46 protein-coding genes and 2 pseudogenes (2 of these 48 only partly in view) are annotated in these 57,671 nt (G+C 69.9%); 31 read left to right on the forward strand and 17 right to left on the reverse strand.

Annotated features, from left to right (window positions below):
* From rpsB to AN215_RS26265, 5 genes are all read left to right on the forward strand, one after another.
* Positions 1 to 854 carry the 3' portion of a 30S ribosomal protein S2 gene (gene rpsB / locus AN215_RS26245; RefSeq protein ID WP_070010706.1) on the forward strand. The gene continues 70 nt to the left of window position 1, outside the view, so only the last 854 of its 924 coding nucleotides appear in the window; its start codon lies off the left edge, out of view; its stop codon occupies positions 852 to 854.
* A gap of 245 nt (positions 855 to 1,099) precedes the next feature.
* Complete coding sequence (tsf, locus tag AN215_RS26250; RefSeq protein ID WP_070010705.1) at positions 1,100 to 1,936, forward strand: translation elongation factor Ts; 837 nt, start codon at positions 1,100 to 1,102, stop codon at positions 1,934 to 1,936.
* Positions 1,937 to 2,118: 182 nt separating this feature from the next.
* Entirely contained in the window at positions 2,119 to 2,886 is a 768-nt protein-coding gene (pyrH, locus tag AN215_RS26255) for a UMP kinase (protein ID WP_070010704.1), read from the forward strand.
* Positions 2,887 to 3,047: 161 nt separating this feature from the next.
* A complete protein-coding gene (frr, locus tag AN215_RS26260; RefSeq protein ID WP_070011316.1) occupies positions 3,048 to 3,605 on the forward strand; it encodes a ribosome recycling factor in 558 nt (185 codons plus the stop codon).
* A gap of 78 nt (positions 3,606 to 3,683) precedes the next feature.
* The gene (locus AN215_RS26265; protein WP_070010703.1) at positions 3,684 to 4,874 is read left to right on the forward strand and encodes a phosphatidate cytidylyltransferase; all 1,191 of its coding nucleotides are present in this window, start codon (positions 3,684 to 3,686) and stop codon (positions 4,872 to 4,874) included.
* 52 nt (positions 4,875 to 4,926) lie between these two features.
* On the opposite strand, the gene AN215_RS29975 is transcribed toward AN215_RS26265, so the two are convergent.
* Positions 4,927 to 5,067 (reverse strand): hypothetical protein, encoded by a 141-nt coding sequence (locus tag AN215_RS29975; RefSeq protein ID WP_171904285.1) that lies wholly within the window; start codon positions 5,065 to 5,067, stop codon positions 4,927 to 4,929.
* Positions 5,068 to 5,096: 29 nt separating this feature from the next.
* Positions 5,097 to 5,699, reverse strand: coding sequence for a DJ-1/PfpI family protein (locus tag AN215_RS26270; RefSeq protein WP_216093826.1), 603 nt, complete (start codon positions 5,697 to 5,699; stop codon positions 5,097 to 5,099).
* A gap of 263 nt (positions 5,700 to 5,962) precedes the next feature.
* Between AN215_RS26270 and AN215_RS26275 the strand changes: the two genes are divergently transcribed.
* Entirely contained in the window at positions 5,963 to 6,403 is a 441-nt protein-coding gene (locus AN215_RS26275) for a VOC family protein (protein WP_070010702.1), read from the forward strand.
* 339 nt (positions 6,404 to 6,742) lie between these two features.
* On the opposite strand, the gene AN215_RS26280 is transcribed toward AN215_RS26275, so the two are convergent.
* The 5 genes and pseudogenes from AN215_RS26280 to AN215_RS28940 all read right to left on the reverse strand — a co-directional run bounded on the left by AN215_RS26280 (position 6,743) and on the right by AN215_RS28940 (position 11,290).
* Positions 6,743 to 6,928, reverse strand: a complete 186-nt coding sequence (locus AN215_RS26280; protein WP_070010701.1) for a hypothetical protein — start codon at positions 6,926 to 6,928, stop codon at positions 6,743 to 6,745.
* A 255-nt stretch (positions 6,929 to 7,183) separates the two neighbouring features.
* Positions 7,184 to 8,404: pseudogene (locus tag AN215_RS30965) on the reverse strand (tyrosine-type recombinase/integrase).
* Entirely contained in the window at positions 8,404 to 8,601 is a 198-nt protein-coding gene (locus AN215_RS26290) for a helix-turn-helix transcriptional regulator (protein ID WP_245694727.1), read from the reverse strand. The pseudogene AN215_RS30965 and the gene AN215_RS26290 overlap by 1 nt, the downstream one beginning before the upstream one ends.
* A 60-nt stretch (positions 8,602 to 8,661) precedes the next feature.
* Entirely contained in the window at positions 8,662 to 9,213 is a 552-nt protein-coding gene (locus AN215_RS26295) for a hypothetical protein (protein ID WP_070010699.1), read from the reverse strand.
* A 520-nt stretch (positions 9,214 to 9,733) separates the two neighbouring features.
* The gene (locus AN215_RS28940; protein ID WP_171904286.1) at positions 9,734 to 11,290 is read right to left on the reverse strand and encodes a restriction endonuclease FokI C-terminal domain-containing protein; all 1,557 of its coding nucleotides are present in this window, start codon (positions 11,288 to 11,290) and stop codon (positions 9,734 to 9,736) included.
* Between the two features lie 703 nt (positions 11,291 to 11,993).
* Here AN215_RS28940 and rlmN point away from each other — a divergent pair.
* The 4 genes from rlmN (at position 11,994) to AN215_RS26315 (ending at position 17,319) form a co-directional block, all read left to right on the forward strand.
* Positions 11,994 to 13,112: a dual-specificity RNA methyltransferase RlmN gene (rlmN, locus tag AN215_RS26300; RefSeq protein ID WP_070010698.1), complete on the forward strand. Its 1,119-nt coding sequence runs from the start codon at positions 11,994 to 11,996 to the stop codon at positions 13,110 to 13,112.
* Positions 13,113 to 13,405: 293 nt separating this feature from the next.
* A complete protein-coding gene (locus tag AN215_RS26305) occupies positions 13,406 to 14,488 on the forward strand; it encodes a thiamine ABC transporter substrate-binding protein (protein ID WP_070010697.1) in 1,083 nt (360 codons plus the stop codon).
* 170 nt (positions 14,489 to 14,658) lie between these two features.
* Positions 14,659 to 16,287 (forward strand): ABC transporter permease, encoded by a 1,629-nt coding sequence (locus AN215_RS26310; RefSeq protein ID WP_070011314.1) that lies wholly within the window; start codon positions 14,659 to 14,661, stop codon positions 16,285 to 16,287.
* Positions 16,288 to 17,319 carry an ABC transporter ATP-binding protein gene (locus tag AN215_RS26315; RefSeq protein ID WP_070010696.1) on the forward strand — a complete coding sequence of 344 codons (1,032 nt, stop codon included), beginning with the start codon at positions 16,288 to 16,290 and terminating at the stop codon, positions 17,317 to 17,319.
* Between the two features lie 29 nt (positions 17,320 to 17,348).
* Here AN215_RS26315 and AN215_RS26320 read toward each other — a convergent pair whose 3' ends face one another.
* The 5 genes from AN215_RS26320 to AN215_RS26340 all read right to left on the reverse strand — a co-directional run bounded on the left by AN215_RS26320 (position 17,349) and on the right by AN215_RS26340 (position 24,196).
* Entirely contained in the window at positions 17,349 to 18,440 is a 1,092-nt protein-coding gene (locus AN215_RS26320) for an LOG family protein (protein WP_070010695.1), read from the reverse strand.
* 105 nt (positions 18,441 to 18,545) lie between these two features.
* Positions 18,546 to 19,823, reverse strand: a complete 1,278-nt coding sequence (locus tag AN215_RS26325) for a hypothetical protein (protein WP_070010694.1) — start codon at positions 19,821 to 19,823, stop codon at positions 18,546 to 18,548.
* Positions 19,805 to 20,674, reverse strand: coding sequence for an ABC transporter ATP-binding protein (locus tag AN215_RS26330; RefSeq protein ID WP_070010693.1), 870 nt, complete (start codon positions 20,672 to 20,674; stop codon positions 19,805 to 19,807). Before AN215_RS26330 ends, AN215_RS26325 begins: the two co-directional genes overlap by 19 nt.
* Positions 20,675 to 20,947: 273 nt before the next feature.
* Positions 20,948 to 22,606 (reverse strand): thiamine pyrophosphate-binding protein, encoded by a 1,659-nt coding sequence (locus tag AN215_RS26335; protein WP_070010692.1) that lies wholly within the window; start codon positions 22,604 to 22,606, stop codon positions 20,948 to 20,950.
* Positions 22,607 to 22,702: 96 nt separating this feature from the next.
* Positions 22,703 to 24,196 (reverse strand): sodium:solute symporter family protein, encoded by a 1,494-nt coding sequence (locus AN215_RS26340; RefSeq protein WP_070010691.1) that lies wholly within the window; start codon positions 24,194 to 24,196, stop codon positions 22,703 to 22,705.
* Positions 24,197 to 24,392: 196 nt separating this feature from the next.
* Here AN215_RS26340 and AN215_RS26345 point away from each other — a divergent pair, with 196 nt between their 5' ends.
* Complete coding sequence (locus AN215_RS26345; protein ID WP_070031281.1) at positions 24,393 to 25,943, forward strand: PucR family transcriptional regulator; 1,551 nt, start codon at positions 24,393 to 24,395, stop codon at positions 25,941 to 25,943.
* A gap of 148 nt (positions 25,944 to 26,091) precedes the next feature.
* On the opposite strand, the gene AN215_RS26350 is transcribed toward AN215_RS26345, so the two are convergent.
* Positions 26,092 to 27,471 (reverse strand): aspartate aminotransferase family protein, encoded by a 1,380-nt coding sequence (locus AN215_RS26350; RefSeq protein WP_079123424.1) that lies wholly within the window; start codon positions 27,469 to 27,471, stop codon positions 26,092 to 26,094.
* Positions 27,456 to 27,944, reverse strand: a complete 489-nt coding sequence (locus tag AN215_RS26355; protein WP_420856145.1) for an Lrp/AsnC family transcriptional regulator — start codon at positions 27,942 to 27,944, stop codon at positions 27,456 to 27,458. Before AN215_RS26355 ends, AN215_RS26350 begins: the two co-directional genes overlap by 16 nt.
* A 171-nt stretch (positions 27,945 to 28,115) precedes the next feature.
* On the opposite strand from AN215_RS26355, the gene AN215_RS26360 reads away from it, so the two are divergent.
* Positions 28,116 to 29,549 carry a gamma-aminobutyraldehyde dehydrogenase gene (locus AN215_RS26360; protein ID WP_070010687.1) on the forward strand — a complete coding sequence of 478 codons (1,434 nt, stop codon included), beginning with the start codon at positions 28,116 to 28,118 and terminating at the stop codon, positions 29,547 to 29,549.
* Positions 29,550 to 29,753: 204 nt separating this feature from the next.
* Positions 29,754 to 30,101, forward strand: coding sequence for a zinc-ribbon domain-containing protein (locus tag AN215_RS26365; RefSeq protein WP_070010686.1), 348 nt, complete (start codon positions 29,754 to 29,756; stop codon positions 30,099 to 30,101).
* Between the two features lie 36 nt (positions 30,102 to 30,137).
* Here the strand turns inward: AN215_RS26365 and AN215_RS26370 are convergent, their stop codons facing one another.
* Positions 30,138 to 31,166, reverse strand: a complete 1,029-nt coding sequence (locus tag AN215_RS26370; RefSeq protein WP_070010685.1) for an adenosine deaminase — start codon at positions 31,164 to 31,166, stop codon at positions 30,138 to 30,140.
* Between the two features lie 124 nt (positions 31,167 to 31,290).
* Between AN215_RS26370 and AN215_RS26375 the strand changes: the two genes are divergently transcribed.
* The 8 genes from AN215_RS26375 to AN215_RS26410 all read left to right on the forward strand — a co-directional run bounded on the left by AN215_RS26375 (position 31,291) and on the right by AN215_RS26410 (position 40,579).
* Positions 31,291 to 32,073, forward strand: a complete 783-nt coding sequence (locus AN215_RS26375) for a DUF4190 domain-containing protein (protein ID WP_171904287.1) — start codon at positions 31,291 to 31,293, stop codon at positions 32,071 to 32,073.
* Between the two features lie 127 nt (positions 32,074 to 32,200).
* Positions 32,201 to 33,715, forward strand: coding sequence for a gamma-aminobutyraldehyde dehydrogenase (locus AN215_RS26380; protein WP_070010684.1), 1,515 nt, complete (start codon positions 32,201 to 32,203; stop codon positions 33,713 to 33,715).
* Positions 33,716 to 33,784: 69 nt separating this feature from the next.
* The gene (locus AN215_RS26385; RefSeq protein WP_070010683.1) at positions 33,785 to 35,038 is read left to right on the forward strand and encodes an ABC transporter substrate-binding protein; all 1,254 of its coding nucleotides are present in this window, start codon (positions 33,785 to 33,787) and stop codon (positions 35,036 to 35,038) included.
* A gap of 12 nt (positions 35,039 to 35,050) precedes the next feature.
* Positions 35,051 to 36,193 (forward strand): ABC transporter ATP-binding protein, encoded by a 1,143-nt coding sequence (locus AN215_RS26390; protein ID WP_070010682.1) that lies wholly within the window; start codon positions 35,051 to 35,053, stop codon positions 36,191 to 36,193.
* A complete protein-coding gene (locus tag AN215_RS26395; protein WP_079123427.1) occupies positions 36,190 to 37,170 on the forward strand; it encodes an ABC transporter permease in 981 nt (326 codons plus the stop codon). Before AN215_RS26390 ends, AN215_RS26395 begins: the two co-directional genes overlap by 4 nt.
* Positions 37,170 to 38,039, forward strand: a complete 870-nt coding sequence (locus AN215_RS26400; protein WP_079123428.1) for an ABC transporter permease subunit — start codon at positions 37,170 to 37,172, stop codon at positions 38,037 to 38,039. Before AN215_RS26395 ends, AN215_RS26400 begins: the two co-directional genes overlap by 1 nt.
* Before the next feature lie 80 nt (positions 38,040 to 38,119).
* A complete protein-coding gene (locus AN215_RS26405) occupies positions 38,120 to 39,505 on the forward strand; it encodes an NAD(P)/FAD-dependent oxidoreductase (protein WP_070011312.1) in 1,386 nt (461 codons plus the stop codon).
* Between the two features lie 348 nt (positions 39,506 to 39,853).
* Positions 39,854 to 40,579 carry a C39 family peptidase gene (locus AN215_RS26410; protein WP_070010680.1) on the forward strand — a complete coding sequence of 242 codons (726 nt, stop codon included), beginning with the start codon at positions 39,854 to 39,856 and terminating at the stop codon, positions 40,577 to 40,579.
* A gap of 155 nt (positions 40,580 to 40,734) precedes the next feature.
* On the opposite strand, the gene AN215_RS26415 is transcribed toward AN215_RS26410, so the two are convergent.
* Entirely contained in the window at positions 40,735 to 41,331 is a 597-nt protein-coding gene (locus tag AN215_RS26415; RefSeq protein ID WP_107374469.1) for a phosphatase PAP2 family protein, read from the reverse strand.
* A gap of 324 nt (positions 41,332 to 41,655) precedes the next feature.
* Positions 41,656 to 43,005 (reverse strand): 4-aminobutyrate--2-oxoglutarate transaminase, encoded by a 1,350-nt coding sequence (gene gabT / locus AN215_RS26420; RefSeq protein ID WP_070011310.1) that lies wholly within the window; start codon positions 43,003 to 43,005, stop codon positions 41,656 to 41,658.
* A gap of 306 nt (positions 43,006 to 43,311) precedes the next feature.
* On the opposite strand from gabT, the gene AN215_RS26425 reads away from it, so the two are divergent.
* The 10 genes and pseudogenes from AN215_RS26425 to AN215_RS26470 form a co-directional block, all read left to right on the forward strand.
* The gene (locus AN215_RS26425) at positions 43,312 to 45,576 is read left to right on the forward strand and encodes a type IV secretory system conjugative DNA transfer family protein (RefSeq protein ID WP_070010679.1); all 2,265 of its coding nucleotides are present in this window, start codon (positions 43,312 to 43,314) and stop codon (positions 45,574 to 45,576) included.
* A 61-nt stretch (positions 45,577 to 45,637) separates the two neighbouring features.
* Positions 45,638 to 47,443 (forward strand): PucR family transcriptional regulator, encoded by a 1,806-nt coding sequence (locus AN215_RS26430; RefSeq protein WP_070031260.1) that lies wholly within the window; start codon positions 45,638 to 45,640, stop codon positions 47,441 to 47,443.
* Between the two features lie 241 nt (positions 47,444 to 47,684).
* Positions 47,685 to 49,139: an aldehyde dehydrogenase family protein gene (locus AN215_RS26435; RefSeq protein ID WP_070010678.1), complete on the forward strand. Its 1,455-nt coding sequence runs from the start codon at positions 47,685 to 47,687 to the stop codon at positions 49,137 to 49,139.
* Between the two features lie 215 nt (positions 49,140 to 49,354).
* Positions 49,355 to 50,120 (forward strand): annotated as a pseudogene (locus AN215_RS30920) (metallophosphoesterase).
* A 213-nt stretch (positions 50,121 to 50,333) separates the two neighbouring features.
* On the forward strand, positions 50,334 to 52,247 hold the full coding sequence (locus AN215_RS26445) for an acyl-CoA dehydrogenase family protein (protein ID WP_070010677.1): 1,914 nt from the start codon (positions 50,334 to 50,336) through the stop codon (positions 52,245 to 52,247).
* A 177-nt stretch (positions 52,248 to 52,424) separates the two neighbouring features.
* Positions 52,425 to 53,675 (forward strand): 1-deoxy-D-xylulose-5-phosphate reductoisomerase, encoded by a 1,251-nt coding sequence (gene dxr, locus AN215_RS26450; RefSeq protein ID WP_171904288.1) that lies wholly within the window; start codon positions 52,425 to 52,427, stop codon positions 53,673 to 53,675.
* Positions 53,672 to 54,976, forward strand: a complete 1,305-nt coding sequence (locus AN215_RS26455) for a M50 family metallopeptidase (protein WP_070010676.1) — start codon at positions 53,672 to 53,674, stop codon at positions 54,974 to 54,976. The genes dxr and AN215_RS26455 overlap by 4 nt, the downstream gene beginning before the upstream one ends.
* A 207-nt stretch (positions 54,977 to 55,183) precedes the next feature.
* Positions 55,184 to 56,347 carry a flavodoxin-dependent (E)-4-hydroxy-3-methylbut-2-enyl-diphosphate synthase gene (gene ispG, locus AN215_RS26460; RefSeq protein ID WP_070010675.1) on the forward strand — a complete coding sequence of 388 codons (1,164 nt, stop codon included), beginning with the start codon at positions 55,184 to 55,186 and terminating at the stop codon, positions 56,345 to 56,347.
* 167 nt (positions 56,348 to 56,514) lie between these two features.
* Positions 56,515 to 57,360 carry a GNAT family N-acetyltransferase gene (locus tag AN215_RS26465; protein ID WP_070010674.1) on the forward strand — a complete coding sequence of 282 codons (846 nt, stop codon included), beginning with the start codon at positions 56,515 to 56,517 and terminating at the stop codon, positions 57,358 to 57,360.
* Positions 57,361 to 57,427: 67 nt separating this feature from the next.
* Positions 57,428 to 57,671, forward strand: partial view of a GNAT family N-acetyltransferase gene (locus AN215_RS26470; RefSeq protein ID WP_070010673.1) — the beginning only. It continues 326 nt past the right edge of the window; only the first 244 of its 570 coding nucleotides appear in the window; its start codon is at positions 57,428 to 57,430; the stop codon falls past the right edge of the window.

Below are 57,671 nucleotides of genomic sequence, written 5' to 3' on the forward strand. Positions count from 1 at the left end.
ACCCGAAGATGAAGCGCTTCATCTTCACCGAGCGCAACGGCATTTACATCATCGACCTGCTCCAGTCGCTGTCGTACATCGACCGCGCCTACGAGTTCGTCAAGGAGACCGTCGCGCACGGCGGCTCCATCATGTTCGTCGGCACCAAGAAGCAGGCCCAGGAGGCCATCGCCGAGCAGGCCACGCGCGTGGGCATGCCCTTCGTGAACCAGCGCTGGCTCGGCGGCATGCTGACGAACTTCTCGACCGTCTACAAGCGCCTCCAGCGCCTGAAGGAGCTCGAGCAGATCGACTTCGAGGACGTGGCAGCCTCCGGCCTCACCAAGAAGGAACTGCTCGTCCTCTCCCGTGAGAAGGCGAAGCTGGAGAAGACCCTCGGCGGTATCCGCGAGATGCAGAAGGTGCCCAGCGCCGTGTGGATCGTGGACACCAAGAAGGAGCACATCGCCGTAGGCGAGGCGCGGAAGCTCAACATCCCGGTCGTCGCGATCCTGGACACCAACTGCGACCCGGACGAGGTCGACTACAAGATCCCGGGCAACGACGACGCGATCCGCTCCGTCACGCTCCTCACCCGCGTGATCGCCGACGCCGCGGCCGAGGGCCTGATCGCCCGTTCCGGCGCCGCCGAGGCCGCCAAGGGCGGCGACAAGGCCGCCGAACCGCTCGCCGAGTGGGAGCGGGAGCTCCTGGAGGGCGAGAAGAGCGAGGGCGCAGCGGCCAAGGCCACCGAGGCGGCTCCCGCCGAGGCTGACAAGGCCGAGGAGAAGGCCACTGACGCCAAGGCCGAGGAAAAGGCCGAGGAGAAGCCGGCTGACGAGGCCGCCGAGGCGAAGCCCTCCGAGGAAGCCTGACGTTCACCGGGGCGCGGCGCACATGCATCAGCCGCATTCAGCCGTGCCCCGGTGACCATCCCGGCGGCCGTACGGGAAGAGACGCGGACGCACAGACCTGACTCCGCCCGAACCGCACCACGGTGCGGGGGAGCCTCCCGGCCGGCCGCAAACAGACCTCAAGAAGGACGAGTTCCGCCCCGGCGCACCGCGCCCCCGGCGCGCCCGAGCGCGAGGCGGGGCCTGGTCACAGAAGGAAACCAAGCATGGCGAACTACACCGCCGCCGACGTCAAGAAGCTCCGCGAGCTCACCGGCGCCGGCATGATGGACTGCAAGAAGGCCCTGGAGGAGTCCGGTGGCGAAGTCGACAAGGCCGTAGAGGTTCTGCGCGTCAAGGGGCAGAAGGGCGTCGCCAAGCGCGAGAGCCGCACCGCCTCGAACGGCGCTCTGGTCGCCCGCATCGCCGACGACAACACCTCGGGTGTGCTCGTCGAGCTCAAGTGCGAGACGGACTTCGTCGCCAAGGGCGAGAAGTTCCTCGCAGCCGCTGACGCCATCGCCGCACACGTCGCGGCCACTTCCCCCGCCGACACCGGCGCCCTGCTCGCCTCCGAGATCGAGCCGGGCAAGACCGTGCAGGCGTACGTGGACGAGGCCAACGCCAACCTCGGCGAGAAGATCGTCCTGGACCGCTTCGCCCAGTTCTCCGGCGCGTACGTCGCCTCCTACCTGCACCGCACGAGCCCGGACCTGCCGCCGCAGGTCGGTGTGCTCGTCGAGCTGGACAAGGAGAACGCGGAGGTCGCCAAGGACGTCGCGCAGCACATCGCCGCCTTCGCGCCGAGGTTCCTCACCCGTGAGGAGATCCCGGCCGAGACGGTCGAGAACGAGCGCCGCATCGCCGAGGAGACCGCGCGCGAGGAGGGCAAGCCCGAGCAGGCGCTGCCCAAGATCGTCGAGGGCCGGGTCACGGGCTTCTTCAAGGAGAACACCCTGCTCGACCAGCCCTTCGCCAAGGACAACAAGAAGAGCGTCCAGAAGGTTCTGGAAGAGGCGGGCGTCACGCTGAAGCACTTCGCGCGCTTCCGCGTGGGGGCCTGACTCCCGCAGAACCTCCGGCCCGGGCGGTGCCCCGGGCGCGACGCCGCCGCGTGGAGCACGCGAACGGTACGCGCCCGATAGGGTCGGGGACAGAGCAGTTGTGACGAGGAGGCCATTGCCGCATCTGGGATTGCGAGGATCCGACGGCAGTGGCCTCCTTCGTATGCACGCGAGGAGAGTTCATGGGTAAGGACAGCGATACATCCGACACAGGCAGGGGCCGCAGCGGCCGTAAACGCTTCCTGCTCAAGCTCTCCGGTGAGGCGTTCGCCGGCGGTGGGGGGCTCGGTGTCGATCCCGACGTCGTGCACAAGATGGCGCACGAGATCGCGTCCGTCGTACGTGACGGGGCGGAGCTCGCCGTGGTGATCGGCGGCGGCAACTTCTTCCGCGGCGCCGAGCTGCAGGTGCGCGGCATGGACCGCGCACGCTCCGACTACATGGGGATGCTGGGCACGGTCATGAACTGCCTGGCCCTGCAGGACTTCCTGGAGAAGGAAGGCATCGACTCCCGCGTCCAGACGGCCATCACCATGGGGCAGGTCGCCGAACCGTACATTCCGCTGCGCGCCGTACGGCACCTGGAGAAGGGCCGGGTCGTGATCTTCGGCGCGGGCATGGGCATGCCGTACTTCTCCACCGACACCACCGCCGCGCAGCGTGCCCTGGAGATTCACGCGGAAGCGCTGCTGATGGGCAAGAACGGGGTCGACGGCGTGTACGACTCGGACCCGGCGAAGAACCCGGACGCCGTGAAGTTCGACGCCCTCGAGTACGGCGAGGTCATCACGCGCGATCTGAAGGTCGCCGACGCCACCGCCGTCACTCTCTGCCGGGACAACAAACTGCCGATCCTCGTCTTCGAGTTGCTCGCCGAGGGCAATATCGCGCGGGCCGTGAAGGGTGAGAAGATCGGCACCCTGGTGAGCAACCAGGGCACGAGAGGCTGACGTTCGGCGTTCGGCGGCGGTCCGGGGCGCACGGCGCCCACGGGGTGACTCGCCGTCGTACGAACGGCTCGACACGGGGTGGACAACCGCCTGCCGGTCGGACACCGTGCAGGAATCAGGGCTTATCCGCAAAGCTCATTCAAGGAAACCAGGAGCACGTGGTGATCGAAGAGACCCTCCTCGAAGCCGAGGAGAAGATGGAGAAGGCGGTCGTGGTCGCCAAGGAGGACTTCGCCGCGATCCGCACTGGCCGTGCGCACCCGGCGATGTTCAACAAGATCGTGGCCGAGTACTACGGCACGATGACGCCGATCAACCAGTTGGCCTCGTTCTCGGTTCCGGAGCCGCGGATGGCGGTGGTGACTCCGTTCGACAAGAGCTCGCTGCGCAACATCGAGCAGGCGATCCGCGACTCCGACCTGGGAGTCAACCCGTCGAACGACGGCAATATCATCCGGGTGACTTTCCCCGAGCTGACCGAGGAGCGCCGCAAGGAGTTCATCAAGGTCGCCAAGGGCAAGGCCGAGGACGCGAAGATCTCGATCCGCAGCGTCCGCCGCAAGGCCAAGGAGACCTTCGAGGCCGCCATCAAGGACGGCGACGTAGGTGAGGACGAGGGCCGCCGGGCTGAGAAGGAGCTCGACGACACCACCTCGAAGTACCAGGGCCAGATCGACGAGCTGCTCAAGCACAAGGAAGCCGAGCTGCTCGAGGTCTGAGCCCCGGAGCGCGGGGGCTTCCCCGAGCGGGGGGCTGTACGAGATCCGTCCGAGGTCCGAAGTCTGAGGCTGCAATCTGTGAACGACTCATCGTGGGGAGCCCCACGGCCCCGTGCCGGCTTCCCGGGCGCACCCGGCCAGGGAGGCGCTGCGCCGCGCGGCGAATTCCGCTCCGGCGCGGGTGAAGCTCCCGCGCACGAGGCCGGTGGTGTGCCGCAGACTCGGGACATGCCCATCGTCTCCGACCCGGGCGGCTCCGACGGCGGCCACGGCAGATCCGGTCCGGGGGGCCCTCACGGCCTCCACGGCTCCGGCGACTCCCGGCGCTCCGGCGGACCCGGTGGCCCCGGCGGCTCCGGCAGCCGGGAGAGCGGCCCCGCCCCCGACTCCGGTCCCGCCCGCCGGCCCGGTTCCGGTGCGTCCGACCCGGGCCCGGCCCCCTTGAGCGGCAAGAAACGGGCCGGACGCGACCTGCGTGCCGCCATAGGAGTCGGTGTCGGCCTCGGTGCCGTCATCCTCGCCTCCCTCTTCTTCTACAAGCCGGTCTTCCTCGGCGTGATCGTCGTGGCCGTCGTCGTCGGCCTGTGGGAGCTGACCTCACGGCTCAGCGAGCGCAAGGAGATCCAGGCACCGCTGGTCCCGCTCGCCGTGGGTGGCGCGGCGATGGTGATCGCGGGTTATCTGCGCGGGCCTGAGGGCGCGTGGGTGGTCATGGCACTGACCGCGCTCGCCGTACTCGTATGGCGGATGACGGAATCGCCGGAGGACTACCTGCGCGACGTCACCGCGGCCGTGTTCGCCACCTTCTACGTGCCGTTCCTGGCCACGTTCGTCGCGCTCATGCTCGCCGCCGACGACGGCCCCTGGCGGGTCCTGACGTTTCTGCTGCTCACGGTCGTCAGCGACACCGGCGCGTACGCGGTGGGCTGGCGCTTCGGCAAGCACAAGCTCGCCCCGGCCATCAGCCCCGCCAAGACGCGTGAGGGGCTGGGTGGCGCGATCGCCTTCTCCATGGCGGCCGGGGCGCTGTGCACGCAGTTCCTGATCGACGGCGGCAGCTGGTGGCAGGGGCTGCTCCTCGGCCTTGCGGTCGCGGTCACCGCCACCCTGGGTGACCTGGGCGAATCCATGATGAAGCGCGACCTCGGCATCAAGGACATGGGGACGCTCCTCCCCGGCCACGGCGGCATCATGGACCGCTTGGACTCGCTGCTCCCCACGGCTCCGGTCGTATGGCTGCTCTTCGTCGCGTTCGTGGGCGGCGGCTGACCAGGCGGGCCGCCCCGCCAGCCCACGCGAGCAGGACCGGACCCGGTTTCCCTCAGCCGGCCCCGTGCGCCCCACCGTGCCCCGAGCCGTCGAGACCGGTCACGAGCCCGTCGTAGTAGCCCTTCATCGCGGGGCAGTAGTCGTGACGCAGGGCAAGCGGCCTACGGCGTACCTCCGTGGAGCGGGCCCCCAAACAGCCGGGGTCTCCTCCCCGGTCCGGGATCATTCCGGTGGTTGTGGGTCGTACTGAATGCCTCGGCGCACCTGCCGCGCACGCTCCGGCGACGCCAGGCGGGCTACCAGGTGGAGTGCCATGTCAATCCCGGCCGAGACCCCTGCAGCGGTGATCGTGTCGCCGTCGTCGACGAACCGGTCGTCGGGTCGCACCCCGATCGTCGGGTCGATTTCCTTGAGTTTCTCCAGCGAATCCCAGTGCGTCGTGGCAGGGCGCCCGTTGAGCAGGCCGGCCGCTGCGAAGACCAGCGAGCCGGTGCACACGCTCGTCATGAGCGGAACCGAAGGGCGCTGGGAGCGAACCCACTCCAGGTGCCGGTCGTCGGTGAGCTGGGGACGGGTCCCCCGGCCGCCGGGGTGCAGCAGCACGTCCAGTGCGGGCGCGTCGGCCATCGAGTAGTGCGGCTCGATCGTGAGCCCCTTCGCGCAGGTCACGGGTTCTCCATCAGCGGAGAGGCAGAAGACCCGCCAGCCATCACCGGCGAAGACCCGTGTCCAGTACGCCAGGACCTCCCAAGGTCCGATGGCATCCAGCTCTTCAACGTCCGGGAACAGCAGGATCCCGATGTACCGCACGTCTTCGTCGCCCATGCAGAGATCCAATCAGAGCCGCTGTTCGCCGGCCCGCCACGACCCTCTCCGTCCAGCCACCTGGTACTACCGCAACCGCCGCTACCGCAGACCAGCACTCGTGGCTTCAGGCTGCCCTCAGAGGGTTCTCCGTGCTCTGCTCTCGAAAGGGGCGTCAGAGTCTCGGAGTCCGGCGGTCTGCGGATGTCGAGAACGTGCCACCGGCTCCGTCCCAGGGACATCAGCGGCCACCACCGGCCGTACGGAAAGAAGGAGAGACCAGCATGGCGATTCAGCGGATGGACAACGTCGGCATCGTCGTCGAGGACATGGATGCCGCCATCGCGTTCTTCGTGGAACTCGGCATGGAGCTGGAAGGCAGGGCGCAGGTCAAGGGCCCCGTCGCCGACCAGTGCACCGGACTCGACGGCGTCCGCTGTGACATCGCGATGGTCCGGACCCCGGACGGTCACAGCCGGCTCGAACTGGCGAAGTACCGCAGCCCCGCGGTGATCAGCGCCGGGCCGCGCAACCGCCCGCACAACGTTCTGGGCACTCATCGCGTCATGTTCGCCGTCGACGACATCGAGGACACCGTTGCCCGCCTGCGCCCTCATGGTGCCGAACTCGTCGGCGAGATCGCCCGGTTCGAGGACAGCTGTCTGCTCTGCTACGTACGCGGCCCGGAGGGCATCATCGTGGGGCTTGCCGAGCAACTGGCCTGAGCAGAAGGACCTCAGCTCGTCCCCACTTGAATGATCACGGCGATGAGCGGGCCAGCGGTCGGCGTGGACCATTCGTGGACGGGCCGAAGGCGTTCGCAACGAGGGTCTGCTGTTCCCATACGCCGTACAGCCTGTGCCTCTGCCTGTTCGACCTGCGCACGTGACCGTCCCCACCCCGCTCCGGCCCGGGGGCACCGTCATCCGTCTGCGACACTGGTACAGCTATGCCGAAGCCCGGAGAACTCAGCGTTCCGGAGCATCAGAAAGCCCCCTACCAGCGCTTTTTGTGCCAGTAGGGGGCCGCCTTGTGGGCGGTGGGCCGTCCTCGGGCCGTGAGGGCTACGAGGGCCGGCCGAACACCCGCTCATAGATGACGAGGAACGGCGTCACGTATCCGACGGCTTCCATGGGGGTGGCAGCTCTGAGGCCGATGAGGATCGCCCCCGCCAAGAGAGCACTGATGTACGCGAGGCTCGTCGCCCATGGAGGCATCTGACGGTGGCTTCGCTGTGAGTGATCGTGCATTGTGGTGATGGCACCTGCTTTCAGAGGAAGTTGGAGCCTGCCGCCCGCCTGGTTGCCTGCCTGCGGGCGGCACCACACTAGTGGGTAGATTGCGACTGATACCTCTGATTCATTTGACCAATGACCCCTATCTGCGTAAATTCCACTATTATTGCGGGCTCATTGCCTTGGATTCGAAGGGTGTCGTTTCAACTTCGACTGTCGATCGCGCGCTAGCTTCAATTGCCGGGAAGTAATCAAAGGCAGTGTGCGGAACTATGAGTTGTGCCACATACGGTCAATGGCGTGACGAGCACGCGCAGCGCTGCTGGGCATTAGATGTGCGTACACACGCAGCGTCATCGCGGGGTCGGCGTGCCCCAGGTACTCACTGACCGCCTTCACGCTCTCGCCCGCGTCCAGCAGCACCGAGGCGTAGAAGTGTCGCAACGCGTGCATGCCGTGCTGACGAGCGAAGCATGCCGCTGCCCTTTCTCCGGCGTCGGGATGAGGCCGACCGCTGCGAGCGCTCGCTTCCATTCCAGGGCATTGAAGTTGCTGCGCCAGACGATGCCTCCAGCCGAGTTGGTAAAGATGAGGTCCCGACCGACGATCGGCCCGTCCGGCGTCTTCCATGGCAGCTCGATCGCAACAGGAGGATGCGTCTCGATGTGCTGCCTGAGCGCTGTGCCACCGTGACGGGGCGTGGTACATCCCGGTCCTTGTTCCCCTTCGGAGGGGCGAAGACCACTTGTCCGCGTAGCGGCTTGATCTGAGTGTCGATGCGAAGTGTGTCGCGGTCGAAGTTCACCGCGGGCAGGGCGAGTCCCGTGATTTCTCCCTGGCGAAGCCCGCAGCCACTGCCCACGTCAACGATGGCCTGATAGTGGGCGGGAAGGCTTCCCGCACTGCGCGGACATCGGTGGTCCGCCACGGCACTACCCGGCGAACTGCCGCTGCAGGTGGACGGACCGAACCTCGCGCTGCACGGATTCCGGGCCAGGTACCGTCGACGGCGGCCGACAGCACCGCTCGTACGTCGGCACAACGTTGCGCGCGTAGCCACCTGAGATCGGGGAGTTCTCCAGATCTCGCACGAACGTCCCGGATGTGCACGGGACGGAAGGAGCCGAGAGGTCGCGTACCGAGCCGCGGAAGTGCATGCCGCCGCAGATGACGCTCCACCAGGATCCGGGTGGCAATGTCTGTCGTCAGCCCCGCGAGCCATCGTTCGGCGTATTGCTGGAACGTGACGCGGCCGGCTTTCGGATCGACGTACTGTCCCCACAGCATGTCGGCCTCGATCTCTGCCAACCACTCTTCGGCACGACGCTTCTGTCGGTCAGGGAAGGACTTGCTCTTCTCCGTGCCATGGGGGCCGACGTAGCGTGCGCGATACCGCATCCCGTTGCCGTGGCGAGAGGTCTTGGCCTTGGTCGACGAGCCGTCGGCGGCCCGCTCGACCTTGTACCAGCGGTCTTGGATGTGTCCGGCCATCAGGCAGAGTCCTCTATCTGCGAGGAGACCCAGGCCCGTACATCTTCGGGGTCGTAGCGCAGGTGTCGGCCGACGCGGAAGCCGCGGGGACCGGTGTGCTTGCGGCGCCACTGGTAGACGGTCTCGACCGGGACGCCCAGGAGGTCGGCCAGGTCGACGGGTGTCAGGTAGCGCTCAGGGAGGCGACGGACGCTCACCGAACAGCACATCTAGATGGTTCAAGGACTGCGAGCGGAGGTTCATGGTCATGACGGTCGTCAGGCTTGGCCGTTCCGCATGCGCTCCTCATGGTCCTCCATCTCCTCGATGTACAACCCGACACCTTCTCTCGCGCTCAAGTAGTCTTCGCTGCCGACGGGGACCTTCCCGGTACGGCGGTACGTGCCGAGGACCTCAACCAGATGGTCCATCGTCCCGATGAGCAGCCGAACGCGGTTCGAGTTGTCCGATTCCGTGTGAGTTACCTTCTTCCAGTACTGGAGCGTCTGGGCGGCTTCCTCTAGGCGCGTCCTCAGACCTGAAGAGGGGAAGTTGAGGGCAGATAGCCGCAGACGGTCCAACTCAGCGAAGACCTGATGCTCCCAGTCATCCGGGGCATCTCCTCGCCAGTGCCGTCGGAAGAGATCCTTCACCGCGAAGACAGCGTGAACAGCCACCTCGAAGGCGGCATCGTGCTGATCAGCCTTTCGCGCTTCCTTTGCGCTCTTCGCCTCGTGCCTGATCTGAAGCCTGGCACCAAAGAGGGCACCTACTGCACCGACGGCAGCACCTCCGAAACCGATAAGCCCGGAGGCGACTTGTGGGTCCATGTCGGATACGCTCCTCCGCCGTGTGCGCAGCGTCAACTCCTAGGCAGGGTCGGCCACTTGCAGCCGCGCTACGTGCAGTACCAGTCGACGCAGCCCGAGGGGTCCACGGTGCACCAGCGACTGTCGTCGCTCAGCAGCCGAACAAGCTCTCCCCTGGAACCACCTTGAGTTACGCGGTAAGAGTTTCCCTACGCCATCAAGAGCTCGCTCCGCTCGCCGCGCGGCCCGGCTTGCCGCAGGGCCGACGCTCATGTCTCCGCCCCGCTCCGGTCCGGCCGTCGGCCCGCGCGCGAACTCGAGCCACAAGAAGAGGGCGCCATCGTGGCTGGGACGGCCGGCTCGGTGGCTTTACGGAGCCAGTTTGGAGCGAGCCTCTACGATCATGGCCCAGATCGGGCTATTGCGGGCAGGCGAGGAGTCAGCCCCATTCGCGGAAGCGTAAGGGCCATGATCTCTCGCCCCAAACCAGCTCCACCCCAAAGCCGCTACACCGACCTATGATGGACGCTTCCCAGGAATGCTATTCGTCGTCACTTATGGTGAAGTTGTCGGCGAGAACCCTAAGTCGCATAGCCGTGGTGCGTGGGATTTCAAGCAGTACATACTTGGAACCAATTTTTCTGACGGCATGTACCAGCGAAGAGGAGAGGAAGGACAGTACCGATTCAATTTCTTCCGGTGTCGGGGCCTCTTCAACTTCGGAGCGCAGGATCAGATAGAGGTCGTGAGGAGAAAGAGCTCCCGTTGTGACCACATCGGCAGTTCTTGCCTCGACCTCTAGAAGTCGGACGACTCTATCGCATAGCCTATAAAGTCGCTTCTCCCGGGTCCAAGGCTTCTCAATTTTTGAGAGGCTTACCAGTCCGGACTCTTCTACGAGTTCGCGTAGGCTTGAGAGAGAAAATGGCGCTGTTCTGTGTCGATGGATGAGCTCTACCAGTTCATCCACTTCAAGCAGCCCGACTTTGTGGGATTTGGCGCGCTCGGCAATCCTCGAACTGGGGAAACTAGGCCCGACAACAATGGCGTACTCGGCAGTGTTGTCTGACCTGTGTTCCTTAAGGGTGTCGAAGTTGATTTGAGTCTCGGCGATCTTCCCGGAAGTCGAAGACTTGGCATCGACAATGGCGCTGTATCTCATGTCTCCCGAAAGGTTCGCAGAGATCAGAACATCAGTTTGCCCCGAACCACCTAGCAACTGACTTTCGAATCCAAGAGAAGAAAATGCCTCCGCAACGGATTTCTCGAATCGCTCAGGCCTCGACGAGTCCAGTGCCGCCTCTTTCAATTCTGTAATTAGCTCATTGAATGTCACTGGCATTTCTTCAGAGGATGCATCAGTGTTGTCGGTTTCCTGTGTATCAATAGGGCTAGCTATAGGCAACTCCACGCGCAAGGCCCGACCGAGTGGTACGAGCTGGTAGCGCCCCCAGGCAACCTCTTCCACCAAGCCGCACTTACGCAGCATCTGTAGTCGAGTCCGCACCTCGGCGATATCTTCCCGTGGCATGCCGTAACGGGTTCTACCGATTACGGCTAGCTCACGCGGAGTGTCGGTCTCTTCAAGTGCTTCGAGTATCTCGCCAACGAAGGAAAATTTTGCGTGAATCACACGCAACAGATCCATATCATTGGGAGATTCTGTGCAGGCTTTTCCGAGTTCGGTTGATTGATAAAGACTGAATCCGACTTGTTCTACGAGACCTGCATTCTTGAGCGCGCTGAGCGCGGAAGCAGTGGATGAAGGGCGCAGTCCAAATTCGGAGGAGGCGAACTCATCAAGCACTTCTCGGGTGATGCGTGCATCCATGGCGGAGACAAACTTGCGCATTGACGCGAAAGTGTCACCTTCGCTTCGAGGCACATATCCAATGTTGTTCTTGCGTTCTGCGAGATCCACCTCTTCAAGCAGTTCCGCAACTAGTGGATGAGTATCTGTTGTTGCGATGGACCTCGTTCCACTATGAGTGGGTATCCTATTTCTAAAATTCCCGGGCTGGGCCAGCTCAAGTCGTTCGAGTAGTTCTAGGCCAGCGGCGGTGGGCTCAATCTTATGGTTGAAGTCAAGTTCGGCCATTCCGCTAGAGCGAAGCCAAGCGGTTCGCCTTCTGATCTGGTCGAGAGAATCCCAAGAGCAACCGTATTCTTCCGCGGCAATCTGCAGGAGATCAGACTGGGTGACTCCACTTTGTGCCTCATGTAGCAATTCACCAAGGAATCGAATGTGTGCATGCAGTACGGCGATAAGATAGCTGTCGTCCTCGTTTTGGAGCCATTGTTCAGCAGCGGAGGTGAGAATCCATGAGCGGGTTCCAGTTCGGGTTACGAGGCCACAAGGCTGGAGCCTCTGTCCTATCTCTGCGAAAGGGATTTGAACTCCGGAATCTCCAGGAATGTCTACCGGAGCCTCGACGCCTACACCTTTCGAATGTGACAGCAGTAAGGCGCGCAATACAGAAACCTGGTTTTCACTCCCCCCTTTCAGTGCAGGCATGGAGAATGCGCGACTTCCCCATGGACGCGGGGAGGGGAGGGTGGTCACTGACATGGGTTCTTCTCACCGTCACATAGAGTACCGTTGCAAGACCATTGTGCTACGAATCCTTCAGTGTGTACCTATTCGTTCGCAAGATTCCGAAATGTTACTGGTGCAACGGACCCCCGGGCCGTCCCTGGGCCGTGCGACGTTGGCCAACATCGACAGTCGGCGACGGAGGCCGACGGCCCCGGACCCCGCTGACCAGGGGGCACCCAAGTCCGTCTGCGACACTGGTACAGCTATGCCGAAGCCCGGAGAACTCACCTTTGCCGCGCCGCGTGGGGCCGTCAGGCCGCCGCGGCATCTTGCCGATCTCACGCCCGACGAGCGTCGTGAGGTGGTGGCCGGGGCGGGTGAGAAGCCCTTCCGTGCCAAGCAGCTTTCGCAGCACTACTTCTCCCGGCTCGCGCACGAGCCCGAGCAGTGGACGGACATCCCTGCGGCGGCCCGCGGGAAGCTCGCCGAGGCGCTGCTGCCGGACCTGATGAGCGTGGTGCGGCACATCAGCTGTGACGACGACACGACCCGCAAGACGCTGTGGAAGCTGCACGACGGGACCCTCGTGGAGTCGGTGCTGATGCGGTACCCGGACCGGGTCACGATGTGCATCAGCTCGCAGGCGGGCTGCGGCATGAACTGCCCGTTCTGTGCGACCGGTCAGGCAGGTCTCGACCGGAACCTGTCGACCGCGGAGATCGTCCACCAGATCGTCGAAGGGGTACGGGCGCTGCGCGACGGAGAGGTGCCCGGGGGGACCGGGGAAGGGGCCGCCCGGCTGTCGAACATCGTCTTCATGGGCATGGGCGAGCCCCTCGCCAACTACAAGCGCGTCGTGGGTGCGATCCGCCGCCTGACCGACCCGGAGCCCGACGGCCTCGGGCTCTCACAGCGCGGCATCACGGTCTCGACGGTGGGGCTCGTCCCGGCGATGCTGCGGTTCGCCGACGAGGGCTTCAAGTGCCGCCTGGCCGTATCGCTGCATGCCCCGGACGACGAACTGCGCGACACCCTCGTCCCCGTCAACACCCGCTGGAAGGTGCGCGAGGTGCTGGACGCCGCGTGGGAGTACGCGGCGAAGTCCGCACGCCGCGTCTCCGTCGAGTATGCGCTCATCAGGGACATCAACGACCAGGCCTGGCGCGCCGACCGGCTCGGGCGGCTGCTCAAGGGCAAGCCCGTGCACGTCAATCTGATCCCGCTCAACCCGACTCCGGGCTCCAAGTGGACGGCGTCGCGGCCCGAGGACGAGGCCGCGTTCGTGCAGGCGCTGGAGTTGCACGGGGTGCCGGTGACGGTACGGGACACACGGGGCCAGGAAATCGACGGCGCCTGCGGGCAGTTGGCCGCGACGGAACGCTGAGGGCAGTGTCCGGCACACGTCGGACGCCCGCCCGTTCCCGGACCGGAGCAGCGCGCCCGGCCCGCGCGGGGAGAGCGCCCCGAGGCTCTCGGCGGAGTGACTGATAGCCTGCGCTGAACGGAGTCTTGTCGCAGGCACATCAACCGGCGGCGGGCTCCTGCCAGAGAGAACGGACCGACAGGGGAGCGCACACAGCGCTGAGAGTGCGGCCGTACGCACGCCCGCGTGCACGTACGGCCCGCAGACCCTCGAACCTCGCCCGGGTCATGCCGGGTAGGAAGTCGATGTGCCATATGAGCAAGTACGTGCTGCGCGCGGCAGCCGCCACAACCACCGTCCTCGCCCTGACCGGCGCACTCGCCGCTTGCGGCGGATCCGGTGCGGGCGGCGGCGGGGACGACAAGACCGTCACCCTCGTCACCCATGACTCCTTCGCCGTCTCCAAGCCCGTGCTGAAGGAGTTCACGAAGCGCACCGGCTTCAAGGTCAAGGTGCTGAGGGGCGGCGACGCCGGCGCCGCGGTGAACCAGGCGGTGCTCAACAAGGGCAATCCGCAGGGCGACGTCTTCTTCGGCGTCGACAACACCCTTCTCTCAAGGGCCCTGGGCAAGGGCGTCTTCACGCCGTACAAGGCCGAGGGACTGGGCCACGTACCCGCGAAGCTGCAACTGGACAAGGAGCGGCACCGGGTCACGCCCGTCGACTCCGGTGAGATATGCGTGAACTACGACCGCGGCTGGTTCGAGAAGCGTGACCAGGCACCGCCCGAGTCGCTCGACGATCTCGCGGACCCCGAGTACAAGAACCTCCTGGTCACCCCGAACGCCGCAACGTCCTCGCCCGGCCTGGGATTTCTGCTGGCCTCGGTCGAGAAGTACGGCGACGGCGGCTGGAAGGACTACTGGAAGAAGCTGCGCGGCAACGGCGTCGAGGTCGTCGACGGCTGGGAGCAGGCGTACAACGACCGGTTCAGCGGCTCGAACGGCGGCAAGGGCAAGGGCGACCGGCCCCTCGTCGTCTCCTACGCCTCCAGCCCTCCCGCCGAGGTGCTGGGCCAGAAGCCGCTTCCCGCGAAGGCGCCCACGGGCATCGCCGAGCGGACCTGCTTCCAGCAGACGGAGTTCGCAGGGCTGCTGGACGGCGCACGCAACACCGAAGGCGGCAAGGCCCTGCTGGACTTCATGCTCAGCCGTGAGTTCCAGGAGGATCTGCCGCTGCAGATGTTCGTCGAACCCGCCCGCGAGGACGCCGAGTTGCCCGAGGTGTTCACCAAGTACGGGGGGACCGCCCAGGACGCGGCCACCATGGAACCGGCGAAGATCGACGCGCACCGCGAAGAGTGGATCAAGTCGTGGACGTCGCTCGTCGTGAAGTAGCCCGCGAACGGAGCGGTACGGAAGGGGAGTTCACCGCCGCGGGCCAGTCGTCCGAGGGCCCCGGGGAGTCCCCGCCCCGGCCGGACGCCGTGGAACGGGCACGCCGCGGCACCCACCGCACCGGTCACCCGCGCCGCGCCCGCGACGGCAGCGGAGCGCGCCTCGCGCTGATGGCGCTGCCCGTCGCCTTCTTCGGGCTGTTCTTCGCCTTTCCCGTGGCCGCGATCGTCGGCCGCGGGCTGCGCACGCCCGCCGGCGCATGGCAACTCCAGCGCTTCACGCAGGTCGTCACCGACCCGGACACGCTGCACGTGCTGTGGTTCACCGTGTGGCAGGCCGCCGCTTCGACCGCGTGCACGCTCGCGCTCGCACTGCCCTGCTGCTTCGTCTTCGCCCGGTTCGACTTCCCGGGCAAGCAGGTGCTGCGCGCCGTCGTCACCGTCCCGTTCGTGCTGCCGACGGTCGTCGTGGGCTCGGCGTTCCTTGCGTTGCTGGGACGGGGCGGGCTGCTGGAGGAGTGGGCGGGGCTGCGCCTCGACACGAGCGTGTGGGCGATCGTCCTCGCGCATGTCTTCATCAACTACGCGGTCGTCGTACGGACGGTGGGCGGGCTGTGGTCGCAACTCGATCCGCGGCAGGAGGAGGCGGCGCGGGTGCTCGGCGCGGGCCGCTTCGCCGCCTGGCGCCGCGTCACACTGCCGGCGCTCGCGCCCTCCGTCGGCGCGGCCGCACTGATCGTCTTCCTGTTCACCTTCACCTCCTTCGGCGTCATACAGGTGCTGGGCGGCCCGCGTTACGCCACGCTGGAGGTCGAGATCTACCGGCAGACCGCCGCGCTGCTCGACCTGCCGACGGCCGCCGTGCTGACGCTGGTCCAGTTCGCGGCCGTCACCGTGCTGCTCGCCGTGCACGCACGGACCGTACGCAAGCGGCAGTCGGCCCTGAGCATGGTGCCGGCCGCCCGTACCGCTCAGCGTCCGCGCGGCGGTGCCCAGTGGGCCTTGCTGGGCTCCGTCCTGACGGTGACCGCCGTGCTGATCCTCGTTCCGCTCGGCGTGCTGGCGGTGCGCTCCTTCGAGGGTCCGGACGGCTTCGGTCTGGCCAACTACCGTGCGCTGGGCGAGGTTTCGGGCGACGCCACCTTCACCGTCCCGCCCGTCGAGGCGATCGGGAACTCCCTTGCGTACGCCGCGGTCGCCACGCTCCTCGCGCTGACCGTCGGCGGTCTGGCCGCGGCGGCGCTCACGACGAGGGGCCGTGGCGGAGCCGTCGACCGGCTCGTACGGGGCTTCGACTCCATGCTGATGCTGCCGCTCGGCACCTCGGCGGTCACCGTCGGCTTCGGATTCCTCATCGCGCTGGACGAGCCGCCACTGGACCTGCGTTCCTCGTGGATGATCGTCCCGGTCGCACAGGCGCTGGTCGGGGTCCCCTTCGTCATACGGACGATGCTGCCGGTGCTGCGCGCGGTGGACGTCCGGCTGCGCGAGGCAGCGGCGGTGCTCGGCGCCTCGCCGCTGCGTGCTTGGCGGGAGGTGGACCTGCCGATGGTGAGCCGCGCGCTGCTGGTCGCCGCGGGATTCGCCTTCGCCGTCTCACTCGGTGAGTTCGGCGCGACGGTCTTCATCGCGCGGCCCGACGCCCCGACTCTCCCCGTCGCCGTCGCCCGCTTCCTCGGCCGGGCCGGCGAGCTCAACTACGGGCAGGCGATGGCAATGAGCACTGTCCTGATGCTCGTGTGCGCGGCGACGCTTCTCACGCTGGAACGCATACGCACCCACCCCTCGGGAGAGTTCTAGATGCTGCAACTCGACGGTGTGACGGCCGGCTTCGGCGCCGGCCGGCTCGCACTGGACGGTGTGGACCTGGACGTCGCCGACCACGAGACGGTGTGCGTCCTGGGCCCCAGCGGCAGCGGCAAGTCGACTCTGCTGCGGGTCACGGCAGGGCTGCACACACCCCGCTCGGGGCGGGTGCTGCTCTCCGGCCGAGACCAGGACGGTGTGCCGCCGCACCGCCGCGGCGTCGGCCTGATGTTCCAGGACCACCAGCTCTTCCCGCAGCGCGACGTCGGCGGCAACGTCGCCTTCGGCCTGCGCATGCGGGGCGTCGGACGGCACGAGAGGGACGAGCGCGTCGCCGAACTCCTCGCTCTCGTCGGCCTGCCCGGCACACAGCGGCGCCAGGTCACCGCCCTCTCCGGCGGCGAGCAGCAGCGCGTCGCCCTGGCCCGTGCGCTCGCGCCGCAGCCGCGCCTGCTGATGCTGGACGAACCCCTCGGTCAGCTCGACCGGGGGCTGCGCGAACGGCTCGTGGTCGAACTGCGCGCGCTCTTCGCCGAGTTGAGGACCACGGTGCTCGCCGTCACGCACGACCAGGGTGAGGCCTTCGCACTGGCCGACCGCGTCGTTGTGATGAACGAGGGGCGCGTCGCACAGGCGGGCACTCCGCTGGAGGTGTGGCGGAGTCCCGCCTCGGAGTTCGTCGCCCGCTTCCTCGGCTTCGACAACGTCGTGGCCGCGACGGTGCACGGCGGCGTCGCCGACACCCCCTGGGGCAAGCTTCCCGTGCCGGACGGCACGCCCCCGGGCGAGTGCCGTCTCCTCGTACGTCCGGCCGGTGTCCGGCTCACGGAGACCGGCGACGGACTGCCGTGCACCGTCGAGGCGCGCACCTTCCGCGGCGGCGACGCCGCCGCGGTGACGCTGCTGCTCCGCCCGGAGACCGGCCCGCGGCTGGAGGCTTCCTGCTCCCTCCGCGAGGCTCCGGAGACCGGTGCCACGGTCGGCGCCGCCTTCGACGTGCGTGACGTGGTGCGGCTCGGCGGCTGAACGAACGCGGCACCTCGACGGCTTCCGCCTCAGCCCGTCAGCCGCGCGAGGGTCTCCGGCACCTCCTCGACGGAGCGCGCCAGCGCGATACGCGAAGCCATCGGCCGGTCGCGGGCCAGCGCCTGCAACAGGGGCCAGCACGGCAGCGTACGCGTCCAGTGCTCCTCGTCCACGAGCACCATCGGGGTGGGCGCGCCCCGCGACTGGTAGTAGTTGGGCGTCGCGTTGTCGAAGATCTCCTGTACGGTCCCGGCCGCGCCCGGAAGGAAGACCACCCCGGCGTTGGACCGCGCCAGCAGGCCGTCCTCACGTACCGCGTTGACGAAGTACTTCGCGATGTGCTGCGCGAACGCGTTGGGCGGCTCGTGCCCGTAGAACCAGGTGGGAATACCCACGGACGCGCCGCCGCCCGGCCAGCCCTCCCGCACCTCGAAGGCCGCCCGCGCCCATTCGCCCACCGACTCCTCGAAGGAAGGCGCGGACGAGAGCATCTCCAGAGCCTTGCCGAGCATGCCGTCCTCGAAGGGCGCGGCGTACGCACCGAGGTTGGCGGCCTCCATCGCACCGGGACCGCCGCCCGTCGCGACGGTGTGACCGGTACGGGCCAGGGCGCGCCCGAGGCGGGCCGCGCTCGCGTACGCGCTGCTGTCGCGTGCCAGCTTGTGGCCGCCCATGACGCCCACGACCCGGGCGCCGACGAGCTGTTCGTCGAGAGCGTCGGAGACCGCGTCGTCGTGCACGGCGCGGAGCATCGAGGAGAAGACGTCACCGTCGCTCTTCGTCCGCTGGAACCAGGCGTAGGAGCGGGCGTCCGGCGTGTGTTCGTACCCCTCGGCCAGTCCGCTGAAGAGCTCGTCGGGAGCGTAGAGCCGCCCGCGGTAAGGGTTGAACGGCAGCTCCGGCACGGGAGGGAAGACCAGCCCGCCGCCCTCCTGCACGCGGACGACCGCCTCGGCGGCCATCGCACAGCCCAGGAAGACGGTGCCGTCGGTCTCCGCTGCGGCCAGTGCCGCGGAACGCTCCCGCAGGTCCACGGACTGCACACGCCAGCCGCTGAGCGATCCGGTCGCCTCGACGACGTCGTCGAACTCTTCGAGGCTCTCTATCTCGTGGTCAAGCATGCCGTCAGCGTATGCGGCACACGCCGAAGGGCGGCCCCCTTGTGCGAAGGGGACCGCCCCTGGGTGCGCGGGCGGAATGTCCGTGCCGCTTCGGACGGACGGGAATCAGGTGGTCAGCGGCAGCGCGGCGAGCTGTCCCACCGCCCAGGTGAGCGCGCCGAGCACCACGCACACCACGGCCGAGCGGAGCACGGCCGCGCCCCGCAGCAACCGCCGCGGAGCACCGAGCCTGATCAGCGCCGCGTTCGCCGGCTTGCGTGCGGCGCGCGACTCCGCGGCGGCCGTCAGCGCGCTCGCCGTCACGCAGACGACGACGAGTGCCGCGCCCAGCAGCGCCAGTGGCCCGAACATGCGGGCGCCCACCTGCGGAGAGGCCCCGTACAGTTCGGCCGCGGCCAGTCCGCCCGCCGCCACCGCGCACAGCACACCCAGCGGCCGGCCGATGCGCGCGGACTCCTGCTGCAGCACCCGTCCCGCCAGCAGCCGCACGGCTCCCGGCCTGCCGACCGCCAGCAGCCGGCCGCACAGCTGGGTGATTCCCGGCCCGGCCAGTACGAGCCCGAGGGCGGTCAGCAGCCAGCCGCCCAGCACGCCCGGCGCGCTGTTCGACAGGACGGCCGACAGGGACAGCGGCTTCGGCGACCTGCTCGCGTATGTCTCCGTCGCGAGGCCTGCGGCGATGAGCGCGGTGCCCCACGGCAGGGTGACGGCCGCGGGAAGCGAGCCGGGCAGCACGCGGAAGGACTGCGCCTCCCGCTCGTCCGCGGTGCGCTCACGATGGCCGCCCGTGCCGTGACCGGCGCCGTCGGTGGAGTGCGTACCGGTGTGTGCGCCGCTGCCCGTGCCGGCACCGGCGGCCGCGACCGCGGGAAGCATCCCGGGCCGCGTGGCCAGCGCCGCGGCGCCGGCGGCCACCAGCGGCGGCACGCAGAGCAGCACCAGGGTCGCGGCGAAGGGCAACGGGTGGCCGGCGGCGAGGAGTTCGACCGCCGCACCGTCGAAGGGTACCGAGGCGAGCTGCCCGCGCAGATGCAGATAGATCACGAGCGCGACGGCGCTGCCCAGCAGTGAGGACATCGCGGTCGACACCGCGGCCAGCAACGGGATCCTGGCCGGCCCCACCCCGGCGGTGTCCAGCGCCGAGAGGGACCGCGAACCGGGCTCCGTACGGGCCACGGCGGCGGCGAACTGAACGGCGGCCGCGAGCGGCGCGAGGCACCACACCAGCCGAACGAGAGAACCACCGGACTGCTGCGGGTGAGCGAGGGCATGACTCAGCGCGGCCAGCAGCAGGAAGCCCACGACTGCGGTGGCGCAGGCCACGAGGAGGCGGCGCAGCAGCGTGAGGGGGTGACCACCGCGGGCTAGACGGAGAGCGAGCACGCGGCACCCTTGGAGTCTTCGCCGTCCGAGTCGTCTTCACCCGTGGCCATGCCCTTGCCACCGGTTCCGTCGTTCTCGTCGTCCTCGCTGTCTCTCGCGTCTCCGGGTGCCGGAGCGACCAGTCCGCCGCTCAGCCTGCCGTCGACGAGCGTGAGGTTGCGGTCCGCGAGGGTGGGCCCCGCGGCGTCCGCGGCCTGAGGGTCTCCCGGTGTCACCTTCGGCAGCATCACGGCGGGGTCGTGGGTCGTGAGCACCACGGTGATGTCGTGCGTACGCGCGGCGGTCGTCAGCGTGCGCAGCACCTGTGCCCGTTCGGCCTGGTGCAGCGGAGCGGTCGGTTCGTCCGCGAAGACGATCGCGGGGGCGGGGGCCAGGGCGCGGGCGATGGCGACGCGCTGACGCTGCGACTGCCGCAGCGCCGAGGGGCGCTTACGTGCGCACTCACCGACGTCCAGCCGCTCCAGCCACTCGACGGCGGCCTTGCGGGCCGCGCGGGAACCGGTGCCGCACAGCAGCATCGGCAGGGCCGCGTTCTCCCACGCCGTCAGTTCGGGGATGAGCTGCGGCTCGCTGCCGACCCAGCCGAAGCGGTCGCGGCGCAGGCGTTCGCGCGAGGTGCGGGAGAGCGTGTGCACCGGAACGCTGTTGAACCAGATCTCGCCCTTGTGCGGCGTGAGTTGACCGGACAGGCAGCCCAGCAGGGTCGTCTTGCCGCTGCCGCGGGGTCCTGTGACGGAGACGATCTCGCCGGCGCGGACGCCGATCGATACGCCTTGCAGGGCGGGTGAACCGCCGTGCGAGTAATGCAGTCCGCGTGCCCAGAGCACGTCGTTGTCCGGGGGTGCTGCCACTGAGGGCACCTCCACTCACCTCTGCTCTGCTGGTCCCTGCCGGGCCCTGTCCCACGCAAGGGTGAAGGAAGGGGCCTGGGGCGATCGGTCACAGGAACCGTAAGGACAGCGGGGCGCCCACGCGGTGCCATCCGCCGGGGCGCGGCGCAGATTCCACCGAACGGGCCCCGCAGATGGCCCCGCCTGTCGGCCCTGCCTGTGGCCCGTCCGTCGTCCTGGTCACGGGCCCGGCGGGAGTTCCCGTGAACCCTCCAGCCGGGTCCGTGAGCCGCTTCAGGCCTCGCCGGTCAGATGCGTCGGGGCGAACATCCGCAGCTCGGCCGGGAGCAGGACCACCGAGGGTCCGGGAGCGGCGAGTGCCGCGGCGAGGTCCTCGCGCAGCCGCTCGGGAGAGCTGCGCACGGCCGGTACGCCGAACGACTCCGCGAGCGCGACGAAGTCGGGGCGGGCGAGCTCCGTGCCCGTGGTCTCGCCGAACGCCTCGTTCATGTACGTACGCAGGATCCCGTAGCCGCCGTCGTCGACGATGAGCCAGGTGACGGGCAGGCCGTACTGGCGGGCGGTGGCGAGTTCGGCGATGGAGTACATGGCTCCGCCGTCGCCCGACACGGCGAGGACGGGCGTGCTGCGCCCGGGGTCGGTGGCCGCGGCGCCGAGGGCGGCGGGGAAGCCGTATCCGAGACCGCCTGCCCCCTGGGCGGAGTGCATGGCACCCTCGCGGGGGTCGAAGGCGGACCACGCCCAGTACGCCAGGATCGTCATGTCCCAGAAGCTGGGCGAGGTGTCGGGGAGCGCCTCCCGGACGGCGCCGAGCACCTGCTGTTCCAGTTCCAGCCCCTGGGCGGCGATCCGGTTCCGTACACGTTCCAGCAGCTCCGCGACCTCACGTGCCGCCCGGCCGGCGGGGCGGGGGGCGACGGCGCCGGCCAGTGCCCCGAGCGCCGCGCGTGCGTCGGCGTGGATGCCGAGGGCGGGGTGGTTGGCCTCCAGTTTGCCCAGGTCCGCCTCGATGTGCACGACACGGCCGCGGGGCGCGAACGTGTGGTAGTTCGAGGAGAGTTCGCCGAGTCCGGAGCCGACGACGACCAGCACGTCGGCGTCCTCGAGGAAGTCGGTCGTGTACCGGTCCTCCAGCCAGGAGCCGAGCGAGAGCCGGTGCTCCCAGGGGAAGGCGCCCTTCCCGCCGAAGGTCGTGGCGACGGGGGCGTCCAGCCGTTCGGCGAGGCCGAGCAGCTGTGCCTGCGCGCCCGCCCGTACGACTCCGCCCCCGGCGAGCACGGCGGGGCGCTCGGCCGCGTTGAGCAACGCGGCCGCGCGGGCTGTGAGTTCGGGACGTGCCGGGAGGGGCCGCGGGCGTGCCGGTCCGTCCTCGGCGGCGAGCGAATCGGGGGGCGGCACGTCGGTGGGTGCGAGGAGGACGTCCTGCGGTATCTCCACCCACACCGGGCCGCAGGGCGCCTCCAGGGCGTTGGCCCAGGCGGCTGCGAGCGCCGAGGGGATCTGCGAGACGGCGCGCACCGTGTGGACGGACTTCACGATGTCGCGGAACGACGCCTGCTGGTCGCGGAGTTCGTGCAGATATCCCTTGCGGCGGCCCCCGAGCCCGGCCGTGGGCACCTGACTGCTGATGCCCAGCACGGCCGCCGACGCCGCCGCCGACTCCTGGAGCGCGGCGAGCGACATCAGCGCGCCGGGTCCGGTGGAGATCAGCAGCGGTGCCACGGTGCCGGTGAGGCGGGCGTAGGCATCCGCGGCGAAACCTGCGTTGTTCTCCACCCGCAGCCCGACGTACGACAGCGGGGAGCGGCGTACGGCGTCGAACGCCCCCAGCGCGTGCTGCCCCGGCAGTCCGAAGACCGTACGGGCACCGAGGGCGGTGAGGGATTCGGCGACGAGGTCGCCTCCGGTACGTACTGCGGCTGCGGGTGCCATGCGGGGGGTTGCGCCTTTCGTCGTCGGGGTGGTTTCGGAGGGCCGGGGCGGCCGGGTGCGGTCGGCGGCCGGGTCCGGCCGGTGAGCGGTGCGGGGTCAGACTCCGGCGGGGGCGTCGGCGCCCGGCTGCTCACCGCCCGGCTTCGGGTCCTCGTGCGCCTGGCCCGCGAGCCGCGCCCGCCATTCGGCGAGCACCGCGGGGTCGGTCGGCTTGCCGGCGAGGCTCACCACGACGTGTGTGAGCAACGAGGCCAGCAGCCCGAAGTAGATGGCCTCGTTGGCGAGTACGCCCTTCCAGGCCATCATCGCCATGACCGTCGCGCCGCCCACGGCGACGGCGGCGAGGGCGCCGTTGGCGGTGCCGCGCTTCCAGACCAGACCGCCCAGGATCGGCACCAGCAGCCCGCCGACCAGCAGGTTGTACGCGACGGTCAGGGCCTCGACGACGTCGTTGAGCGCGATGGATATCACCACGACCGCCGCACCCATGATCAGGATGAAGATCCGGTTGCCGCGGACCTCGTCGTGGGCTCCCTCGCCCTCCGCGCCCGGCTCGGGCGCGCTGCGGCGCAGCCGCTTCCAGATGTCGTTGTTGGCGACCGTCGCGCACGCGATCAGCGCGCCCGAGGAGGTGGACATGACCGCCGACAGCGCCGCCGCCAGCACAAGTCCCTTCACGCCGAGGGGCAGCGCCTCGCCGACGATGGTGGCGAACGCCGCGTCGGGGCTGTCCAGCTTCGGGTAGAGCGCCTTGGTCGCGGTGCCGATCGCGGCGCCCGCGATCGCGTACACGAGGCAGTAGACGCCCGCGACCGAACCGCCGCTGCGGGCGACGGTGTCGCTGCGCGCCGTGAACACGCGCTGCCAGATGTCCTGTCCGATGAGCATGCCGAACGAGTAGATCAGCACGTACGTGAACACCGTCTGCACGCCGATGTTCATGGGGGAGAAGTAGTCGTCGGGCAGCTGCTCCTGCATGCCGTCGATGCCGCCCGCCTTCCAGACGGCGATGGGCAGCAGGAGCAGCAGCACACCGACGGACTGGACCACGAACTGGGCCATGTCCGTCAGCGTGATCGACCACATGCCGCCGAGCGTCGAGTACGCGATGACGATGCCGCCGCCGATGACGATGGCCAGCCACCTGTCCAGGCCGAAGATGACGTCGAAGATGGTGGCGTACGCGATCGTCGAGGTGACGGCGAGCATCAGCGTGTACGCCCACATCACCGCCCCCGAGATCACCGAGGACGAGTCGCCGTAGCGCAGGTCGAGCATCTGGCTGACCGTGTAGACCTTCAGCCGGGAGATGCGGGCGGAGAAGAACAGGCTCAGGGCCAGCAGCCCGAACCCGATGGTGAACACCAGCCACGCGCCGGAGAGTCCGTACTGGTAGCCGAGGCCGACGCCGCCGATGGTCGAGGCGCCGCCGAGCACGATGGCGGCCATGGTGCCGGAGTAGAGGGTGGGGCCCAGGCGCCGGCCCGCAACGAGGAAGTCACTCTTCGACTTGGCGCGGCGCATGCCCCACCAGCCGACCGCGAGCATGCCCACGAGATAGATGATGATCACTGCGTAGTCGACGGCCATGAGCGCTCCTCGGGGCGAGCGGGACGAGCGGGATGCGGGGAGGGGGAGCGGGGGTGTGGGGACGGGGGTGCGGGACGGGGATATTGCGAGCGTTCGAGCGGGAGCCTAGGTGTCGTCAAGGCGGCCAGGAAGTGTACGTTTCCTCCATCGAGAGGCCATCGGCTGGAGGAATCGTCCATCGAAGGGTGGGGTGGCCGTGCAGGAGCTGGTTCCGCCCACCGTCCCGGTGCCGCTGTCCGTGCTGACGGAGGACCCGGAGCTCGGTCTGCGGCAGGCCGCGGGTCCGGGCCCCGAACGGGAGACGCCGGTGCACTCGGTGCACACCAGTGAGATGGCGGACCCGCTGCCGTATCTGCTCGGCGGGGAGCTGCTGCTCAGCGCGGGCGTGCACTGCCCTCCGGGCCCCGGCCAGGACGGGCACTGGGAGCGCTACGTGCAGCGTTCGGTGGAGGCGGGCGCGGCGGCGCTCGGATTCGGCATCGCCCCCGTGCACGACGAGGTTCCCCCGGAGCTGGCGGCCGCCTGCGACCGGCACGGCCTGCCGCTGGTCGAGGTGCCGCGGGACACTCCGTTCACCGCCGTCGCGCGGGCCGTCTGGCAGGCGGTCACGCAGCGCAGGCACCAGGCGCTGCGCAGGCTGAGCGAGGCGCAGCAGACGCTTGCCGCGGCTGCCGCCGCCGCGCACCCCGTACCGGCGGTGCTCGGGCAGCTGGCCCGGCGTCTGGACGCGTGGGCTGTGCTGCTGGACCCGGACGGCGCCGAGCTGGCATCGGCAGGCAGGACGCCGCCCCCGGAGGCGCGCGCCGAACTCGCGTCGCTCACCGGCCTGTTGCGGCCCGGGCCCACTTCCGCCGCGGGCTCCTCCGGCGAACTCCACCTGAGCGTGTACGGAGTGGGCAGCGGCAGGCGCAGGCCCCTCGCGCTCGGACTGTGCGCACCTCACCGGGACGAGATCGACGGCGCCATCGCCGCGGTGGCCGTCGTGCTGCTGTCGCTGCTGACGGAGCGGCGTGCCGCCGAGGCCGAGGAGCAGCGCTCTGCGGCCCTCGTACGGCTGATGCTGGGCGCCTCGGCGGAGGAAGCCGCACCGCTGCTGGACGGGGGCGCCCGCCGCTGGGCCGTGGTGCACGGGCAGCGGCGCCGCGGTCATGCGCCGGGTGGCGCAGGTTCCGGGGAGGCGGCGGACGGGCAGGAACCGGACCCCTTCGCGACGGCGGCACTCGCGGCGGGACTGGGCACCACGCTCGTCGACGCCGCCGGCGACGAGCTGCGGGCCCTGGTGCCCGCGCACGGGCCGGCGGAACGGACGGACGGACAGGCCCCGGTTGAGGCCCAGGAAGGCTGGACCCTCGGGGTGAGCAGCCCCGTACCCGCCGCGGAGCTGAGCCGGGGCGGCGCCGAGGCGGCCCGTGCGCTGCGCCGGGCGCTCGCGGAACGGCGGCCGCTGGTGCACCGCAGGCCCCAGGGCGCCGGGGACGTCGCGGACGTGGCCTCGCTGGTGGCGCCCGAGGAGGGCAGGGCGCTGGCGGCGGCACGGCTCGGGCCGCTCGACGGGAGCCCGCATCTGGTCGAGACGCTGCGCATGTGGCTGTCGCTGAACGGCAGTTGGGACCGTACGGCGGTCGCGCTCGAGGTGCACCGCAACACCGTCCGGCAGCGCGTCGCCCGTGCGTCCGCGCTGCTCGGGGAGGACCTGGCCGATCCGGACGTACGGATGGAACTGTGGTTCGCGCTCAAGTGGGCGTAGCGGGACGGGAGTTCAATTCACGGGCCAGGAGCGCCGCGGGCCGGGGGCGCCACGGGCCCGGGAGCCCGGGAGCCCGGAGCCCACGAGCCCGGAGCCCACGGGCCCGGAAGCCCGCGAGCTCCTCGCTGCCCGCTCATCCGCTCATCGCTCAGAGCTTCGTCCACGCCTCCGTCAGCACGGACCGGAGGATGCCCTCCGCCTCGTCGAAGACGCTCTGGTCCGAGATGAGCGGCGGAGCGAGCTGGACCACGGGGTCGCCGCGGTCGTCGGCGCGGCAGTAGAGCCCGGCGTCGAAGAGCGCCTTGGAGAGGAAGCCGAAGAGGATGCGTTCCGACTCCTCCTCGGTGAACGTCTCCTTGGTGGCCTTGTCCTTGACGAGCTCGATGCCGTAGAAGAAGCCGTCGCCGCGCACGTCGCCGACGATCGGCAGGTCGAGCAGCCTCCGCAGCGTCGCCAGGAACGCGCCCTCGTTGTCCAGCACGTGCTGGTTGAGTCCCTCGCGCTCGAAGATGTCGAGGTTGGCGAGCGCCACGGCTGCCGAGACCGGATGGCCGCCGAAGGTGTAGCCGTGCAGGAAGGTGTTGTCGCCCTTCCAGAACGGCTCGGCGATGCGGTCGGAGATGATCGCGGCGCCGATCGGCGAGTAGCCGGAGGTCATGCCCTTCGCGCACGTGATGATGTCCGGCACGTAACCGAACTTGTCGCAGCCGAAGAGGGTTCCCAGGCGTCCGAAGGCGCAGATGACCTCGTCGGACACGAGTAGCACGTCGTACTGGTCGCAGATCTCACGGACCCGCTGGAAGTAGCCGGGAGGCGGCGGGAAGCATCCGCCGGCGTTCTGCACGGGTTCGAGGAAGACCGCGGCCACGGTCTCCGGGCCCTCGAAGAGGATCTGCTGCTCGATCTGGTCGGCGGCCCAGCGGCCGAACGCCTCGGGGTCGTCGCCGTGCGCCGCCGCCCGGTAGATGTTCGTGTTGGGCACCTTGTGCGCGCCCGGCACGAGCGGCTCGAACGGCGCCTTGAGACCCGGGAGTCCGGTGATCGAGAGCGCTCCGTGCGGGGTGCCGTGGTAGGCGACGTTGCGTGAGATGACCTTGTACTTGCCGGGGGCGCCGTTCAGCTTGTGGAACTGCTTCGCGAGCTTCCACGCCGTCTCGACGGCCTCGCCGCCGCCGGTGGTGAAGAAGACCTTGTTCAGGTCGCCGGGGGCGTGGTGCGCCAGCCGCTCGGCGAGTTCGACGGCCTTGGGATGGGCGTAGGACCAGATGGGGAAGAAACCGAGGTCCTGCGCCTGCTTGTTGGCGGCTTCGGCCAACTCGGTGCGGCCGTGCCCGGCCTGTACGACGAAGAGTCCGGCGAGGCCGTCGAGATAGCGCTTGCCGTTCGTGTCGTAGATGTGGGTGCCCTCGCCGCGGACGATGGTCGGGACGGGCGCCTGCTGGTACGACGACATGCGGGTGAAGTGCATCCACAGGTGGTCGTGGGCGTTCTTGGAAGGGTCCTTGCTCACGGTTATCGCGTTCCCCAGGTGTAGGTCTGCTTGCGCAGCTTGAGGTAGACGAAGCTCTCGGTGGAGCGCACGCCCGGCAGCGAACGGATACGCTTGTTGATCATTTCCAGGAGGTGTACGTCGTCCTGGCAGACGATTTCGACGAGCAGGTCGAACGAGCCGGCCGTGATGACCACATAGGCCACCTCGTCGATCTCCGCGAGCGCGTCGGCCACGGACTCCAGATCGCCTTCGATGTTGATGCCGACCATGGCCTGGCGCAGGAAGCCGACCGTGAGGGGGTCGGTGACGGCGACGATCTGCATGACGCCCTGGTCCTGGAGCTTCTGGACCCGCTGCCGCACGGCGGCTTCCGACAGGCCCACCGCCTTGCCGATGGCGGCGTACGGGCGCCGGCCGTCCTCCTGCAGCTGTTCGATGATCGCCAGCGATACATCGTCAAGCGAACGGATGCCGTTTGTCTTCTTCGCTTCTCGGGCCACGCACGCCACTGTGCATGAGACCTCCTCCGAATCGCAACCCATAAGCGATGTAATTCGAAGCAATAGGTGCCCACAAGAACAGAATCCGTCGTTGCTGGTGTGGTGGTGTATCGAAAGCGTTGCGCTGCTGGTTAGGGTGGCGGTCTCACCCAATGGACAACGGAGCAGGAGGGGTGCGAAGTGACCACCGAGCTGCGTCGGCTGCGCAACTACATCGACGGGGAGTTCCGGGACGCCGCCGACGGCCGGACCACTGACGTGGTGAACCCGGCCACGGGCGACGTGTACGCCACCGCGCCGCTTTCCGCAGCCGCCGACGTCGACGCCGCGATGGCCGCCGCCGAGAAGGCCTTCCCGGCCTGGCGCGACGCCACCCCGGCCGAGCGGCAGAAGGCGATCCTGAAGATCGCGGACGCGCTGGAGGCACGGGCGGACGAATTCCTGGCCGTCGAGTGCGAGAACTGCGGCAAGCCACTGGAGCTGACGCGGCAGGAAGAACTGCCCATGATGCTCGACCAGATCCGCTTCTTCGCCGGCGCCGCCCGGATGCTGGAGGGCAAGTCCGCCGGCGAGTACATGGAAGGTCTCACGTCGTACGTACGACGTGAGCCGGTCGGCGTCTGCGCGCAGGTCGCACCGTGGAACTACCCGGCGATGATGGCCGTGTGGAAGTTCGCCCCCGCGCTGGCGGCGGGCAACACGGTCGTCCTCAAGCCCTCCGACACGACCCCCGCCTCCGCCGTGTTCATGGCCGAGCTGATCGGCGAGATCCTGCCCAAGGGCGTCTTCAACGTCGTCTGCGGCGACCGCGACACCGGCCGTCTCATGGTCGAGCACAAGACCCCCGCCATGGCCTCGATCACCGGGTCGGTGCGCGCGGGCATCGAGGTCGCGGGCAGCGCGGCCAAGGACGTCAAGCGCGTGCACCTGGAGCTGGGCGGGAAGGCGCCGTGCGTCGTCTTCGACGACGCGGACGTCTCGGCCGCCGTGGAGGGCATCCGGGACGGCGGCTTCTTCAACGCCGGCCAGGACTGCACCGCCGCCACCCGCGTGCTCGTACAGGAGGGTGTCTACGAGCAGTTCGTCACCGCGCTCGCCAAGGCCGCGGGCGAGGTGAAGACCGGCGACCTCAGCGACCCGGACTGCTTCTACGGGCCGCTCAACAACCCCACGCACCTGGAGAAGGTGAGCGGCTTCATCGACCGGCTGCCGGCGCACGCGAAGGTCGAGTCGGGCGGTGAACGGGTCGGCGACAAGGGGTGGTTCTACGCGCCCACCGTCGTCTCGGGGCTGCGCCAGGGCGACGAGATCATCCAGAACGAGGTCTTCGGGCCGGTGATCACCGTCCAGAAGTTCACGGATGAGGACGAGGCCGTGGGCTGGGCGAACGACGTCGAGTACGCGCTCGCGTCGTCGGTGTGGACGACCAACCACGGCCGCGCCATGCGGATGTCGCGTGCGCTGGACTTCGGCTGCGTGTGGATCAACACCCACATCCCGCTGGTCGCGGAGATGCCGCACGGCGGATTCAAGAAGTCCGGTTACGGCAAGGACCTCTCGGCGTACGGCCTGGAGGACTACACACGCGTCAAGCACGTGATGACGGCGCTGTGAGCTGAGCCTCCGGGCTCCTGAGCCCTGCCGCCGGTCCCCGCGGGCCCCGAGTGCCGTGCACTCCGGGGCCCGCGGCGTGTACGGGGTGCGCTGTCACGTTCTGCCCTGTTGGGGCCGTCTCGTTACACGGCTCACTTGACGGGTGGTATGCGCCCGGTGGTTGTCTACGTGAGACATCTGTACGCACTCGGAAACGGAGCACCCGTGCTCATCTTCGGCGCCTCGACCAAGACGCATCAGCTGGCCATGCTGAATCTGCTGTGCAGCGTCTGCGGCAACCCGTCGGCTCACGCCCTGCGCAAGAAGGTGACGAAGTTCTCGTTGTTCTTCATCCCGCTGTTCCCGATCGCACCGCCGAAGCACCAGCTTCAGTGCACCTTCTGCGGCGCCGCGAGCGAGGTGACGAAGGAGAACGCGGAGCAGCTGCTCGCACAGGGCGGCGGCGCCTCGCAGCCGGGTGCGGGCCGGCCCCCGCAGCAGGGCAATCCGTTCGCCGGTCAGCAGGGGCCGCAGGGCGGCGGGCAGCCGCCGCAGAACCCGTACCAGTCCTGAAGACGGGCGCCCGCCCGGCTGCAAGCGGCCGCTGCCTCAGGACTGCCGGCCCCAGTCGGTGAGGTACGCGTCGATCTCGCCGCTCAGCCCTCTCTTGCCGGCCTCGTCCATGAAGGAGGCCCGCACCGCGTTCCTGGCGAGTTCGGCGATGCCCGCGGCGTCGAGGCTGAGCAGGCGGGCCGCGATCGCGTACTCGGTGTTCAGGTCCGTGCTGAACATGGGCGGGTCGTCGCTGTTGACCGTGACGAGGACGCCGGCCTCGACCATCTCCCGCACCGGATGCTCGTCGAGGTCCGCGACGGCGCGGGTGGCGATGTTGGACGTGGGGCAGACCTCCAGCGGAATCTGCTGCTCCGCGAGGTGTTCGAGCAACCGGGGGTCCTGTGTGGCGCTGGTCCCGTGCCCGATGCGCTCGGCGCGCAGCGAGGTCAGGGCGTCCCAGATCGTCCCGGGCCCCGTCGTCTCGCCCGCGTGCGGCACGCTGCGCAGCCCGGCGGCGATCGCCCTGTCGAAGTACGGCTTGAACTGCGGGCGCGGGACGCCGATTTCGGGACCGCCGAGGCCGAAGGAGATGAGGCCGTCACAGCCCAGCCCGGTCGCGATGCGCGTGGTCTCCTCGGCGGCCGGCAGGCCCGCCTCGCCCGGGATGTCGAAGGTCCAGCGCAGTACGACGCCCAGCTCCTTCTCCGCCGCGGTCCGTGCGTCCTCGATGGCCTCCAGAAAGGCCTCGGCGGGTATACCGCGGCTGGTGGAGCTGAACGGCGTGACGGTCAGCTCCGCGTAACGCACCTGCTGCCGCGCGAGGTCGCGGGCGATCTCGTAGGTGAGAAGCCGCACGTCCTCGGCGTCCCGCAGCAGGTCGACGACCGACAGATAGACCTCGATGAAGTGCGCGAAGTCCGTGAAGGTGAAGAACTCCCGCAAGGCCTCGGGATCGTGCGGAACGCTGGAGTCGGGGTGCCTGGCCGCCAGTTCGGCGACGATCCGGGGTGAGGCCGAGCCGACGTGGTGGACGTGCAGCTCGGCCTTGGGCAGCCCGGCGATGAATGCGTTGAGGTCGGACAACGGAGGCCTCCAGCGGGGGAAAGGTATCCGGATCATCGTATGCGGGGCGTTCCGCCGGACGAATAGCATGGCCGCCGTACGAGGCCCCCCGGAGGGACCAGGACGAGCACCCCCTGGAGGGGACATGGCAGACGACACCGGACAGCCGCGGCCGTCCGGCGACGAGCACGATCCGTGGGCGCCTCCGAGGGACGGGGTCGCACCGGGCAGGGGGAGCATGGACCAGAACGAAGAGGCCCGTAAGCACAATCCGGTGCACGAGCAGCCGACGATCACCTCGGGCAGCAGCGCCGCGGTGCCCCCTCCGGTTCCGCCCGCGCCCGGGGCACCTCCGGGGGGCGCCGGCGGTGCACCGGGCTCCGGTTACGGATCTTCGCCGTACGCGGCGCCGTCGCCGTACGGGCAGGGCGGGCCGCAGTACGGACAGGGCGGCGCCGCCTACGGCTATCCGGCCCGGGCGCCGCAGCCCTACGGATACGGAGCGGGCCCCGGTCACGCCCCGGGCCCCGGCGGCTTCGGCTGGCACGGCGCCCCGCTCTCCAACGGGCGGTCGGTCGCCTCGATGGTGGTCGGCATCATCGGCCTCGCCGCCGCGATCACCTGCTGGGGGAGCTTCATCGGCATCTTCCTCGCACCGGTCGCGCTGGGTCTCGGCCTGTCCGCGAAGCGGGCCGCCGACCGGGGTGAGATGGGCGGCCGGGGCCAGGCCGTGGCGGGTTTCGTGATGGGGATCATCGGCACGGTCCTGTCCGTGCTGTTCGTCGTCTTCATCGTCGTGATGCTGGCCCACGGCGAGGAGTTCGGGAACTACGACACCGATCCCGGCTCTGGAGACGGCTCCTCCCTCGACGCACGCAAGCGCGCGGCGGTGCTGGTACTGCCCGGCGCTGCGGATCGTGGGCTGTAATCGGCTGCATGCTGCAGATTCCGTAGCGCAATCAAACAGTAACGACGGAATCCCTTGTTGAATCGGGATCGTCCTGTCAGGATCGGCGTTCAAACCAGCTGACGTCCCGCCCTGGCAGGAGAGCCCGATGGTCCAGCGCTTCGACGTGTCCTCACGGTTCGCAGCGGGCGCGCAGTTCACCGCAGGCCGGCTCGGATCCGGAACCTCCGGACGCACGCACACCGTCCTCGACCCGGCCACGGGCGAGAGCGTGCTCGGGTACGAACTGGCCGGCCCCGCCGACGTCGGCGCGGCCGTGGAGGCGGCCGGGCGGGCGCTGCCGGAGTGGGCGGGGGCGACGCCGGGCGAACGGTCCGACGCGATGCACCGCTGGGCGGCCGTGCTGCGTGAGCGCACCGGGGACTTCGTGTACGCCGAGTCGCTCCAGTGCGGCAAGCCGCTGAAGCTCTCCGAGGAGTTCGACGTACCGGGCTCCTTCGACAACGTCTCGTTCTTCGCGGGAGCCGCACGCCAGTTGCCGGGCGTCGCCGCAGCCGAGTACAGCGGTGACCACACCTCGTACGTGCGCCGCGAACCGCTCGGCGTCATCGGCTCGGTCGCGCCGTGGAACTATCCGCTGCAGATGGCCGCGTGGAAGATCCTCCCTGCCGTCGCGGCGGGCAACACGATCGTCCTCAAGCCCTCCGAACTCACTCCGCTGACCTCTCTGATGTTCGCCGAGGCGGCCTGCGAGGCCGGCATCCCGGACGGAGTGGTCAACATCGTCTCCGGCGCCGGCGCGGACGCCGGCGAGGCGCTGGTCGGGCATCCGTCCATCGCGATGACCTCCTTCACCGGGTCGACGGCCGTGGGCAGGCGCGTGGCCGAGATCGCGACCGGCACCGTCAAGCGGCTCCATCTGGAGCTGGGCGGCAAGGCGCCGTTCGTCGTCTTCGACGACGCAGACCTGACGGCGGCCGTGCACGGAGCGGTCGCCGGCGCGCTGATCAATTCCGGCCAGGACTGCACCGCCGCGACCAGGGCGTACGTACAGCGGCCGCTGTACGAGGAGTTCGTGAGCGGCGTCGCGGAGCTGATGCGTGAGGTACGGGTGGGCGACCCCTTCGCACCCGGCACCGACCTGGGCCCGCTCGTCTCGCACGCGCACCGCGACCGCGTCGCCGGATTCGTGGAGCGGGCACGCTCCTACGCCACCGTCGTCACCGGAGGCGAGGCACCCGGCGGTGAACTCGCCAAGGGCGCCTACTATCTGCCCACGCTCGTCACGGACGCGCCCCAGGACAGCGAGATCGTCCAGCAGGAGGTCTTCGGACCGGTGCTGACGGTGCTGCCCTTCGACGCGGACGACCAGGGCATCGCACTGGCCAACGACACCCCGTACGGGCTGGCCGCCTCCGCCTGGAGCCGGGACGTCTTCCGTACGGGCAGCGCGGCACGCGAGATCCGGGCGGGCTGCGTCTGGATCAACGACCACATCCCGATCATCAGCGAGATGCCGCACGGGGGCTACAAGGCCTCCGGTTACGGCAAGGACATGTCCGCCTACTCCTTCGAGGAGTACACACAGCTCAAGCACGTCATGCAGGACACCACCGCGCAGGCGCGCAAGGACTGGCACCGCACCGTCTTCGGCGACCGCTGACGTAGCCGGAGGCGGCCCCGCCCCCACCCGCACTTCCTTCCCCGTCCCCTCAACCGGAAGGCAGCCCCGATGGACCTGGACCCGCAGCTGTACGAAGGCATGCCGGAGCCCGTGCGCAAGGCCTGGGAACGGAGCCTGACCAGCGGACGCGCGGCCATGAGCCGCCGCCGGCTGCTGCGCCTCGGCTCCCTGGCCACGGGCGGCGCGGCACTCGCCGCGTGCGGCATACCGCCCGCGGCGGGAAGCCGCGGCGGCAACGAGCCCGAGGACACCCCGGACCACTCCAAGAAGGAGCGCGTCCTCAACTTCGCCAACTGGCCCCTCTACATCGACGTCGACGACAAGAACAAGAAGAAGCGCCCCACCCTCGACCGCTTCATGCGCGAGAGCGGCATCAAGGTGAAGTACGTCGAGGACATCAACGACAACAACGAGTTCTACGGCAAGATCAAGCCCCAGCTCGCTGCCGGCCAGGACACCGGCCGCGACCTGGTCTGCCTCACGGACTGGATGGCCGGGCGTCTGATCCGCCAGGGCTGGGCGCAGCGTCTGGACCCCGCTCGTATGCCCAACGCGGTGGCCAACCTGGAGGACCGCTTCCGTACGGCCGCGCAGGATCCGGGGCGCCAGTACAGCTATCCGTGGGCGGGGATCGCCTGCGTCGTCGCTTACAACAAGAAGGCCACCGGCGGGAAGAAGGTCACCAGCGTCAGCCAGCTGCTGGAGGACGAGTCGCTCAAGGGCAAGGTGTCCATGCTCACCGAGATGACGGACACCGTCGGGATGACGATGCTGGACCTCGGCATCGATCCGGAGAAGTTCGACGGCGACGACTTCGACAGGGCCGTCGCCCGGATACAGAAGGCCGTGGACGGCAAGCAGTTGCGACGCTTCAGCGGCAACGACTACATCGACGAGCTGAGTTCGGGCGACATCGCCGCTTGTCTGGCCTGGGCGGGCGACGTCGTGCAGCTGAAGCTCGACAACCCGGACATCGAGTTCGCCATCCCGGAAAGCGGCTACCGCTTCGCCACCGACGACCTGCTCGTACCCGCCAAGGCACGGCACCGGGCGAACGCCGAGGAGTTGATCAACTACTACTACGACCCCAAGGTGGCCGCAGAACTGACCGCCTGGGTCAACTACATCTGCCCGGTCTCCGGGGCCAAGGCCGAGATGGAGAAGATCGACAAGGACCTCGCAGAGGACCCGCTGATCTTCCCCGATGCCAGGACCGCAGGGCGCGGAAAGGCCTTCCGGCCGATGTCCGACAAGGAACAGGCCCGCTACGAGAACAAGTTCGCCAAGCTCATCGGCGCCTAGGGGGCATCGGCCATGACGATCACGCTCACCGGAATCAGCAAGGTCTTCGGCGACTTCACCGCCGTGCATCCCCTGGACCTGACCATCCCTGAAGGCTCCTTCTTCGCGCTGCTGGGCGCATCCGGCTGCGGCAAGACCACGACCCTGCGCATGATCGCCGGGCTCGAGGAGCCGACGGGCGGCAGCATCCGGCTCGGTGACGAGGACATCACCGGGCTGCCGCCGCACAAGCGCCCCGTGAACACCGTCTTCCAGAACTACGCACTCTTCCCGCACCTCGACGTGTCGGAGAACGTCGCGTTCGGGCTGCGCCGGCGCGGCATCACGTCCGTGCGCAAGCAGGTCGAGGAGATGCTGGAACTCGTCGAGCTTGGCCAGCTGGCCAAGCGCAAGCCGCGGCAGCTCTCCGGCGGGCAGCAGCAACGCGTCGCGCTCGCCCGCGCGTTGATCAACCGCCCGCAGGTGCTGCTGCTGGACGAGCCGCTCGGCGCGCTCGACCTCAAGCTGCGCCGGCAGATGCAGCTGGAGCTCAAGCGCATCCAGACGGAGGTCGGCATCACCTTCGTCCACGTCACGCACGACCAGGAGGAGGCCATGACGATGGCCGACACCGTGGCCGTCATGAACGCGGGACGGGTCGAGCAGCTCGGCGCCCCCGACGAGCTGTACGAGCGGCCGCGCTCCACCTTCGTCGCGAACTTCCTCGGTACCTCCAACCTCATCGAGGCGGAGATCACCGAGACCGAGGGGGAGTACCTGCTGCTCAAGGCCGTCGGCACCGACACCGCGCTGCGGCTGCCCGCGGAGCGGTGCGCGGTGGAGGACCCGCAGGCGGGCGGCAAGGTGCTCGTCGGCGTACGCCCCGAGAAGATCACGCTCGCGCATGCCGAGGACGCTGACACCGGCAGCGGGAAAGGCAGCGCGGACAACCGCCTGAGCGGCCGCATACGTGACGCCGGATATCTCGGCGTCTCCATGCAGTACGTCGTCGACACCCCCGTCTGCCCTGAGTTCAGCGTCTACGAACAGAACGTGGAGCGTGACGCCCGCCTGGCGCCGGGCGCAGAGGTCGTCATGCGCTGGCGGCCCGCGCACACCTTCGCGCTGGACGCCGCCCAGGACGCCGACGCCGGCACGCTGGAGGACTCGCTGTGAGCGCCCCGGCAGTTCCCGCCTCCGCGGGCGCCCCGCCGCCTTCCGGGCCCGAGCCGCACGGCTCCGGTTCCTCCGGGCCGTCAGACGGAGCCGTGGCGGGTGCCGCCGCGCGCCCGCGACGCCGCCTCACGCCGTACTGGCTGCTGCTTCCGGCCGGGCTCTGGCTCGCCGTCTTCTTCGTCGCGCCGTTCTTCTACCAGGCCTCGACGTCCGTGCAGAGCGGGTCGCTGGAGGAAGGCTTCCGCGTCACCTGGGACTTCACCAACTACACAGACGCGCTTGCGACGTACGCCCCGCACTTCCTGCGCTCGTTCCTGTACGCCGCCTCGGCGACCGTGCTCTGCCTTCTCATCGGCTACCCCCTGGCGTACATGATCGCCTTCCGCGCGGGGCGCTGGCGGGGACTGCTGCTGGTGATGGTGATCGCACCCTTCTTCACCAGCTTCCTCATCCGCACGCTCGCCTGGAAGACGATCCTCTCGGACGCCGGCCCGGTCGTGGGCGTACTGAAGTCGGTGCACATCCTGGACGTCACGAGCCAGCTGGGCCTCACCGGGGACGAAAGACTCCTGGCGACCCCGCTCGCGGTGGTGTGCGGACTGACGTACAACTTCCTGCCGTTCATGATCCTTCCGCTGTACAGCTCCCTGGAGCGGATCGACCTCTCGCTGCACGAGGCGGCACGGGATCTGTACGCGAAGCCGGCGACCGTCTTCCGGAAGGTGACCTTCCCGCTCTCCCTCCCCGGTGTGGTCGCGGGCACGCTGCTCACCTTCATCCCCGCCTCGGGCGACTACATCAACGCCCAGCTGCTCGGTTCGCCGAACACACAGATGGTCGGCAACGCCATCCAGAAGCAGTTCCTCAACGTCCTCGACTACCCGGCCGCCGCCGCCATGTCGTTCATCCTCATGGCGATCATCCTGATCGTGGTCAGTGTCTACATGCGCAAGGCCGGAACGGAGGAACTCGTGTGATGAGCGCCCCAACCGTCTCCCCGTCAGCTTCCGCGCAGACCTCCCCGGCTCCGGCCAGGAAGCCGGGCTCCGCGCCGCTGCGCTGGCTGCGTCGCAACGCCGTCGTCCTCGCGGGTGCGGCTTCGCTGGTCTATCTGCTGCTGCCCAACGCCGTCGTCATGCTCTTCTCCTTCAACAAGCCGGCGGGCCGCTTCAACTACGAATGGCGCACGTTCTCCACCGACGCCTGGACCGACCCGTGCGGCGTCGCCGACATGTGCGGATCGCTCGCACTGAGCCTGCAGATCGGCCTGCTGGCGACGGTGTTCGCCACCGCCTTCGGCACGTTCGCGGCGTTCGCCCTCGCCCGCTACCGATTCCGCGGCAAGGGCACAGGCAACGCGCTGATCTTCCTGCCGATGGCGATGCCCGAGGTCGTCATGGGTGCCTCGCTCGGCACGCTCTTCCTCAACACCCGGGTCGCCTTCGGCTTCGTCACCATCCTGATCGCGCACATCATGTTCTGCCTGAGCTTCGTGGTCGTCGCGGTGAAGGCACGCGTGATGAGCATGGATCCGCGGCTGGAGGAGGCGGCGCGCGATCTCTACGCAGGGCCGGTGCAGACGTTCCTGCGGGTCACGCTGCCGCTGGCCGCTCCGGGCATCGCGGCCGGCGCCATGCTCAGCTTCGCGCTCTCCTTCGACGACTTCATCATCACGCAGTTCAACGCCGGCCCCTCGACGGTCACTTTCCCGGTGTTCGTCTGGGGAGCGGCACAGCGCGGCGTCCCGGTGCAGGTGAACGTCATCGGAACGGCGATGTTCCTGATCGCGGTCGCGATCGTCCTCGGCGGCAGGATCGCCTCCGGTCGCCGGAGGAGGCAGGCGTGACGGCACGGCACGAGGGACCCGGGGCAGTATCCGGGGCCGGACCCGGCGCCGGGGAGCGGGAGTCCGAAGCCGTACGGTCGCTGTCCGGCGCTCGGCCCGTTCCGTTCTGGCTGGACGACCCCGCGCACCGCCCCGACGCGCTGCCCGCCCTCGCCGGCGAGACGAAGTGCGACCTGCTCGTCGTCGGCGGCGGTTACAGCGGCCTGTGGACGGCGCTCATCGCGAAGGAGCGCGACCCGTCCCGCGACGTGGTGCTCCTGGAGGGAAAGGAGACCGGCTGGGCCGCGTCCGGCCGTAACGGCGGATTCTGCGACTCCTCCCTCACCCACGGCTTCGGGAACGGGCTCGCCCGCTGGCCCGGTGAGATCGAGACGCTGGAACGCCTGGGCATGGCGAACCTCGACGCCATCGGCGAGGCCGTGCGACGCCACGCCATCGACTGCGACTTCGAACGCACCGGCGAGATCGAGGTGGCGACCGAGCCGCACCAGGTGGCGGAGCTCCGTGAGGCCGCGGAGCAGGCCCGGCGGCACGGCCTCGGCGACCGCGTGACCTTCCTGGACGGAGCCGCCGTACGCGAACAGGTCGACTCGCCCGCCTTCCTCGCCGGCCTCTGGTTCCGCCACAGCGTCGCCATGCTCAACCCGGCGAAGCTCGCATGGGGGCTCAAGCGCGCCTGCGAGGCGGCAGGCGTGCGCATCTATGAGTACACGCCTGCGCGCGGCCTGACCGCCGACGCCGACGCGGTGACCGTGGGCACTCCCTACGGCCGCGTCCGGGCCCGGCGGGCCGCCCTCGCGACGAACGCCTTTCCGTCGCTGCTCCGGCGCCTGCGCCCGTACATCGTCCCCGTCTACGACTACGCGCTGATGACCGAGCCGCTGAGCGAGCGTCAACGGGCCGCCGTGGGCTGGCAGGGGCGGCAAGGGCTGGCGGACAGCGCCAACCACTTCCACTACTTCCGGCTGACCGCCGACGACCGCATCCTGTGGGGCGGCTACGACGTTCTCTACCACTACGGCAGCAGGATCGACGCGGAGTACGACCAGCGGCCCGAGACCTTCCGCAAGCTGGCCGGCCATTTCTTCGACACCTTCCCGCAGTTGAGAGGGCTGAGCTTCAGCCACACCTGGGGCGGGGTGATCGACACGTGCTCACGTTTCTCGCCGTTCTTCGGCACGGCGCACGACGGACGGGTCGCCTACGCCGCCGGTTACACGGGCCTCGGCGTGGGCGCGACCCGCTTCGGCGCCGAGGTCATGCTCGACCTGCTCGGCGGCGAGTCCACGGAGCGTACGGAGCTGGAACTGGTGCGCAAGAAGCCGCTGCCGTTCCCGCCCGAGCCGGTGCGGTGGGCGGGCATCGCCCTGACCCAGTGGTCCCTCGCCCGCGCCGACGCGCGAGGCGGGCGCCGCAACCTGTGGCTCAAGGCGATGGACGCGACGGGCATGGGCTTCGACAGCTGACCGCGGCCGGGCGTAACGGGCAACTCGACGCAGCCTCGCATCGGTTGACGTCCCCGCGGCCGACCGGTCCGGACGTTCCCGCGCGCGGTCCCACCGTGTCCAGCGGCCGCTGCTCTGCCGCCTCCACGGCCGTTCAGGGGTGCGGGCGTGGCCTCGCCGCCGGCGCCGCGGGCCCAGGAGAGCGGCGGCCGCGGTCAGGGCGGGGCGCCGGAGTCCGGCTGTCGCGCCGAGCCGCCCGCGTGACGCGTCGTCACTGGTGGGGCCGCTGAAACATGTGTAGACCTCTGCCCCCGGGTACCGCCCTGATGGCATGCTCCCCTCAACCACCCCCCACTGAGGAGCAGCTGAATGAGCATCAGGTGCAGATCGAGAGCCAGAGCCGTGGCGGTGACGGTGGCTCTGACGGCCACGGGACTGCTGGCCGCACCCGGAGCGGCGATCGCCGGCGAGTCACACGGGGCCTCGGTGTCGCGGATCGCCGCCGGGCCTGGAGCGTCGGCACCCCCGGTCGAGGTCAGCCGTGACGGCGCCTCGGCGCACACGGAGGCGAGCGAGACCAAGGCCTCCAAGACGCTCGAAGTGGAGTACCAGGTTCAGGAGACCGGCTACTGGTGCGGCCCCGCGGCGACCCGTATCGCGCTCTCAGCGCGCATCGGACCGCCCAGCCAGACGGAGCTGGCGGCCCAGCTCGGTACCACCGAGAACGGCACCGACGACATCAGCCAGATCACCGGCGTGCTCAACGCCAATCTCGGCGGCAGCGACTACGAGTCGAAGTACATGCCCGACGATCCGCCGTCGCAGGAGCAGAAGGACCTGCTGTGGCAGGACATCGTCGGGGGCATCGACGGGAACCTCCCGCTCGTCACCAACATCGTCGCGCCGCCCGGCAACCAGCCTCCCGGCTACCCGCCGGACCAGACGATCTACCACTACTTCACCGTCATCGGCTACGACGACGCCAACAGGTCCGTGCTGATAGCCGACCCCGCCTCCTTCTCCGGCAACCAGATCTACTGGCTCACGTTCGACCAGCTCGCGACCCTCATCCCGCCGAAGGGCTACGCGGCCTGACGCGCTGACCGCGCCCCCTCACCCCGTACGCCGGACCGGGCCCTCCCGCCCCGGCCTGTCCCCCCCCGTGGCCGGGGTCCTCCGGTCCGGCGTACGGCTCCTCCGCGTACGGCTCCTCCGCGTACGGCCCCCGCCGAAGCCGGCGACGGCGAAGACTACGGCGGCGGGGCCGGGGACCGGCCCAGCCCCCGCAGGGTCACCGCTACCGCCCCCGTCAGCACCACCCAGCTCAGGCACCAGCTGGCCACCACGTCCAGCGGCCAGTGGTAGCCGCGCCACACCAGGCCCGCGCTGCACGCCAGGGTGAGCAGCGCGGCGGTGGCGGGCAGCGGCCAGTACGGGGGCCGCCGGGCCGTCAGTGAGAAGAGCAGCGCGGCACCGCCGAAAGCGACGGCCGCCGTGGCGGTGTGGCCCGACGGGTAGTAGTTGGTGCCGCCGGGCGGGCCGGGCCTTCCCAGCCACACCTTGACGAGCGTGACCGCCACACCGGTCAGCACCAGCGCGAGAGCCGCGCACACCGGCGGCAGCCAGCGGCGCGCGCCTTGCCCCTCGCGCCCGCCGCCCGTCACCACCGCGTACGTCATTGCCGCGGCGAGCACCGGCAGCGCGACGGCCAAGTTGCCCAGGTCCGCGAAGAGTTCGGCCACGGCGGCGGGCGGGGAGGTGCGCCGCAGCGTGTCGCCCAGCCGTACGTCCAGCCCGGCGAGGGGCCCGTCGACGGCGACCTGCCAGGTGATGAGGGCGAAGAGCACGCAGCACAGCGCGCAGAGGGTGAAATGAAGAACCGACCGCCCCGGAACAGGGGGGAGAGTTCCGGAGCGGCCGTATCGACCGGCATTCCGCGCGCCCCGGGGGGTGTGGAGCGAGCGGTCCCCCGATCGGTGAGGAGCGTGCGCCAGGGCACTACCCGGCCTGTCTTGGGGAGAGACGGGCTCGGGCCGGGAGTCCGGAGTGGAGTTCCGAAGTACCCGGATACCGAAACCGTACGGCAGGTCAGCGGGGCCGGACAGCCGGATTACGTACCGGCCATCGGCCTCGCACACATTCTTCACGCCGAACGGTTTCCGCACCGTGCCTCACAGACCCGCGAGGGCGCCTTCCAGCACGTCCAGGCCCTCCTCGAGCAGGTCCTCGCCGATCACCATGGGGGGCAGGAAACGCATCACGTTGCCGTACGTGCCCGTGGTCAGCACCAGCAGTCCGTTCTGGTGGCAGGCCTTCGCGAGCGCTGCGGTGACCTGCGGGTCCGGCTCCTTGCCGCCGGGCTTGACGAGCTCGATCGCCAGCATGGCGCCGCGGCCCCGCACGTCCCCGATGACGTCGTACTGCTCGGCCAGCTTCCGCAGCCGCGGCTTCATGACCTCCTCGATGCGCTTCGCCCTGGCGGGCAGGTCCAGCTCGCGCATCGTCTCGATGGAGCCGAGTGCGGCGGCGCAGGCCACCGGGTTCCCGCCGTAGGTGCCGCCGAGGCCGCCGACGTGCGGCGCGTCCATCATCTCGGCGCGGCCGGTGACCGCCGCCAGCGGCATCCCGCCGGCGATGCCCTTCGCGGTGGTGATCAGGTCCGGGACGATGCCTTCGTCCTCGCAGGCGAACCACTGGCCCGTACGGCAGAACCCGGACTGGATCTCGTCCGCGACGAAGACGATCCCGTTGTCCTTCGCGAACTGCGCGAGCCGCGGCAGGAAGCCCTTCGCGGGCTCGATGAAGCCGCCCTCGCCGAGCACCGGCTCGATCAGGATCGCCGCGACGTTCTCCGCGCCGACCTGCTTGCCGATCTGGTCGATGGCCTGGGCCGCGGCCTCCTCGGCGCAGTTCTCGGGGCCGGTCAGCCAGCGGAACGGGTAGGCGACGGGCACCCGGTAGACCTCGGGGGCGAACGGGCCGAAGCTGTGCTTGTACGGCATGTTCTTCGAGGTCAGCGCCATCGTGAGGTTCGTACGGCCGTGGTAGCCGTGGTCGAAGACGACGACGGCCTGACGCTTGGTGTACGCCCGAGCGATCTTGACGGCGTTCTCCACGGCCTCGGCGCCGGAGTTGAACAGCGCGCTCTTCTTGGCGTGGTCGCCGGGGGTGAGCCGGGCGAGCTCCTCGCAGACCTCCACGTACGGCTCGTACGGCGTCACCATCACACAGGTGTGGGTGTACCGGGCGAGCTGCGCGCTCGCTCGCCGCACCACCGCTTCGGCGCTGTTGCCGACGCCGGTCACGGCGATTCCGGAACCGAAGTCGATGAAGGAGTTGCCGTCGACGTCCTCGAGGACGCCGCCGCCCGCGCGCTCGGCGAAGACGGGCATCACGGTGCCGATGCCGTCGGCCACCGCGGCCTGCTTGCGGGCCATCAGCTCCTGGGACTTCGGCCCCGGGACGGAGGTGACGACCCGGCGCTCCTGGGGGAGGGCAGGGCCACCGGACATTTCCGTCATCGTGCTCATAGCGCTCTCTCTCAGGACGAAGGGGTCTGCACGTCCTTCGCAGGCTAGAGGCCTGGACGAGGGCGGCACATGCACCGGTGCGGAGAAGTACCCGTGTCGTGTTGGCCGTCACGGCTATAGGCACGGAGGTCCGGTAACCGGCCGTACGTGACGGTCACGGCGGCCTGCCGTGCGCCCTCGACGGGTCAACTCCCTCCTCCGGCGGCTAGATTGGGACGGGGGAGCTGGAGCGCAGCGTGCGGGAACCCCGGCCCGGAGGCCGGGGGAGTCGAGGCCGGGCAAGGGTAGAGGCAGTACATGGACATGGAGTCTCCGCACCGGGGGCAGCGTGCGGACAGCGCACAGGGTTCGCAGGGGGAGCAGTCCGGGGCCGCGCTGCCCCGGCAAGGGAGCGCGCACGACCGGGAGGCGCCGGGTCCGCCTCCCGTGGAGCAGGCGCCCCCCGGCTCGCCGGCACGGCCCCCCAAGCCGGCACACCCGCCGCGGCCGGGCTCCCGGCTCGCCGACTGGCTGCGAGCCCCGCGCCCCGAGGCCGAGCCGGGCATCTGGCGGTACGGCTACCGGCCGCTGCCACCCCGGGACCCGGACCGGGTCCCCACGCGTCAGCTGCTCGGCGGTGCGCTGGTCTCGTTCCTCATCGCCTGGCTGATCTGGTCGTTGCTCTACAACGGCTACCTGGGCCGCTACTGGCTGTGGCCGTTGGAGGTCTTGGCTCCAGGGGCGACCTGGAAGCAGGACGGGACTGCAATCGCTGACGTCGTGGCCCTTATCTATTACGCCCTCATCATCGCCGCCCTCGCCGTCGTCTTCGGACGGCTGGGCCACTGGCCGGAGCTGGCCCGCCGCGCATGGGCACGCCTCTCCGGCAGGAGCCCCCGACGCCCCGCGAAGGAACGGCACGACGCCGCGGACCCCGCGCCCGTCCCGGCACCGCCTGCGCAGTCCGATCCCGTCGAGTGGCCGGATCTGCGCGCGCACGGGGCCGGACGCGCCGCCGACATGCTCGCCTCCGAAGTGCGCGACGGCCGCATGAACGACGTCGACCACGCCCGCATCCGCCGGGCCTGGGAGTCCGTACGTACGCGGCCGGGCCGGCTCTCCGCCTTCGTCGAGACCGTCCTCGCGAACGGGGCGGGAGCCTGCGTGCATCCGTCGGGCCGCCGTGACCTCCCACAAGGCCGGTCCGCCCGGCATGACCTGAGCGTGGGTCAGGTCCGCATCGGTACCGCCGCGGACAGCGAGCGGAATCCGCTGGGCTACCGCGGCGCCGGCGTGGCCCTGGAGCCGTCGCTGCTGGGCACCTCGGCGCTCGCCGTCGGGCCGCCCGGCTCGGGGAAGACCACGCGCCTCGCGCGTCCCGTGGCCGAGTCCCTCTGTCTGCAGGCACTCGCCGGGCAGGCCGCCGTCGTGGCGGTGACGGCACACGGTGAACGGCTCGCGCCTGACGAGTCCTTCGACGTCGTGGTGCGGATCGGCCACCCCGGCTCCTCGCACGACCTGGACCTCTACGGCGGTACGGACGACCCCGACGAGGCCGCCGGCATGCTCGCGGAAGCGCTCGTCGGAGACCTGACCGAGGCGCTCCCCGGCGGCGACAGCCGCCGCGCCGCGACGGCGCTGGCACAGCTCATCGGCCCCTTCCGCGCGGTGCACGGCCGCTTCCCCGCCGTACCGGAGCTGCGTGAGCTGCTGGACGGCTCCGACTCGGCGTTCGACGGGCTGCGCACGGCTCTCGACGACGCCGGGCTGGCGGCTCAGCTTCGCGAACTGGAGGCGTACGGACGGCAGTCGGGCCGCGCCGGCGACGCCCCGGCGCTTCTCGCGGACCGCATCGCGCTGCTGGACAGGCCCGCGTTCTCCGGCTTCTTCGTGCCTGCGGGCGCGGACGGCCCGTCAGGCGACGGCAGCGCCGGAGCGCCGTCGCCCCGGCCGTTCTCGCTGCGCGCCTTGGAGAAGCCGCTCCGTGTCCGCATCGATCTGCCCGAGCGGGGCCATGCGGAGGCGTCGCGGATCCTCGCGCGGCTGGTGCTGGCCCAGTTCACCGAGTGCGCGGCCGCACGCGAGGACCAGTCGCTCTTCGCCGGCCTCGTCCTCGACGACGCGGCCCAGACCGTCACCCCGCAGGCACTGCGCGGCCTGCAGCGGGTCCGCTCCGCGCACGGCGGCGTCCTGCTCACGCTGCGGGCGCTGGACGACGTACCGGCGCAGCTGCGCGGCCCCCTGCTGGGCGCCGTCGGCTGCCGGATGGTGTGCGCGGGCGTGACCCCGTGGGACGCCGAGCACTTCGCGGAGGTCTGGGGCACCGAGTGGGTCGAGACCCGCGACGTGACCAACCGCCAGCTCGTCTCCGACGAACCGCTCACCAAGGTGGTGCACGCGGTGCGCAGGCTCGCCACGGGCAGGCACGTCACCGCCGAGTCCGTGACGGTGCGGACGGTCCAGCGCGAGCGCTGGTCCGCCTCCGACCTCGCCAACGATCTGCCGCCCGGACACGCTGTGTTGTCGCTGACCACGGTCCGTGGGAAGCGGACGCCGCCGATCCTGGCGGAGCTGGGCGAGTGAGCGGGGGAATGGTTCCGGGAATGACCGAAATGAGCCGGGCGCCTGTACGGTGAGGCTTGTTATGCCACCCACTCTCGCCTCGCTCGTACAGCACTCCTCACTCAGGCTGGCCGTGCTCACAGGGCAGGACAGGCTGGACACCGATGTGCGCTGGGCGCACGCGAGCGAGCTGGCGGACCCGACTCCGTATCTGGACGGCGGCGAACTGCTGCTCGTCACGGCCCTGAAGCTGGACGCCGAGGACCCGGAGGCCATGCGTGCCTACGTGGGCCGGCTGACCGACAAGGGCGTGGTCGGACTGGGCTTCGCCGCGGGGGTCAACTACGAGAAGGTGCCTGACGCCCTCGTCGAGGCGTGCCGCGAGGCCGGGCTGCCCCTGCTCGAAGTGCCGCGCCGTACGCCGTTCATCGCCATCAGCAAGGCGGTCTCCGCCGCCATAGCCGCCGAGCAGTACCGCACCGTCACTGCCGGTTTCGAGGCGCAGCGCGAGATGACCCGGGCGGCCCTGTCGCAGGAGGGCCCAGCGGCCCTGCTCACCAAACTCGCCTCGGAGGTGGCCGGTTGGGCGGCGTTGTACGACGCCTCCGGCGCCATGGTCGCCACCGCGCCGGCGTGGGCCGTGCGGCGGGCCGCCCGCTTCGTCGCGGACGCCGAGCGGCTGCGTGACCGTCCGGCACCGGCCAGTGCCGTGGTCAGCGGATCGGACGCAGGTGACGACCGCGTCGAGCTCCAGTCGGTCGGCAGCGGGCGGCGCGCGAAGGCCGTGCTCGCGGTCGGTACGGCAGCTCCGCTCGGCACGGCCGAGCGCTATGCCGTGCACTCGGCGATCGCGCTGCTGACTCTGACGATGGAGCGGTCGAGGGCGCTTCAGGAGGCCGAACAGCGCCTCGGCGCAGCGGTGATGAGAATGCTGCTCTCCGGCGAGGCCGACCACGCGCGTGCCGTCGCCGGACGCCTGTACGGCGGGCTGCTGGACGCTCCGATGCGCGTCCTGGTGGCCGAGCCGGCGACCGGTCCCTCGTCACGTGGGCGTGCGAACGGGCAGGCGGGGCAGGCCGTTCAGGCCGCCGCCCCGGTGAACGGACGCGGCCCGGCGGGCGGCGGCTCCGGCACGGCGTCCGGGGGAGGCGCGGCGGGCGGCAACCTGCCGGTCGTGACGGTCACGGAGGCCTCGGACGTGCCGGTGCCGGTCCCGGACGGCCTCGCCGAGGATCTGCCCGGGCCGCTCGAACAGCTCGCCGACCTCGTCGAGACAGCCGCCGCGCGCAACGGCGAGGCGGTCCTCGTCGTGCCGGACGGCAGCCGTCTCGTCGTGCTCGCCTCCGACGGCGGTGCCGCGGTCGCGGCGTGCGCGCAGTACGCGTCGGCCTGTGCCGAGGCGGTGGCGGCCGCCGGCCCCGGCGTCTCCGGCCAGGCGGGCGGCGCTCCGTCGTCATCCGTCCCCGAGGAGGCCCTCGTCATCGGGGTCTCGGCGCCGGCCGGGCTCGCGGCGGCCGCCGTCGCCTTCAAGCAGGCCGACCAGGCGCTGTCGGTCGCGCGCCGCCGCGGTGCTCCGCTCGTCGAGCACGAGGACGTGGCCGCGGGCTCGGTGCTGCCGCTCCTCGCAGACGACGCCGTACGGGCCTTCGCCGACGGTCTGCTGCGTTCGCTCCGCGATCACGACGCGCACGGCAGGGGCGATCTCGTCGCGTCGCTGCGTGCCTGGCTCTCGCGGCACGGCCAGTGGGACGCGGCCGCAGCCGACCTGGGCGTGCACCGGCACACGCTGCGTTACCGGATGCGCCGCGTCGAGGAGATCCTCGGGCGCTCCCTGGACGATCCGGACGTACGCATGGAGCTGTGGCTGGCCCTGAAGGCGACAGGCTGACGGGCACCGGCGCGGAACGGGGCAGCGTCACCGCCCGGGTCTCCATGCCAAACCGGTGTGTGCCGAGCGGTGACTGCTACGCGCCGGACAAGAAACCCGGGTCTTCGCAGGCCCTACCGTTGGCAGAAGAGCCGACGAGTGCGGCCCGGCACCAGTTGCGGCCGTCACGGCACTCGTCGTCTCTCGCGCGTCATCTCCCGTGCATTCATTCATCCCGCGAATTCCGAAGGGCGGCTCCGCAGTGACGACAGCGACTTCCCCGCACGCGTTCTGGCTCGCCGGCCGTGAGGCCACCGGCGACGCCACGCTCGATGTCACCTCGCCCTGGGACGGACGGCTCGTCGGAAGCATCAGCCTTCCCACCGCGGCCCAGGTCGAGGAGGCCGTGGCCGCCGCTGCCGCCGTCGCGGACGAGTTCTCCGCGACCCCCGCGCACGTACGCGCCGCAGCCCTCGACCACGTCACGAACCGCGTGCGCGAGCGCTCCGAGGAGATCGCCGCGCTGATCTCGGCGGAGAACGGCAAGCCCATGAAGTGGGCGCGCGGCGAGGTCGGCCGCTGCGTCTCCGTCTTCCGCTGGGCGGCCGACGAGGCCCGCCGCTTCAACGGCGGCGAGGCGCAGCGGCTGGACTCCGACGCCGGCGGCACGGGACGTCTGGCCTACACCCGGCGCTTCCCGTACGGACCGGTGCTCGGCATCGCGCCCTTCAACTTCCCGCTCAACCTGTGTGCCCACAAGGTCGCGCCGGCGCTCGCCGTCGGCACTCCGATCATCCTCAAGCCCGCACCGGCCACGCCCCTGTCGGGGCTGCTGATCGGTGAGCTGCTCGCGGAGACGGACCTTCCGGCGGGCTCGTGGTCCGTGCTTCCCGTGCCGAACGACCGGATGCCCGGGCTGGTCCAGGACGAGCGGCTGCCGATCATCTCCTTCACCGGTTCCGCGCCCGTCGGCTGGTCCATCCTCGACTCGGCCCCGCGCAAGCGCGTCACGCTGGAGCTCGGCGGCAACGGCGCCGCGGTCGTGCTGGGCGACTTCTCCTCCGAGGAGGACCTGGACTGGGCGGCCCAGCGAATCGCCACCTTCTCCAACTACCAGGGCGGCCAGTCCTGCATCTCCGTACAGCGCGTCATCGCCGACTCCTCCGTCTACGACCGGCTGGTGCCCAAGGTCGTCACCGCGATCGAGGCACTGCGCACCGGTGACCCGTCCGACCCGGCCACCGACGTCGGACCGCTGGTGAGCGAGGACGCCGCCAAGCGCGTCGAATCCTGGGTCGAGGAGGCCGTCTCGCGCGGAGCGAAGCTCCTCACGGGTGGCGAGCGCGAGGGCGCCACGTACGCGCCGACGGTGCTGGAGAACGTCCCCGCGGACACCCAGATCGGCTGCGAGGAGGTCTTCGGGCCGGTCATGTCGCTCACGAAGGTCGACAGCGAGGAGGAGGCCTTCGCGGTGGCCAACGACTCCAAGTACGGCCTCCAGGCAGGCCTGTTCACGCACGACATCCAGGCCGCGTTCCGTGCCCACCGTGCGCTGGAGATGGGCGGCGTCATCGTCGGCGACGTCCCGTCCTACCGCGCCGACCAGATGCCCTACGGCGGCGCGAAGCAGTCGGGCGTGGGCCGCGAGGGCGTCCGCTTCGCGATGGAGGACTACACCTACGAGCGCGTGATGGTGCTGACGGGCCTGGAGCTGTAGCGGGCTCCCGCGCGTCCGCAATCGCCGGGACATGAGGGCGGTCGCCGTGGCTCGCGACGCGTGCCGCGGCGACCGCCCGTGCTGCCGCTCCCGCCCGGATGCCGGCGAGGTCCCCGGCGAAGACGACCGTCCGACCGGTCCGTTCGTTCCGCGGGTGCACCATGCCGGCGCCCGTCAGGGGCAGTTGGCCCGGTCACCGGAGAGAGTGAGCAGAGTTGTTCGTCTTCGCACACCTCAGCGACGTGCACATCGGGCAGGACCGCGGTGACGGGGGCGTCCGCGCGCGGGAGCGCGCGGAGCGAGTGCTGCGCTACCTGGACGCGCTGCCCGGCGAGCTGGACGCGGTGATCCTCACCGGCGACGTCACCGACCACGGCACACCCCAGGAGTACGAGGAGGCCGCGAAGCTGCTCGGCGCCTCCCGGCACACGCCGCTGCACTGCCCCGGCAACCACGACGTACGCGGCCCCTACAGGCACGCGCTGCTCGGCGGCGACCCCTCCGACCACTCACCGGTCAACCAGCTCCACGTACTGCCCGGCGCCACCTTCGCGATGTGCGACAGCAGCATCCCGGGCCGGGGCGAGGGACGGCTGGACGACGCGACCCTCGCGTGGCTCGACGCCGCACTGGCCGGTGCGCCACGGGACAGGCCCTGCTTCGTCTGCTTTCACCATCCGCCGCTGCCGCTGCACGGCCAGTACGTCGACCCCATCCGGCAGTTCGGGGAGGACCGGCTCGCGGCCGTACTGGACGGGCACGCACGTGACGGCGCTGCTTTGCGGCCACAGCCACACACCTGCCGTCACGTCCTTCGCCGGCCTGCCGCTCGTCGCCGCCCCCGGAGTGGTCTCCACCCTGAAGATGCCGTGGGAGGGCGAGCAGGACGGGCCGATCGACTACGCCCTGCCGCCGATGCTCGCGTTCCACGTCCACGACGACGAGGGCCGCCTGACGACCCACTTCCGCGCGGTCCCCTGAGCCGGGGGCGGCCGCCGCCCCGAGTGCGCGGAGGAGCGCGCACGCCGGGCGATCCCGCCCGCGCCGCGAACCTCGTGCCCGGACCCTGGTACGCATCGGATGAATCGGGTACATACGAGCGAGTAGCACCGGCCGGTAGTGCGCGGCGTCACAGGGCGCCGCACGGCCCGACTGCTGATGGCCCTGTACCTACCACGCGGCGGGATGAGTGAGATGACTGTCTCCGAGCGCGAAGCCCGAGAAGTAGCCGAGGCCGCACGCGAACAGGACTGGCGCAAGCCCAGCTTCGCCAAGGAAATGTTCCTGGGCCGGTTCCGGCTGGATCTGATCCACCCCCACCCGGAACCTCCCGCCGAGGACGTACGGCGCGGCGAGGAGTTCCTCACCAAGCTGCGCGACTTCTGCGAGACGACGATCGACGGCTCCCGGATCGAGCGCGAGGACCGCATCCCCGACGAGGTCGTCACGGGGCTGAAGGACATCGGTGCGCTCGGCATGAAGGTCGGCCCCGAATACGGCGGCCTCGGCCTCACGCAGGTCTACTACAACAAGGCGCTGGCCATGATCAGCAGCGCCAGCCCAGCCGTCGGAGCGCTGCTCTCCGCCCACCAGTCGATCGGGGTGCCGCAGCCGCTGAAGATGTTCGGCACGCAGGAGCAGAAGGACACCTTCCTGCCGCGCTGCGCCCGTACGGACATCTCCGCCTTCCTGCTCACGGAGCCCGACGTCGGCTCGGACCCGGCGCGGCTGGCGACCACCGCGGTGCCCGACGGCGACGACTACGTCCTCGACGGCGTGAAGCTGTGGACCACCAACGGCGTCGTCGCCGACCTGCTCGTCGTCATGGCCCGCGTGCCGAAGTCCGACGGCCGCAAGGGCGGCATCACGGCCTTCGTCGTCGAGGGCGGCTCCGAGGGCATCACCGTCGAGAACCGCAACACCTTCATGGGCCTGCGCGGCCTGGAGAACGGCGTCACCCGTCTCCACCAGGTCCGCGTCCCGGCGGCCAACCGCATCGGCAGGGAGGGCGACGGGCTCAAGATCGCGCTCACCACCCTCAACACCGGACGGCTCTCGCTGCCCGCGACCTGCGTCGGCGCCGGCAAGTGGTGCCTCAAGGTGGCCCGTGAGTGGGGCGAGGCACGGGTGCAGTGGGGACGTCCGGTCGCCAAGCACGAGGCCGTCGGCAGCAAGATGTCCTTCATCGCGGCGACGACCTTCGCGCTGGAGGCCGTCCTCGACCTCTCCAGCCAGATGGCCGACGAAGAGCGCAACGACATCCGTATCGAGGCCGCGCTGGCCAAGCTGTACGGCAGTGAGATGGCGTGGCTCATGGCCGACGAGCTGGTCCAGATCCGCGGCGGACGGGGCTACGAGACCGCCGAGTCGCTCGCGGCGCGCGGCGAGCGCGGCGTCCCCGCGGAGCAGTTGCTGCGCGATCTGCGGATCAACCGCATCTTCGAGGGCTCGACGGAGATCATGCATCTCCTCATCGCCCGGGAGGCCGTCGACGCCCACCTGGCGGTGGCGGGCGACCTGATCGACCCGGACAAGACGCTCTCCGACAAGCGCCGCGCCGCCATGGCCGCCGGCGGTTTCTACGCCCGCTGGCTGCCCAAACTCGTCGCGGGCCCGGGCCAGTTGCCGGGGACCTACGCCGACTTCGGCGAACTGGCCGCGCATCTGCGCTACGTGGAGCGCACCTCGCGCAAGCTCGCCCGTTCCACGTTCTACGCCATGTCGCGGTGGCAGGGACGCATGGAGACCAAGCAGGGCTTCCTCGGGCGCATCGTGGACATCGGCGCGGAGCTGTTCGCGATGAGCGCGGCGTGCGTACGGGCGGAGAAGCTCCGGCGCGACGCCCTGAGCAGCGGGCCCGACGGCAGGGCGCCGTACCAGCTGGCCGACGTCTTCTGCAGGCAGGCGAAGGTGCGGGTGGAGGAGCTGTTCGACCGGCTCTGGCACAACACCGACGACCTGGACCGCAAGGTCGTCAGCGGCATCCTCGACGGTGCGTACACCTGGCTGGAGGAGGGCATCATCGACCCCTCGTCCGCGGGGCCGTGGATCTCGGACGCCGTCCCCGGCCCCTCGGCCAAGAAGAACGTGCACAGGCGGATCACCTGACGCCTTCGGCACCCTGGTCCGCCTTCCCCACCCGGCGCACCGCCGCTCCGGCGCGGGAGGGGGCGGGCGCCCGGCGGGCTCACACGCGCCGGGCGCCCGCGGCGGGTGCGCGCGCCTGACGGACGCCGGGGCGGAGGCGGTGGACGCGGCGGTCCGAGGAGCCGTCAGAATGGGTTCATGACCGAATCCCTCGCTGATCCGCACCTGCGGTCCGCCGGCCCGCCGAGTGTGCCGGAAGGGCCGCGCGACATCGTGATCCTCGGATCGACCGGCTCCATCGGCACCCAGGCAGTCGATGTCGTACTGGCCAATCCCGGCCGGTTCCGGGTCACCGGGCTGTCCGCCGCGGGAAGCCGGCTGGAGCTGCTGGCCGGGCAGGCGCACCGGCTCCAGGTGCGGACCGTCGCCGTCGCCCGTGAGGACAAGGTCGGGCTGGTGCGCCAGGCGCTGCGCGCCGAGTACGGGCCGGGGGAGCCGATTCCCGAGGTGCTCGCCGGGCCGGACGCGGCGACGGAACTGGCGGCGAGCGAGTGCCACACGGTGCTCAACGGCATCACGGGCTCCATCGGGCTGGCGCCGACACTCGCGGCGCTGGAGGCGGGCCGGATGCTGGCCCTGGCCAACAAGGAGTCGCTGATCGTCGGCGGTCCGCTGGTGAGGGAGCTGGCCGCCCCCGGCCAGATCGTCCCCGTGGACTCCGAGCACTCGGCGCTCTTCCAGGCCCTGATGAGCGGCACGCACGCGGAGGTGCGCAAGCTGCTGATCACCGCATCGGGGGGCCCGTTCCGGGGTCGCGGCAAGGCCGGACTGGCCGACGTGACGCCCAAGGAGGCGCTGGCACATCCGACCTGGGACATGGGCCCGGTCATCACCGTCAACTCGGCGACTCTCGTCAACAAGGGCCTGGAGGTCATCGAGGCTCATCTCCTCTACGGCGTCCCCTTCGAGCGGATCGAGGTCGTCGTGCACCCGCAGTCGGCCGTGCACTCGATGGTGGAGTTCACCGACGGCTCGACGATGGCCCAGTGCGGCCCGCCGGACATGCGGCTGCCGATCGCTCTCGGCATCGGATGGCCGGAGCGGGTTCCGGACGCCGGGCCGGTCTTCGACTGGTCGCGTGCGATGTCGTGGGACTTCTTCCCGCTGGAGGCCGAGGCGTTCCCAGCCGTGCCGCTCGCCTTCCAGGTCGGCCGCTCGGGTGGCACCGCGCCGGCCGTCTACAACGCCGCGAACGAGGAGTGCGTCGAGGCGTTCTTGAACGGAAGGCTGCCGTTCCCCGGCATCGTGGATACGGTTGCCGCTGTGGTCGAGGAGCACGGGACCCCCAGCGCGGCGGCGTTGACGCTGGACGATGTCCTCGACGCGGAGACCTGGGCGCGCAGGCGCGCCCGTGAAATGGCGACGGCAGCAGCGGAGGCCCGCGCATGACGACCTTCATGACGATTCTGGGCATAGTCGTCTTCATCGTCGGTCTGCTCTTCTCCATCGCCTGGCACGAGCTGGGGCACCTGTCGACGGCGAAGATGTTCGGCATCCGCGTACCGCAGTACATGGTGGGCTTCGGCCCGACGATCTTCTCGCGTCGCAAGGGGGACACGGAGTACGGCCTGAAGGCGGTGCCCCTCGGCGGCTACATCCGCATGATCGGCATGTTCCCGCCCAGCGAGGACGGGACGCTGCGCAAGCGTTCGACCTCTCCGTTCCGCGGCATGATCGAGGACGCCCGGGCGGCCGCCTTCGAGGAGCTGAAGCCCGGCGACGAGAAGCGGCTCTTCTACACGCGAGCGCCCTGGAAGCGCGTCATCGTCATGTTCGCCGGGCCGTTCATGAACCTGATCCTCGCCGTCGTGATCTTCCTGGTCGTACTGATGTCCTTCGGCATCAACACCCAGACCACCACCGTCTCCTCCGTCTCCAAGTGTGTGATCCCTGCCTCGGCGAAGTCCGACAAGTGCCCTGCGGGCGCCAAGGACTCGCCGGCGAAGGCGGCGGGCATGCTGCCCGGCGACAAGATCGTGGCCTTCGACGGCAGGCCCGTCAAAGAATGGGGCACCCTCCAGCAGGCGATCCGTGACACCACCGGACCCGCCACCATCACCGTGCAGCGCGACGGCGACCGCAAGACGCTCCAGGCCGACCTGATCCCGAACAAGGTCGCCAAGTCCGACGGCCGCGGCGGCTATGTCGAGGGCGAGTACGTCACGGCCGGCTTCCTCGGCTTCACCCCGGCGAGCGGCGTGATCCCGCAGACCTTCCCGCAGTCCGTCGACCGGATGAGCGACATGATGGTCCAGGGCGTGGAGGCCCTGGTCGCACTGCCCTCCAAGGTCCCCGACCTCTGGAACGCGGCGTTCGACGGCGGCGAGCGCAAGCAGGACTCCCCGATGGGCGTCGTCGGCGCGGCCCGGGTCGGCGGCGAGGTCTTCTCGCTCGACATCCCGCCGACGCAGCGGGTGGCGACGATGCTCTTCCTCGTCGCGGGCTTCAACCTGTCGCTGTTCCTCTTCAACATGCTGCCGCTGCTGCCGCTGGACGGCGGCCACATCGCGGGCGCCCTGTGGGAGTCGGTGCGGCGGGCCTTCGCCAAGGTCTTCCGACGACCCGACCCCGGTCCCTTCGACGTGGCGAAGCTGATGCCGGTCGCGTACGTCGTCGCGGGGATCTTCATCTGCTTCACGCTGCTCGTGCTGGTCGCCGATGTGGTCAACCCGGTGAGACTCGCGGGATAGCCGTACGGGGCCGCCGCACCGGCCGGCGGCCCCTGCCCCGAAGACGGCGGCCCGTGTCATCCGGGCGGGTTTTTGCCCGGTATGTACGCTTCCGCCGGTTACCGGGAGAGGGATGTGCTCGTACGGGTGACGGTGCCGTAATCTCGGGGCCTGGAGCCCGTCGATCTATCGGGACTTCTCGATCCATACCTTGGGGTTGCACGCCTGATGACAGCGACAGCGATTTCGCTCGGAATGCCGGACGTACCGACCAAGCTGACCGACCGCCGCAAGAGCCGGCAGATCCAGGTGGGTCCGGTGGCTGTCGGCGGCGACGCACCGGTCTCCGTACAGTCGATGACCACGACCCGCACTGCCGACATCGGCTCGACGCTCCAGCAGATCGCCGAGCTGACCGCGTCCGGCTGCCAGATCGTGCGAGTGGCCTGCCCCACGCAGGACGACGCCGACGCGCTGGCCACCATCGCCGCCAAGTCGCAGATCCCCGTGATCGCCGACATCCACTTCCAGCCGAAGTACGTGTTCGCCGCGATCGACGCGGGCTGCGCCGCCGTCCGCGTCAACCCCGGCAACATCAAGCAGTTCGACGACAAGGTCAAGGAGATCGCCCGGGCGGCCTCCTCCGCCGGCACCCCGATCCGTATCGGCGTCAACGCCGGCTCACTCGACAAGCGGCTGCTGCAGAAGTACGGGAAGGCCACCCCGGAGGCACTCGTCGAGTCGGCCTTGTGGGAGTGCTCCCTGTTCGAGGAGCACGGCTTCCGCGACATCAAGATCTCGGTCAAGCACAACGACCCCGTCGTCATGATCAACGCCTACCGGCAGCTCGCCGCGCAGTGCGACTATCCGCTGCACCTCGGCGTCACCGAGGCGGGTCCCTCCTTCCAGGGCACGATCAAGTCCTCTGTCGCCTTCGGGGCGCTGCTGTCGGAGGGCATCGGCGACACGATCCGGGTCTCGCTGTCGGCGCCGCCCGCCGAGGAGTGCAAGGTCGGGATCTCCATCCTGGAGTCGCTCGGCCTGCGCCAGCGCCGCCTGGAGATCGTCTCCTGCCCGTCCTGCGGCCGGGCCCAGGTGGACGTCTACAAGCTGGCCGACGAGGTGACCGCCGGCCTGGAGGGCATGGAGGTCCCGCTGCGGGTCGCCGTCATGGGATGCGTCGTCAACGGCCCGGGCGAGGCCCGCGAGGCCGACCTCGGCGTCGCCTCCGGCAACGGCAAGGGACAGATCTTCGTCAAGGGCGAGGTCATCAAGACCGTCCCGGAGTCCAAGATCGTCGAGACGCTGATCGACGAGGCGATGAAGATCGCGGAGAAGATGGAGGCGGACGGCGTCGCATCGGGCGAACCGCAGGTCGCCGTCAGCGGCTGACCGTCCGGTCCACCGCCGCGGCGGACCGCGTACGTACGAGTCCGGCCCCGTTGCCCCTGGCGACGGGGCCGGAGGTACGCCCAGCCCGTGCGGGGTACAGTCGGAAGAGCGCCCGCTCCCCATCGCTTCCGTCCCCGGGGCCACATCACGGTGAGGCAGCCGACACTTTGTTGACCACCACCTCCACCAGGGTTGTCGAGCCGGCCGAACTCGACGACGTCCTCGCGGTGCTGGACCGCGAGCCGGTCAACAACGCCTTCATCGCATCCCGGGTGCGCAACGCCGGCCTCGACGCGCTGCGCCTGGGCGGCGAGATGTGGGGCTGGTACCAGAGGGGGCGGCTCGTCTCCCTCTGCTACGCCGGCGCCAACCTCGTACCGCTGTGCGCGGAGCCGGAAGCCGTGCGGGCCTTCGCCGAACGGGCGCGCCGGCAGGGGCGTCGCTGCTCCTCGATCGTCGGCCCGTCGGAGTCCACGGCCGCCCTGTGGTCGTATCTGGAACCGCACTGGGGTCCCGCCCGCGAGGTCCGGCCCCGTCAGCCCCTCATGGTCACGCGAGAGATCCCGCACGACGTACGGCCGGACCCGCTGGTGCGCCGCATCCGCAAGGACGAGATGGAACTCGTGCTGCCGGCCTGCGTGGAGATGTTCACCGAGGAGGTCGGGGTCTCGCCGCTCGCCGGCGACGGCGGGCTGGTCTACCAGTCCCGGGTCGCCGAACTCGTCGGCTCCGGCCGCTCCTTCGCCCGCGTCGAGAACCGCCGGATCGTCTTCAAGGCCGAGATCGGCGCGGCCACGCCACACGCCTGCCAGATCCAGGGCGTCTGGGTCACTCCCGAGCGCCGCGGCGAGGGCCTGTCCGTGTCCGGCATGGCGGCGGTGCTGCGCTACGCGATCAACGAGGTCGCACCGCTGGTCAGCCTCTACGTCAACGACTTCAACCACGCCGCGCGCGCCTCGTACCGGCGTGTGGGCTTCCGCGAGGTCGGGTCCTTCATGAGCGTGCTGTTCTGAGCCCTGCGCCAGGTCGCGGGCACCACGGCGGGCTGCCGCCCCCGTGGGTGCTAGTAGCCTCCCGGGCATGCTGCATTCTGCCGGGGGGCCACCCCAGGACCCCCGCGAGCCCCTCGTCGCACCGCTGGACCTGGAAGCGAACGTGGACGACGCCCTCGCCGTGCAGGCCGTCGCCTTCGGGCTGAGCGACGACGAGATCGGAGTGCGGCGGCACATCGTGCTGCGCCATCTGAAATCACCGGGCGCGATGGCGCTCGGGGCGCGCACGCCAGAGGGGCGGCTGGTCGGTTTCGTCTACGGAATGCCCAACG

Origin of the sequence: Streptomyces abyssalis (assembly GCF_001751365.1) — a bacterium.
Lineage (GTDB): Bacteria > Actinomycetota > Actinomycetes > Streptomycetales > Streptomycetaceae > Streptomyces > Streptomyces abyssalis.

Coding starts and splice junctions, on each gene's coding strand:
- dxr (WP_171904288.1), top strand. CDS start 52,425: ATGACCGAATCCCTCGCTGATCCGCACCTGCGGTCCGCCGGCCCGCCG.
- AN215_RS26280 (WP_070010701.1), bottom strand. CDS start 6,928: ATGCACGATCACTCACAGCGAAGCCACCGTCAGATGCCTCCATGGGCG.
- AN215_RS26310 (WP_070011314.1), top strand. CDS start 14,659: ATGGCGCTGCCCGTCGCCTTCTTCGGGCTGTTCTTCGCCTTTCCCGTG.
- AN215_RS26430 (WP_070031260.1), top strand. CDS start 45,638: ATGCCACCCACTCTCGCCTCGCTCGTACAGCACTCCTCACTCAGGCTG.
- AN215_RS26410 (WP_070010680.1), top strand. CDS start 39,854: ATGAGCATCAGGTGCAGATCGAGAGCCAGAGCCGTGGCGGTGACGGTG.
- AN215_RS26340 (WP_070010691.1), bottom strand. CDS start 24,196: ATGGCCGTCGACTACGCAGTGATCATCATCTATCTCGTGGGCATGCTC.
- AN215_RS26315 (WP_070010696.1), top strand. CDS start 16,288: ATGCTGCAACTCGACGGTGTGACGGCCGGCTTCGGCGCCGGCCGGCTC.
- AN215_RS26455 (WP_070010676.1), top strand. CDS start 53,672: ATGACGACCTTCATGACGATTCTGGGCATAGTCGTCTTCATCGTCGGT.
- pyrH (WP_070010704.1), top strand. CDS start 2,119: ATGGGTAAGGACAGCGATACATCCGACACAGGCAGGGGCCGCAGCGGC.
- tsf (WP_070010705.1), top strand. CDS start 1,100: ATGGCGAACTACACCGCCGCCGACGTCAAGAAGCTCCGCGAGCTCACC.
- rlmN (WP_070010698.1), top strand. CDS start 11,994: ATGCCGAAGCCCGGAGAACTCACCTTTGCCGCGCCGCGTGGGGCCGTC.
- AN215_RS26390 (WP_070010682.1), top strand. CDS start 35,051: ATGACGATCACGCTCACCGGAATCAGCAAGGTCTTCGGCGACTTCACC.
- AN215_RS26375 (WP_171904287.1), top strand. CDS start 31,291: ATGGCAGACGACACCGGACAGCCGCGGCCGTCCGGCGACGAGCACGAT.
- AN215_RS26305 (WP_070010697.1), top strand. CDS start 13,406: ATGAGCAAGTACGTGCTGCGCGCGGCAGCCGCCACAACCACCGTCCTC.
- AN215_RS26335 (WP_070010692.1), bottom strand. CDS start 22,606: ATGGCACCCGCAGCCGCAGTACGTACCGGAGGCGACCTCGTCGCCGAA.
- AN215_RS26295 (WP_070010699.1), bottom strand. CDS start 9,213: ATGGACCCACAAGTCGCCTCCGGGCTTATCGGTTTCGGAGGTGCTGCC.
- ispG (WP_070010675.1), top strand. CDS start 55,184: ATGACAGCGACAGCGATTTCGCTCGGAATGCCGGACGTACCGACCAAG.
- AN215_RS26275 (WP_070010702.1), top strand. CDS start 5,963: ATGGCGATTCAGCGGATGGACAACGTCGGCATCGTCGTCGAGGACATG.
- gabT (WP_070011310.1), bottom strand. CDS start 43,005: ATGACGGAAATGTCCGGTGGCCCTGCCCTCCCCCAGGAGCGCCGGGTC.
- AN215_RS26380 (WP_070010684.1), top strand. CDS start 32,201: ATGGTCCAGCGCTTCGACGTGTCCTCACGGTTCGCAGCGGGCGCGCAG.
- AN215_RS28940 (WP_171904286.1), bottom strand. CDS start 11,290: ATGGCCGAACTTGACTTCAACCATAAGATTGAGCCCACCGCCGCTGGC.
- AN215_RS26400 (WP_079123428.1), top strand. CDS start 37,170: ATGAGCGCCCCAACCGTCTCCCCGTCAGCTTCCGCGCAGACCTCCCCG.
- AN215_RS26445 (WP_070010677.1), top strand. CDS start 50,334: ATGACTGTCTCCGAGCGCGAAGCCCGAGAAGTAGCCGAGGCCGCACGC.
- AN215_RS26320 (WP_070010695.1), bottom strand. CDS start 18,440: ATGCTTGACCACGAGATAGAGAGCCTCGAAGAGTTCGACGACGTCGTC.
- AN215_RS26385 (WP_070010683.1), top strand. CDS start 33,785: ATGGACCTGGACCCGCAGCTGTACGAAGGCATGCCGGAGCCCGTGCGC.
- AN215_RS26425 (WP_070010679.1), top strand. CDS start 43,312: ATGGACATGGAGTCTCCGCACCGGGGGCAGCGTGCGGACAGCGCACAG.
- AN215_RS26270 (WP_216093826.1), bottom strand. CDS start 5,699: ATGGGCGACGAAGACGTGCGGTACATCGGGATCCTGCTGTTCCCGGAC.